Below are 57046 nucleotides of genomic sequence, written 5' to 3' on the forward strand. Positions count from 1 at the left end.
GGCCCGGGGTGTCGATCATGTTGAGGACGGCCTGCTCACCCGTCCGCTCGCCCTCGCGGATGGTCCACGGCATTCGGACGGCCTGGCTCTTGATGGTGATGCCGCGCTCGCGCTCGATGTCCATCCGGTCGAGGTACTGCGCGCGCATCTGCCGGGGATCGACCACGCCGGTCAGCTGCAACATCCGGTCGGCCAGGGTCGACTTCCCGTGGTCGATGTGGGCGATGATGCAGAAGTTCCGGATGCGCGCCGGGTCGGTGGCACCAGGAGCGTTCGCGCCGGGATCGAGCGTCGGTGGCACAGCGGTCCGTTCTGGTCGGCTGACGGGAGCGGGCCGACGCACGCCGGCCCCCTCTATGCTCCCACGTCGCCGCGAACCCGGTCCGATCACTCCTGGGGTACCCGGACCGGACCCGACGCGGCAGGGCCCGGCGGGGTGCACTCCTCGGCCACCTCGACGGAGAGGGCGGGCCCGGCGGGGTTCACTCCTCGGGCGGCTCGACGAAGAGGGCGGCGAGCTTCGGCAGCCGACGGCGGGCCTCCTGCTCGTCGTCGAAGTCCCAGAAGTCGTTCAGGTCGGGCACCGGCACCCGGTCCCGCTCCGCCGGCAGGTCGGTGGCGGTCGCCTTACGGTAGGCGTCCCACGGCACCGCCAGCATGTCCTCGCACTCGAACTCCTCACCGCTGAGCGCCGCCGACCGGACCCGGGGCACCTCGGCCAACGAATCCGGCGCGGTCACCGCGGCGGCGAAGACCGCCCGCCCCTGGGTCATCAGCCAACCCCGGAAATACTCGAACCCGTCGTCGGAGCAACCCCCGTTGATCAGGTACGCCGCACCCCACAGGTCGACCCGGTAGGAAGCGGCAAGCACCCGCTGCTGGTGGTGCGCGTACCCGACGATGTCCTGCGGGGTGCGTTCGGCGAGCAGCGCGACCGCCCGGGCGGCGACCGCGCCGGCCTCGCCCCCGCCCCCGGCCCGGGCCTGGTCGATCAGCTGCCAGAAGTCGTCGGTCCTCATGGCCTGGAGTCTCCCAGACCCCCGCCGGCACCCGGTCGACGCCGGGCCACCGTCGTCCCGGCCGGGGCGCACGCGCCGCGCGGGTCGGCGGTGCACCCGGTTCGGCCCGACCGGGCACGATGGTGGGGTGTCCACGACGCCGCCGCCGTACCACCGCACCGCCGTGCGGCCCGACTGGCGGGAGCTGCCCGCCGGCCTGCGGGACGCGGTCACCGCCCGGCTCGGTGCGCCGGTGGTCACGGCCCGGACCGCGACCGCGGGCTTCACCGGCGGCTTCGCCGCCGTGCTGGAGACGGCAGCCGGCACCCGGGTCTTCGTCAAGGCCGCCGAGTTGGCCCGGCAACGCCACCTGGCCGACTGGTACGCCCGCGAGCTGGCCGTCCTCGCCCGGCTGCCGGCCGGCCTGCCGGTCCCCCGCCCACGCTGGGCGCTCGACGCGGCCGGTTGGTACGCGGTCGGCCTCGACGCCCTGGACGGGCGGACGCCCCGCCTGCCCTGGGACCCGGCCGACCTGGCCGCCGTGCTCACCGGCTACGCCGAGGTGGCCGCCGCGCTGGTCGACCCGCCGGCCGCACTGACCGCCCTCGGCCTCCCCCGGCTGGCCCAGCTGGCCCGCGACGACATCCTCTGGTGGGGTGAGGTGGCCGCCGGCCGGGAGCCGATGCCCGCACTGCCCCCGGCGGCCCGCGACCGGCTACCCGACCTCGTCGCGCTGGAGTCCCGGCTGCCCGGCTACGCGGCAGCCGCACCCGGCCTGGCCCACGGTGACCTGCGGCTGGACAACGTGCTGCTCGACCCAGCCGGGCGGGCCTGGTTCTGCGACTGGAACTGGCTCTGCCACGGCCCCGCCTGGTTCGACCTGGCCGGCCTCCTGATCACCGGGTACGGCGACCGGGTGGACCTGGATGCGGCCTTCGCCGCCCACCCGGCGGCGGCCGACGCCCCGCCCGACGCCCTGGACGTGACGCTTGCCGCCCTCTGCGGCTACTACCTCACCGCCGCCGGCCCACCCTCAGCCGCCGCCTCCCCGCCGGCTGACGCTCTCCCGCCGATTGGCGGCCCCCCGCCGGCTGGCGGCCTCTCAACGGTCGCCGGCTCCTCAGCGGCTGATTGCCTCGCGGCGGCCAGCGGCTCTCCACCGGCCGGGGGCTCCCCACCGGCCGGGGGCTACCCGGCGGCTGCCCAGGGGGCGGGCGGCCCGGGGGCGGCGGGCCCGTCCGCGCTGCTGGGAGTGCATCGACGGTTCAGCGGGGAGCAGGCTCTGCGCTGGCTCGCCGCCCGGCAGGGCTGGTGGTGACCACCTGCCGTGCCGGGCTGGCCGGTCCGGGCGGGGGTGGGGCGTTTTGGCTCGTCCGGACCGACCTGGTAGCCTGGCTTTTCGCGTGGCGATGACGCATGCTCGTCGCGCGCGGTAATGCAGACCAAACCGAGCTATCAAGACGAGGCTGTCGCGTGGCGAACATCAAGTCCCAGATCAAGCGCAACCGGCAGAACGAGAAGCGCCGGCTGCGTAACAAGTCGGTCAAGTCGTCGCTGAAGACCGCCATCCGGAAGTTCCACGAGGCTGCGGAGGCCGGTGACGCCGAGAAGGCCACCGCCCTGATGCGTGACGCCGCCCGCAAGCTCGACAAGGCCGCCAGCAAGGGCGTCATTCACGCCAACCAGGCGGCCAACCGGAAGTCGGCCATCTCGAAGCGCGTCGGCTCGCTCTCGGCCTGACCGAGCGACCCAAACCCGACCGTAGGCCCCGGAGCAGTGCTCCGGGGCCTACGGCTTCGTACTTTCCGGGCCTCGACCCGTCGTCCGCGCTGCCCTGACGAGTCAGGTCTACCCGGGAGAGACGAGCGGCGAGTCGCGTCTACCCGTGGGAGACGGGCGGGGCGGCGGGTCGGGTCTACCTGCGGGAGACGGGCGGGGGCGGCGAGTCGGCCGGCTCCCAGCGGGCAGGTGCGGTGGTGACCATCGCGCCCGGCAGGGCGTAGGGCACCCGGGCGCGTCCGACCACCGGCTCGACCTGCCGCCGGAACCGGTCCCGCTCCTGCTCCGGCACCAGCGCCGCCGAGTGGACCACCCGCTCGGCGACCTCGTCGTTGAGTTTCACCATGACCGCCACCGCCATCGGCAGCACCGGCACCGCCCACCAGTTGACCAACTCGGCCAGGGCAAGAAGCACCGCGAGCGCCACCGCCCCCTCGAAGAAGAGGAAGCAGAGCACCCCACCCGGGTTGACGAAGCGCAGGCCGAGCAGCCGGGCGTAGAGCGGTCGGTAACGCTGGTCGTCCGCCGGCACGGTCGACCAGCCCGGCCGGCCGTGCCCCGTCACCGGGCGGGTGGTCCCGCTCACCGGCCGGTGCACGCCATCCACCTGCCGCAGGTGGCCGGCCGCCGGGCGGATCGGGCCGGTCACCGGGCGGTGCCCTGCCGGGCGGCGGCGACCGAGAAGACCGCCTTCTCCAGGGCGTACGCCCGGTCGTCGGCACCGCCCTTGACCGCCGCGTTGCACTCGGCCGCCGCCCGCATCGCCTCGACCAGCCCTTCCGGTGTCCAGCCCCGGGCCCGCTGCTGGGCATTCTTGATCTTCCAGGCGGGCATGCCGAGGGTGCTCGCCAGCTGGTACGGATCGCCCCGGCCGGCGGCTGCGACCCGGGCCACCGTCCGGACCCCGTCGGCGAGGGCGTCGGCGATCGGCACCGGGTCGACCCCGACGTGCAGCGCCCAGCGCAACGCCTCCAGCGCGGCGGGGACGTCGCCGATCATGGTGGCGTCGGCGACGGTGAAGCCGCTCACCTCGACCCGACCCCGGTAGTAGCGGGACACCGTGTCCGCGCCGATCCGCCCATCCGTGTCGGCGATCAGCTGGGAGCAGGCGGCGGCCAGCTCCCGCAGGTCGGTGCCGACGGCGGCGATCAACGCGTCGGCCGCGTCGTCGGTGCACCTGCCACCGCCCCGGCGGATCTCGTCGCGGACGAAAGCCACCCGCTCGCGGTGCCCCTTGAGCTTCGCCGCCGCGATGACCGTCGCCCCGGCGGCGCGCAGCCCGTCGGCGAACGCCTTGCCTTTGCCCCCGCCCAGGTGCAGCGCCACCAGTTGGACGTCCGGGTCGGGGTTCTTCGCGTAGCCGAGCAGGGCGGTGACCAGGTCCTTGCGGGCATCCTGGGCGGACCGCAGCACCAGCACCCGCCGCCCGCCGAACAACGACGGGCTGAGCATCTCGGCGATCTCGCCGACGGCCAACGCCCCGGCCTGGTATTCCCGGACGTCGACCTCGGGGTCGACGCTACGGGCCTTCGCCACGGCTTCGCTCACCGCGCGCGTGGCGAGCAGCTCCTCGTCGCCGAGGACGAGCAGAATAGGAGCAAGGTCGACGCCGGTCACGTCGCTCATCTTGGCACGCTCGGCGGCTGATCGTGCCTGCTCGTCGACGGCTGCGACGGCCCACCCCGCACTCAGCGCAAATATAGACATTTACCTTGATTGTCGGGCAGTAGGCGCAATATGGCTCTGATTCCTGATTTCCCTTCACCTTCGTCCGGCCTGCCCCGGGCTGGCCAGCCGCCCACCCCACCAACCGGGGCAGGCCCGGAAGCACCGTTTCGTCCCACCCGGGTCAGCGGCGACCCGGGGGCAGGCCCCGACCGACCACTGCCAGCCGGCCGGACCGCAGCACCACCGCCACGTCCCCGTCGGTGTCGGTACGCAGCACCCGGGCACCGGCTCGGGTGAGCCGATCCAGGATCACCGGACTCGGATGGCCGTAGTCGTTGTCGGCTCCCACCGGCACCAACGCGACCATCGGCCGGACCGCATCGAGGAAGGCCGGCTCCTGGTATGCGCTGCCGTGGTGGGCCACCTTGAGCACCTCGGCCCGCAGTTCCTGCGGCGGCGTCCGGTCCAGCAGTGCCCGCTGCTCCTCCGTCTCCGCGTCCCCCGGCAGCACGATGCGGACACCGGCCACGGTGGCCCGCAGGACGAGGGAGTTGTTGTTCGGGTCGGACCGGGTGCCCCGCATCGGATAGGGCGGACCGAGCGCGACCAACTCCACCCCACCCGACCGGTACGACCAGCCCGCCGCCGGCACCACCTGCCGCGCGGCACCGGCCGCGAGCGTCACCGACTCCCGTCCCGCCGCCGGCTCGGCCAACGCCGGGGCGACCACCATGGCCACCCGTCGGCCCCGGGACACCCCGGCCACACCCCCGACGTGGTCGGCGTGGAAGTGGCTGACCACCAGCAGCGAAACCTCCCGGACGCCGAGCCGGCGCAGGCAGCCGTCCACCGCCGACGGCTCCGGGCCGGCGTCCACCACCACCGCCCGGCCTGCCGTCACCGGCAACACGAGGGCGTCTCCCTGGCCGACGGCGCAGGCCACCACCACCCACCCGGGTGGCGGCCACCCGCTGGCGACCAGCCGGACCGGGAGGGTGCCCAGCACCACCGCCACCGCACCGACCGCCACCAGCCGGCGGACCAACGGGCGGCGGACGGCCAGCAACAACCCCAGGGTCAGCCCGGCCAGCAGCAACGCGCCCGGCAGTCCGCCCGGCCAGGGCAGGGTGCCGGCCGGCAGACGGGCCCCGACCCGGGCCACGGTGACCAGCCACCAGGCCGGCCAGCTCGCCAACCAGGCGGTGAACTCCGCACCGGCCGGCCACACCGGGGAGACGACCGCCGCCGCCACCCCCAGCACCGTGGCCGGGGCGATAGCCGGCACCACGAGCAGGTTCGCCGGTACGGCCACCAGGCTCACCGTGCCGGAAATGCCCGCCACCACCGGCCCGCAGGCGAGCTGGGCCGCCGCCGGAACGGCGAGCGCCTCCGCCAACCCCGCCGGTACGCCCCGGCGACGCAGCCCGTCCCGCCAGCCCGGGGCGAGCAGCAGCAGCCCACCGGTGGCCAGTACGGACAGCGCGAAACCGGCGTCACCGGCCAGCTCCGGGTCGACCAGCACCAGCACGGCCACCGCCGCAGCCAACGCAGGCAGGGTCGCCCGGGGACGCCCGGCAGCCAACGCGGCCAGCCCGATCGCCCCCATGGTGGCCGCCCGGACCACGCTGGGCGAGGGGCGGACCAGGACGACGAAACCGATCAGGGCGAGCCCACAGAGGATCACCGCCAGCCGGGGACCGGCCCGGACCCAGCGGGCCAGCAGCAGCACCGCGCCGACCACGATCGCCACGTTCGACCCGGAGAACGTCAGTTAGGGAGGTGAGTCGAAGACATAAGAACGGCCCCGGCAGGTGCTGGAACACCTGTTACCCGGGGCCTTGACGGACACAGGAGGTCCGCCCGCCCATGAGTGTAGAGGCCCTGACCTGGGCGCTGAACGACGCGCCCGACCTACCCCCTTCCTGCTTGGCCGTGCTGATCGGTCTCGCCAACCACGCCCACGCGAACGGCCGGGCCGCGTACCCGTCCCGGGAACGGCTCGCCCACTACGCCCGCAAGTCGGTCCGCGCGGTGGCGAACGACATCAAGGAGTTGGAACGCCTTGGGATCATCCGGCGGGGCGACCAGCGGCACGTCTTACACCTGCCGACCGACCGACGGCCGGTTGTCTGGGATCTCGCGATGGAGCGTCGGCGGACCGTTCCCGGTTCGCTCGACCCATTCGCCGAGCCGGCATCCGGCAAGCCGACCAAGGTTCCCGAGGCTGTGGATAACCGGGGTGAAGCTGACTTCCTCCCGGTTACCGACCGGGGTGAAGCAGGCTTCCGAGCGGCAGGAAGTGCAGTACCGACCGGGGTGAAGCCTGCTTCACACGAACCGTCCTTGAACCGTCAAAGAACCCTCAACCGCGCAAGCGCGGGAGAGACCTCTCCCAAGATCAGCGGCAAGAAGACCTTCACCCCCCGGGCTCTGACCGGCGCTGCCCTGCCCGTCCAGCGGGACGTGGCGCAGTGCCCGACGCACCGGGGGATGCCTGCCGGCCGTTGCGGCGCGTGCCGCTCCGAGGCTCTGGTGGATGGCCGATGAACGCCACCGCCGTCTACGCGCTCGCCCTGGTCCTCATCGGCGGACCCGTCGCGATGCTCTCGCCGTTCGCCATCGCTCGCCTGCTGGTCAACCAGCACGCCGACCAGATTGCCACCGCCACCCGCAAGGAGATCCGATCGTGAACCCGACCGCCGTCACCTCTCGCCTGACCACCGGCCTGGTTGCGCTGGTTGCCGGGTACGCCTCGTTCTCCCACATCTACGCGGTTGCCCGGTCGGCCGGTGAGCACGTCTCGGTTGCGTCGGTGCTGCCTCTGTCCATCGATGGTCTGATCCTGGTCGGCACGCTGGCGATGCTGGACGACAAGCGCAGCAACCGGAAGCCTCGTCTGTCCGCTCGGCTGGCCGTGGTGTTCGGCATCATCGCCACCCTTGCCGCCAACATCGCGTCGGCTCAGCCGACCTGGACGGCACGAGCGGTTGCTGCCGTTCCGCCGGTCGCATTCCTACTGGCCGTCGAGGTGCTGAGCCGTCGAGGCAAGCTGATCCACACTGAGCCCGTCGAGCAGGTCGAGCTGGCCACCATCGCTGAGCCGGTTGCCGTCGAGCCTGAGCCCGTAGCCGAGCCGGTTGCCGTCGAGCAGGTCGAGCAGACCACGAAGCCGACCCGCAAGCGGGTCACCGGCACGTCGGCTGACCGGGTCATGTCGGCTCACTTGGCCGAGCCCGAAGCGACTCACCCCCGGATCGCGGAGCTTGCCGGGGTGTCTGTGGCGACGGTGAAGCGGTACCGGCCGTCCCGTTCCGCTGGCCGTACGCCCGAACTGGCGGGGGTGGCGGCATGACCGAGGTTGAGCGGCTGATCCGCCGGCTACGTCGGCAGCACACCGTGTCGCGGGTGGCCTATCGGTACGCCTCCGGTAGGCCGCTCAGCGGCAAGCCTGGCTATCCGTACCAACACCGTGGACCGGGCCGGCTGGCCGGCTGGCAACGGCAGGTGATCCGGCTCAGCGTACCGGCTATCGCCGTGTTGGCTGTGGCTCAGCCTGAGCAGGTCGGCTGGTCGGTCGGGTCGGCTGCACTGGTGGCCAGCTACCGGCTCAGGCGACGGCTCACGATGCGCCGGTTCAACCGGGAGTACATCGCGCCGACCCTGGCTGCCCTCGCCCCGGCAATGGGGATGCAGACCGGCGTACGCCTGCACGTTGATCCCCCGCTCGGCAACCTCACGCCCCGACTCGTGAAGCCGCTGAGCCCGGCGGAGACAGCCGTGCGGACCTGGTACGGGGAGAACGTTGAGCCGATCATCAGGTGGCTTCCTGAGCGTGCTCAGCGGGCGGCGTGGTCGGTACAGCGCACCGCCGAGCCGGTCACGTCCAAGCTGGCCGTGTTCCGCCGGCCCGTCGATGGCGACCAGGGGCCGCGTATCGAGCTGACCGCAGACACCCCGTACCTGACCAAGGAACAGCGGCAGTTGGTCTCTTCGATCATCGGCAGCAAGATTCCCGTTACTGACCTGGTGGAGACGTGGCACCAGGTCGGCCCTCGGGTGCGCGCCGTCTGGACTGTGCGCAAGCGTCCGCCGGCCCGGGTAGGCGTCGACCAGGTAGCCGCGCACCTGCCGGACGATGACGCTGTCTTCTACCTCGGGCAGGGTGCTGGGAACCAGCCGGTGACCATCAGCCTTGACGACGACTCCCCACACATCGCGGTCTCTGCCGGTACAGGTGCGGGCAAGTCGGTGCTTGCCCAACTCATCGCGGTGCAGGTGCTTCGCCGTGGTGGCCAGGTGGTGATCCTGGACCGCAAGGGGTCGCACCGTTGGGCGCTCGGGGCGGGCGGGGTCGACTACTGCACCAAGCCAGCGCAGATGCACGCCGCGTTGGTCAAGCTGGCTGCCCTTGCCGACGAGCGGAACACGCTCGCCTTCCACGCCCCGGACGACTGGAACCCCGGCCCCCGCGTGCTGGTGATCTGCGAGGAACTGAACGCCACCCTGACGCAGCTCGCGAACTGGTGGACGGACAACCGGGAGAAGGGCGACCCGAAGCGGTCCCCGGCTGTCGGGGCGCTCGGCGAACTGCTGTTCATGGGACGCAGCGCCAAGGTCAACGTAATCGGCGTGGCTCAAATGCTGACCGCCCGAGCCATCGGCGGACCGGAGAGCCGGGAGAACTTCGGGGTGCGCTGCCTCGCCCGGTACACCGCCAACGCCTGGAAGATGCTTGCCCCGCAAGCAGCCATGCCCCGTGCGTCCCGGGCCCGTGGCCGGTGGCAAGTGGTCATAGGCGACCAGGTGACAGAGACACAGGTGGCCTATCTGACGGCGAGCGAGGCGCGACAGCTTGCGTGTCCCCGGTCCCCGGAGACATCCCAGGTCAGCAGCCCATCAATCCCTGCCGGGGACTTCCTGACGCTGCGGCAGGCGGTAGACGCCGGAGTGCTGCCCTGGTCGCACGACGCAGCCAAAAAGCGGCTACAGCGACGAGTGGGTCATGTACCTCAGGCAAAGGGCAAGCAGGGGAACGCCGACCTATACACGCGACACGATCTTGTTCGCTGAGCAGGTAGGTGAGGTATCGAGGGCCGGCCGTAGTGTGCGAGAAGGGCCCGACCGAAGCCGGGCCCTTCGCTGCACCGTTAGTTCTTGAGGAAGACAGCGACCAGGCTTCCCACGGAACCTAACAGTCCCGCTGCGGCTTGCAGGATAGGCAGCATCGCGCGCATGAACTCAAGCCGCCGCCTGTGTCGCTGTTCCTGCTCTTCCGCATGATCCTCATCATGATCGTGGGAAGTCTTGTCCTCAGCGTCCTTGCTTGCGTTGACCCCGTTCTTTAGTTTGTGTAGATTCAAACTGGCTCCTATAAGTTCGTCACCACTGGAAAGACGACGGAGTTGCTAGCGACGCCTGGGGGGCAATCCCGGGCGTCGCTTCTTTCGGGCCAATGATGGCTCGACGTCGTCGACTGCTAATAGTTGTCCATTGCGGAGAGTGGGTCAAGCAGGCCAGTGGGTAGGGAGCGCGCTGCAGGCAGCCCTGATTGGCTCGTAGAAATTTCTCTTTATCTTGGGACACCAGCGCCCGCTGGGAATTAAAGAGAGCCTGTCACCGGGCCTCACGGAGGCCCTCCCGCCCACGTTTCGAAGGACGGTCAGACGCCGCAGTGCGGTGCGGCCGACTACCGTGGAAACCTTCCCGCATCTTGGGATCGGGCGCTCGCAACTTGAGCGTTGGCGTCAGTGGTACAGGACCGACGTGTCTGCGCGTAGCTTCATGCAGGCCGGAGGCGGGCCCGCCGAGCCATCTCAATCACACCGAGTCGCGGACGACAGCCAGTCCACAGGTGACGAGCACGCCCAGGGCGACGAGCCCGATACGGAGCCACGGCACATCCTCAGCCCGCTTGATGCCGACAGACAGGGAGACGCCGACGCAGCCGGCGACGACCAGACAGATGAAGACCGACAGCACCCGGTACGCCGTGCCGTTCTCAGACCACCAAGCCCAAGTGCCGAACACTGCCGGCACGAACATCAGCAGGCTGAGGGCGAGCAGCGGAAAGGCGATCCTCCACCGCTTCCAAACGCTCATCGTGGTCGGCCCTCCTCAAGGTGGCCCGGGTCGGCCGTGCCGTCCGAGCCTGGTAACGCCAAGTCGCCAGCATCATGCAGCAGTCGAGCCTGCCGCTCGAACTCGGCTCGCTCCTCAGGTGACATCGCATCACGACGGGCCATGGCCTCAGCGAATGCGGCGTGTAGTGCGGTGCCATGCCAGGACATCGACGCAGCGGTAGAGAGGTCCGCTTCCCCGCTGAGGACCGTTTGTGCCAGCGAACCAAGGGGGTCGTTGGGGCCCCGGGTACGGGCCAGCTTGGCGAGCACGGCACGGGCGAGCGGATCTCGGGTGATGTCGTCAGTCATCGCGGAGCCTGCCCCGGGTGCTGGTAGGGCTTCAAATCCGGCAGCGACGCAACTTCCATGCCCGCCTTGACGACTTCGATGGAGCCAGCGATGCCCTTGAAGGTCGCTTCGGCGTTGCCGTAGAAGGTCGAAATCTCGTTGTACAAGTCGTACGCCTGCCAGGCGTAGTACGCGGCGACTCCGTAGCCGAGCACAGGGCCGACCCCGGTCTCGATGGTGGCCGTGCCCACCGCCGACGCGGCGTTGACGATGATCAGCACGTCGATCAGTTTGCTGATCAGACCGGTAACCACCGAGTAGAGCTGTTTCGCGGCCTCGGCTGCGCGGGTGTAGAGGTCGGCGTACTGGTCACAGACAGGATGTAGGGCCTGCGCGGCGATGCCGAGAGACAGTTGGTACTCCTGTTCGGCCTCCGCCGCGTTGCCGCGCCACACGGTGGGCACGTCAGCGGCACCGTTGATCAGGTTGCGGCCGAGATCGTCCATCGCGTCACCGATGATCCGCCACGCGGCGGCACACCGTACGTAGGCGTCCCAGTCACCACTGAACGCCTGGCCCCAGCCCTCGAACGGGTCTTCCCCGAACAGCCAGACGCTGACCTGCCTCAGCCACGCCGCCGGGCTGATCAGATCGGCCAGCGGGTTGAGCTGAAACATTTCAATGCCGGTGGCGTAGTTCGGGGCCACCAACCGCGCCGCTGGCTCGGCGACATCAGCGAACGACACACGGGGCACAGTAGGCCACAGATCCGGCCGGACGGGGCCGGCAAGGGTGCCGCGCAGCCGTGCCGGGTCACGGGCACCGGGATAGCCCTGGTCCAACCTGGCCGCCGCAGACGCATCGGAAGCGGCGTACTCCCGCTGCGCCAGGTTGACCTGAGTTGCTGCGCCAGCGGTCAGGGTCTTGAGCCGTTCTAAGCCCTCCGTCATGCGCCGGTAGGCGGTGCGGTGCGGGCCGGCGAGCATCAGCAGCAAGCCCCGCTGATCGAACGTTAGATCACAGTGACGTGCGGTGTAGCCGTGGGCGTCCGCCGCATCCTCAGACGCGCGATGGAGCAGGTTGTATAAGCCGTTCAGTCCCGCAGGGGCCACGAAGAAATCGCCGCTCATGCCACCGGCTCCAACTGAATGCCCAATCTTGGTGCTCCCATGCGGCCTCCCGCTCGCCAGATATCTAGTCTCACCCACGGTGATCGATCGATAGCAGCCTACGGAAGCTGGTGGCTAGCGTCTGCCCCTGCCGGGCCCCTCCGCCGGGTGATCCGATCGCCTATAGACCCCGACATCATGGACCGCTCATTTGCCGCCTTCTCGTTGTGACGGGAAAATCTCATCCAATCGCTGCTGCAAATTGTTCCCATCCACCAGAACGATCTGGGTGCGGGCATTTAATGCAGCCACCTCGGCGGCCCCGCTGAAGATTCCATTGGTTATGATTGCCCCTCTCTCCGACTTGGTCACTGCGATGGCCTCGGCCATGCGGTTTACCTCGCTAGAAGAAACGACATCCGCCTTCTTGACGCGGATGGCGGAACGTTTTCCCTCTCGTTCGAGGATTAGGTCAGCGAAGGACATGTCCGGCGAAGCAACTATGTCATGACCAAGGGAAGTGAACATTACAATGACAAAATCTAACAACTCCTCATAGCTGAAGTCTTGAACAAATCGACTCTTAGTGGAGTCTAACTCCAGCGCCGCCGCTTGGTCCTCTGAGACGACGTCCCGTGCCTCTTCAACCGTCTCGGGCGACACGTCTTCGGCAAGGTAGCTACGGGAACCTTCGAGAAATTGATCAAGTCGAAGCACTAGCAGCTTCGAGCCGGCTTCTTCGTAGAATTCCTGAACCAACTCTCGACGCGGAGCAACGGGATTTCCTTTGCTGTCTAGTTCCCACCAGTCGGGCTTTGCGTCATTCGTAATCAGGATGACCATGTCGCGCACCGGGCCCAGTAGTCGAGCATGGTCTATCAACTGGCTCCATAAGATGAAGTCTCCCGCAGCTCGGGCGGGGAGCTTCGTCTTAAGGTCGAGATAGCCTGGCGGTATCTCGTTAGGATACCGAAACGAAACGGCGTGCTCGATTAAGGAATGCAGCTTAGGGGCCGGGTACCTTGAACCCACGCGACCTCGCAAAAGAGGGCGAAGCTCTCGCATCACTGGATCGTCTTGATCGCGAACGTCTTGCGGAGAAAGGTCCTGCTCTTCCTTCAATCGGTCATGCTCATCAAGAGCGGGCCGAATCAGAGCCCTTACCGCCTGCTTGATCTCCTCATGCGTGAGTCCGTGGTCGCTCTCATTCCAGTCATTGAAGGAAACTACCGAACTTCGCAAACGCTTCAGGGTGCCAACTGCTGAGTTAAGTTCGGCTGCCGCTTTGTCGCACGCATTCCGCAGCGATTGATTTACGTTCGTGAACTTTGCGTTACGGTCCGCTATAACTTTCGTGCGACTTCTGGCGAACTCAAGGCTTGCCTGGTGGGGTACCCATAGGCGGTCACCCAGTTTTGTCAGGACTGACAGCAATTCGCGGCGCGCTTTTGGAGATATCCGGTAGAGAGCAAGCAGGATGTTTGCATCCAGCGTGACGAGGCCACGCTCAAAGAATAGGTCGTTCTCGATGCTGTGCCCGAACCATCCAGGGAATATTTCTGCGAGCTCCACCGGCTGCCGATCCGTCATTACTGTATCGACTCCTCAAGAGGGAGGGACAAGTCACGCTCAAAGAACGCAGCCTCCATCACCGCCATTCGGCCGGGATTTCTGTGCAAGGTGCCTCTGGCGACCACCGGGCTACGCTTGTGGCTCGTTCGGGCAATTTCGTAGGCTTGCTCGCTCAGCTCAATTCGAACCAGACGTTTCGCGCCGTCTATGAGGGTCTCCACCTCTACTCGGCCCCCATCGTCGCCACTTCGGCTCTTCAGGCTGACGACCACACCGTAGATGACTTCTTGGCTGTCCAGAGGGTCATTCTTCAAGGTTGCAGAGATAACCTTCAGGTTATCCGCAGACTCTTTCGGGAAGTTGAACGAGGTGCCAGCCCCAGCCGGGGCGGTAACTCCGGGTGCCCAAGCGATGTCCACGTTCACCTTGTGAATGATGCTGTCTTGCAGGGGTCGGCTGATAGCCCGGCACATCTCGAAAGAAAGACCTTCGCCAACGGCCTCATTAACCACCCGGACACTCGGCCGGCTACGGGAAGTGGCGATCTCTTCAAGGGCACCTAGGGCGTGTGCCAAGGTCGTCGTTGCGCGACGCTCGAAGGCGGCGGCTTCGACATGCTCGATTAGGTGTGGCTGGTCGGATTGCCAAGGCAGTTCAGGCAGGCGGGCTTGGGTTATGACAGGCACAATGTATGAACCTGGACGTGTGTGGCCCACAAGTGTGCGTTTGGCTTGCTCTCTGGCACTTCTCGGCATCGACCGGCCATAGTATCCACGGCGATGGAGCGTTGAGGCGGCTGCTGAAACGACTAAGTCCTTGGCCGTGGCAAAGAGCTTGTGTCCGGCGTCCAGCGGGATGAACATCTCGCCAAACTCATGTTCAGCTCGAACATGCGTGATGTCTAGGAACTGTCTACTTATGTCGTCCCTAATGGCGGTTGCCGGCCTTTCCTCGACCCTTTCGAGGTCGAGGGTAAGGATATTTAGTCGCGCCTCGAAGTCGGGTGCGTTCCGTCTCCGAGGTACCAGCACCTCGAACTCGTTGTTCTTCGTCCAGAACTCGGCTACATCGCCAGCAGCGGACCGCTGCCAGCCGGCGTTGCTCATATAGCTGATGATGTGCGCGAGGTCGATGTCCGTATCAATCATGAGGCCGCCCGCCGAGGATGCGCTGCCTGGAGTGATCGATCATCGATTGGAGCGCCTTACCGTCTAGGCGATTCTCGAACGGCAGGCGAATCGCCACGGTGGACTGCCCGGCCGCATCGGGCAAGTCCTGGATACGTGCGTAATAGCCCCTGCACCGCAGCAGCAGGTCTTCATCGCCATGCACAATCCAGCTCTCGATATCAGGTGGGACTATTACCACTGCGAGATAGCCAGGCGCTGACCTGTCTGGGGCTCGAAGTTTGTCGTAGGTAGCTACGTCCAGGTCGAAGGAGTGAGCTTCACCCGTTGTCCGGGCTCGCTGCGTGCACTTGAGCTGGATGTCCACCATGGGACCGCCCCTGCGGATCGTTGCATCTACCCCGTCCTTGTCAACGTTCCAGCTTGCCACCGTGAAACCCTCACGCGCGGCGATGGCGTGCAGGTAGGCGCAACTGATCTGCTCCTTCTGCCAAGTCTCCGCCTTCATGCGGCTCCCTATGCCTCCCCTGAAAAAGGCAACATATCGATCAAGGCGGCATCTGGGAAGACTTCAGTGAGATGACAGACCCGGGCTGGCCTGCGAGAGGTAGCGACGCCATTTTGTCAATGTCGGGTTGAGGACAGCTGACTGTCTGGCATGGCCAAATACTCCCTTTTTGAGGCCCGCCCGGCTGCCGCAGGGTTTCAGCAAGCCGACTACGACTGTCCAATCGCTGGCCGTCCCGATCGCGCGTGACCTAGCGACGCATCTCGCGAGAGAGCAGAGAGTTCATACAGCAATCGGACGTTTGCTGTATGATCAACACATGGCCCGAGTGAAGAACGCCCCTGCGAACACTGCTGTTGCCTACATCCGCGTCTCGACTGATGAGCAGGCGGAGTCCGGTGCGGGACTCGCGGCGCAGCGGGCCGCCATCCTTGCGGAAGCGGACCGGCGGGGCTGGACCATCGTGGCCTGGAAGGGCGACAGGGCTGCTTCCGGGAAGTCGCTTGAGGGTCGCCCTGGCCTCGCCGAGGCGTTGGAGCTGATCGAGTCCCGGCAGGCCGAAACGCTGGTGGTCGCGAAGCTGGACCGGCTTTCCCGGTCCCTGATCGACTTCGCCGCCCTGATGGAGCGCGCACGGTCCAAGCGTTGGAACCTGATTGCCCTTGACCTCGGCATCGACCTTGCCACCCCGGCTGGTGAATTTCTCGCCTCGGTCATGGCCTCTGCCGCTCAGTGGGAGCGGCGCATCATCGGTCAGCGCACCCGTGAGGGCCTGGCAGCCAAGAAGGCTGCCGGGGTTCGTCTCGGCCGGCCGGCGTCCCTTCCGGCTGAGGTCCGTACCCGCATCATGACTGACCACGCGGACGGCAAGAGCCTCGCCAGCATCGCCCGTGAGCTGAACGCTGAGAGCGTCCCTACGGCTCAGGGCGGAAAGAAGTGGTACCCGTCTACGGTGCGGGCTGTTCTGGCTTCTCAAGAGCCTGTGACGGTCTAACTGGGCTGATCGGGGGTGATGCCCGCACCCCCGGCAACCATTGATCAGTAATCCGATGGATTGCAGGGGATCACATCCGAGCTGATGGAATTCCCACATACTCGGGGCAATCCCGGAGACGTACACGCGCCTAAATTGATGGGTCCGGGAGGGGAATCGGTCAAAGTTTCGACCCCCCTCCCCTCTTAAGTTAGGCTTCCGCTACCACCGTCATGCACCCGCGATGCCACAGCCGATACCTCGGTTGCCCATGCTGGTAGTCCACCATCACAGTGTCGTCTGCGAGAATGGGTGCCCCTGCGAGACGGGGTGCCTGAGAGGGCTTGGTGCCGACAACCATGTACTCATCGCACCCGCCGCACACCCAGGAGAGCGTTCGTCCTCGCTCATCAGTAACCGCCATGCCGGGCAACGTACCCGTCTGCCCCCGGCAAGCAGGCCCGGACACGCTGGTTTGCCTTGGTGGATTGGTTGGGATGTCAGTAGTAGGGCAGCCGCTAGCTGCCCAATAGTTCCGTGGTGTCGTTCAACTCCACCCCGGCATCAGCGAGCGTCAGCCGTCAGGCTGAGAGCGAAGCTTCGAACCAAGAGAGCTATACAGACGGGGCCGTTAGGCCCCTCTTCGGTTTATAGCTTAGTAGGAACCTCAACAGAGGTTCCCTCTCTCTTTGGAGAGATATGGCGGGGTGACCACCCCCCCTCTCCCACCCCCCTACCTCACGGGGGTGACCACCCCCCCTGATCCCGGGGGAGCACAGGGAGGTAGACCGTCCGGTTCTGGGGACGCTTGCCAGGGTCGTACGTGTCGCCCATAGAGGCGGCAACGTGCTTCTCCGCCTGGTCGCCGGTCAGCACCCGCAGCAGCCCGGCAGCCTCAAGCTCGCGGTAGCCGGTCTTGAACTCTTTCCGGTCGTACAGGCCAGTACGCCTCACCATCTCGTCCTGAGGCACCCATGTGCCCCGGGTCGGCGGGGGCACTGGCTTGTCAGCGAACGAGTCAGAGATCGCAACGGCAGCTTTCAACGCCGTCATGGTCAAATTCCGGCCGTTGGGACGCTTCACCGTCATTACGGCTTGCCGCCACCGGATGCGCCAGTCACCGTGGATCCTCGGGGCCCCCGTCGGGGGCTTACGGGTGGGGGCCCGCGTCGGGGCCCTGGTCGTGACGGTCGATTCCCGGGGGCGGATGACCGCACCTTGAGGCGGTCCGGCGTTCACACGCTCCGGCGGGCAGGTGCCCACCGTGCCCAGTGGAGCCGGACAGTTCCAGAATTCCCCACCAGGGGAAAGCGTCTTAGTGCCGTGCGGGCACGTCGGTTCTCTCATGCTTGCTTGCATCCTCCTTGCCTACCGCCGCTTAGGAGGTCTGCCGTCATCCGGCAGAGCACCCAAACGGCGCATATCGATTCGCTTTAGCGCGTTGCCTTCCTCAATGGCGATAACCAGCCGCTCAAGCAGCCTGATGACTTCCTGTGTCATTTTGACGTCCTTTCTTCGGGCAGGGTTAACCCTTGCCCGTGCAAACGGTCTGCGGTTCGCAAATATTGGCGGCGGCAATCACTAGGCACTCAAGGAGCGTGATCATTTCTTGCGTCACGATGCAGACTCCGCTTTGTTCTCACTGAGCGTGCCCGAACAGCCCTCTAAGTCGCGCCCGCTGCTCCGACGAAAGAGGCGGGGCCCCATTAGCAATTCGCCGAATGCACGCTTCCAACTCGGCACTTTTGAGCATGCCTGATCTGCCGCGATTGGATGCGCGGCCCCTAGAAATGGACAGACTTACCCCCCAGTCGGAAGAGAAGGTGTGTAGACGGCTTGCGCCCGTAGAGACAAAGAACGAGTCCAATCGTTGGACCCGTTCGACGTGGCTGGTTCCCGTTTCCGGGGCTACTTGAGTAGCTTATCGGGCCCCAACAGGGCCGGTGCACGTCGGGCAGTCCTGGGCGGCCACGTTCCCCGCCCTACCGCCGAGACCACAGCATCTCATGGCCGAACACCACGACTCAGAGACCAGCGCGGGCCAACCCGCGTCAGGACTGCCACCACCGGAACACGAGGCACCACATGTAGGCGGACAGGGAGAAGGCGGGGTTGTCGGAGCGATCCGGCAACCCGACTCCCGGCGTCCCGGGCTGGTCGACCTTGCAACAGTGACCAGATCCGGCACCTCACCAGCAACGTAGCCCCTGGCCAAGGGGTTTTACACCCCCAGGGTCATCCTCACCGAACTCTCCAGCTTCCCTTCGCCTGCTTCTCGGGCATCAGCATGGGCCGCTGCAGCTTGCCCTGGGATGCCAGCGCAAGCCAGCCTGCCCACCTGTCGACGAACTCATCCATCGCATCGATCGACAGAGGGGTGAACGGCCGCGCTACCTGCACTCGCGTGAGCCCGGGACCGATGGCGTCCGCCGCGTCAGTTGCAGGGTTTAGCGCGTACGGGTCGTTCGGGACGTGACCTGATCCCAAGGTCGGCGAATGCGTAAAGGCCGTTTCGTACCAGTGGTACTCACCGGCCGTCTGCGCATCGCAGTACCAGAGGGAGTGGCTTCTCCCTCGGTAGCCTTCGTGGTTGTTAGATGTGATGAGACGTAAGTTTGCGTGCGCCACGACATCGAAGACAGCTCCAGGATGATGCCCCCAGGCATGCCGTTCCAGTGAAACCGGGGCCTCGAAGGTCAGCCGTGCCTCGTTTAGTCCGATGACCCAGCCTTCCGGGGACGGCCGGGTCTTGGGGATGTTTACACTGCAGGCTGCTGCGGGAGCGTTCGCAAGGATGGAATCCTTCAGGTAGTCCATCATTCGGATCAACGATCGAATTCCTGCCTGAGCCAGTTCTTCCCTCCGCTCCTCTTCCGAGCGGGCTTCGGATGCTGCGCGTTCCTCATCCCTGATCCGGTTTACCTCAGCAAGGTTCGCCTGCTGCAACTGTGCCAAGCCAGCCGATGGCGTTGCCTCGACCGCTCGCGTCAGGCGAGCGAGCAGGTTGGAGGGGTTCGGTCTCGCATCCGGCCCCTTGAAGAGGCATTCGTCGATCAGCGCAACGATCGGCAGGGGAACGCCGCTGAGCGGCTCGGGGTTCTTGTGCAGGTGCTGTTCGCGAAAGTCGTGCTCGCTTGGGCCAAGGAAGGGCCGGTTCCCCGCAAGCAACTCGTACCCGATCACCCCGAGGGCGTAGACATCTGTAGCAGAGGTTGCTCTGATCCCTCGCCACTGCTCAGGTGCGGCGTATGGGTGGGTCTTCGCGTACTTCTGGGTGTCCGGTGCCGTTGTAGCTTCGGCGTATCGGGAGATGCCAAAATCGGCCAGGCACCAGCGACCGTCGAGCAGGAGGACGTTCTCGGGCTTGAGGTCACGGTGAACGACCTTGCCGCGCAAGTCGCTTAGGGCAGTTGCGATGTCCGCAAGGATGGTCAGTGCCTCGCCTAGTGGGAGCCGGCCTTGCGCGCTCTTGATGTGATCACGCAGCGACTTGTCAGCCCTCGGCATGATAAGGACCCAGTTGTCACGCCATTCGCCGCTGTCAATGATGGGCACAACGTTCTGAGCCCCGGCAAGGTCCACGAAGAGCAGCTCCCGCTCAGCTCCTGGGCCCTTCGGCACAAGCTTCGCTACGGCGTTCGGAACCCGGTCGGAACTCGCCTCCAGCACCCTTCCGAAGCCGCCACGCCCGATGCGCTCACCGAGCGTCCATTCGCTCGCGAGCAACAACCGCTCCCCCACCTTGCCCCTACCTCTCTGCCAGTCGCCCTGTGACCAGCCTACTCAACGTCCCGTGTGGACCTGGGCTTGCGTCGCGTCCCGGCCGGCTGATCCCGTTCGTCGGCTAGATCGACCAGGCGGCCGAGTCAGACCAACCCACGCTCCGCCCACGTCTGCGAGTCCCCCCGCCACCGGGAGTTGCCCAACCTGGCAGGGTCGAGCGAACGCGCACCCCGGTACGTCTTGCCGACGCGTAGTTCAAGCAAAAGGGACACCACCTCGCGCCGCTGGCCGATGGTCAGTCGTTCCCATCTCTGCTCAACGGCCGGGCCGACCAGGTTGCGGACCAGCGGAGGCACCTCAATATGTTCCGCACGCTGTTCGGCATCATCGATCTCGGCGAGCAAAGTCCGCTCGATAGCAGCCAGGCCGGTGGGCGTGATCTCGTCGCGTGCGGCTGCTGCGTACCACTCAGTCAGCCGTGCCCGTTTCTGTTTGACTTCCTCTCGCGCCCGCTCAACCGCTCCCCGGTCCTCTGGCGGGGCGAGTAGGTCGAGCGCATCTGGCCGGGATAGCCGGCCCATGAGCACGGCTACAACGAACTGCTCAAGCACCGTCGTCTTCACCGAGACACAGAACCGTTCGGCGCACACGTAGCCGTAGTGCGTCCGGTTCTTCTGCACCCGTAGCCGGGAGTCGCACACGTCGCAGAGCGCAGGGCCTGAGAGCAGATGGCGTACGGCTGTGTCTCGCTGCGTCTTCCGCCGAGGGTCCGTCAGGATCGACCGGCACACCGCGTACGTCTCTGCGTCGAGCAGGGGTGGCCAGTCAGCATCGCCCACGATCTTCCCGAGGTACACCCGCTTCCCGATGTACCCGGGGTTCTGCACCATCCGGCCGATCTGGCTCAGGCTCCACCCCTTCTCGCCACCCCTTGGCGTAGGAATCCCCCGACGGTTGAAGTCCAACGCGATCGACCGGCACGGCTCTCCGCTGGCCACCCGTCGAGCAGCTTCCCGGATCACCTCGGCGTGTTCCTCGTGAATGACCTGAGCGACGTACTGCCCGGTGTCCCCGTACACCCTCCGGTAGCCGTAGAGCAGCCGGCCGTGGGGCTTCCCTGCCGCAGCGTTGGCGCGTACCGCGCGCATCACCCGGTCTCGGGTGACGTCGGCTTCCCGCTCGGCGAGCAGAGCGTCAAGGCCGGTGGTGAAGCGGTCATCCGTGCGGGTCAGGTCGTACAGCTTGCCCGAGTAGCTGTAGCCGATCCCGTCCCGAGCGCACAGGTTGCGTAGCGAGAGGTACGCCTCCAAGTCTCGCTGAGCCCGGCTGCCCTCCCACATCACCAGCACGTCCGCCTTGCCGCCCTCAAGGTAGGCACGCAGCGCCTGATACTGCGGTCGTTCCTTCTTCGCGTAGCGGCTGGCTGAGCGGTCGTTGTCGGAGAACACTCGTACGACCTGCCAGCCTTCCCGCTGGCAGACTGCACGGCAGTCGGCTTCCTGCTCATCGACGCTTCGCCCGAGGTTGTTCGGGTCGGATGAGACCCGCGTGTAGATCACCGCTCGCATGACCTGGTACCGTAGCACTACCCCTAAGTGACGTTCGCACCGGACACCGCGTTGAGGTGGGTCATCCCGGTGGCGCGGAAGTCCTCCTCCACGGTGGCCGGCAACCGGCTGGTGTCCCCGACGACCAGGCCGGGCAGCAGACCACCCTGGTCGGGCGGGAGTGGGGCGCAGGCGCGGTGCAGACCGGCCCGCAGGGTGCCGGCGGCACGCTGGAGCCACGGCGGTGGCCCGTGCCGCACCGGTGGACCGGGCACGCTCAGCACGGCAGCGGTGAGGTCACCGCCCCGGGGTGCGGCCAGCCGCCCCTGGGCGGTCAGTCGCTGTCCGGGCAGCAGACCACGCCAGGTCGGGTCGGTGGCGAGCACGAGCACGCGTACCGGGGCCCGCAGGCGGTGCCCCTCGGGGTCGGTGAGCGTGGCCAGGTCCGCCGTGACGAGCAGGGTCGCCGGGCGGCCGGGTGCGCCGCGTACCGGGCGGGGATCGTCGCGGAGCACCAGGTCGGCGGTGACCCGGGCCCGGTCGTCGACCAGGGCACGCACCGGGGCGGCGTCCCGCACGTGCAGGCGGGCTCCGGTGGCGGTGCTGCCACAGACCACGCCGAGCAACACGGCGACGGCGATCCAGCCGTACCGGCGGACCGGGGTGGCCGGGGTGCCCAGCACGCCGTGCAGATGCCCGGCGAGCAGCGCGGCGAGGACGGCGGCGGATGCGGCGAGCAGGACCGCCGTGCGGGTGGTGAGGTGCAGGCAGCTCAGCGCCGCCAGCCAGGCCGCCACCGCCAGCCCCGCCAGTCGCAGGTCGGGGGTCCGGTCGGAGGCAGGACCGCCGGGGTCGGTGAGCGGCGTCCCGGCCGGGGTCCGGTAGGGGGCAGGACCGCCGGGGTCGGTGGCCGGTGTGCAGCCGTCGGCAGCCGGTCCGCCCGGCCCTGGCCACCGACCGGCGGTGACGCCCCACCGATCCGGGAGCGGCCCGGGACCGCCGGTCGCACCGTCATCCCACCCGGGACCGCCGGTCACACCGTCACCAGGTCCTTGAGCTGCTCGTACCGGGCGTCGCCGATGCCGTCGACCTGACGCAGGTCGCCCACGCTGCGGAAGCCGCCCTGCTGGTCGCGGTGGGTGAGGATGCGTTGGGCGAGCACCGGACCGACCCCGGGCAACGCGTCGAGCTGCGCCAACGTGGCGGTGTTCAGGTTGACCCGGCCACCCGGCACACCCCCGCCCGGCGCGGCTGGGCCGGCCGCAGCGGCGTCCGGCCCGGTCGCGCCGGGCGGGGCGGTCACGCCGACCAGGATCAGCTCGCCGTCGGCCACCTTCCGCGCCGGATTGAGCAACGCCACGTCGATGCCGGGCAGGACACCGCCGGCCGCCTCGACCGCGTCGGCGACCCGCGCCCCGGCCGGCACCCGGACGAGCCCGGGGCGGCGTACCTTGCCGGCCACCGCCACCACCAGCTCACCTGTCGGCTTCGGGGCCGGGCCCGACGCGGACCCGGCGGAGGACTCCGGCCCGGCCACCGCCGTCGCCGTCGGGACCGGTTCCGCCTCGGGGCGCGACCGCCAGGCCCAGAACCCGGCACCGAGCACCACGACCACCGCCACGGCAGCCAACGCCCGGACACCGCGCCGGCCAGGGTCGAAGGCACCGGGGCCGGGCAGCCGACCGACCGACGCCGGGTCGTCACCGTCGGCGCGGGGCAGCCGGTCGGGGTCGAGTGCCTCGCGGCGGGGCAGCCGGTCGGGGTCGAGTGCCTCGCGGCGGGGCAGCCGGTCGGGGTCGAGTGCCTCGCGGCGGGGCGCCCCACCACCCGGGACCGGATCGTCCAGGTCTGCCTGACGCGACCGGTCGACAGCGGGAGGGTCGACGACGCGCGCGCCCACCCCGGGTGAACCGCCGACGGGGAGACCACCGACCTCCGGTGAGGCGGCCCGGCGGGATCTGGAGCCGCCGGCCGGGCCGGGCCGTCCGGCCGGCACCCCACCTGCGCCGTCGCCGGACGGTACGCGAAGCCCGACCGCCGGCCGGTACGGGCGGGGTGGCGGCTCCGGCGGCCCTGCCGCCCGCACCGTCGACACCCCGTCGGTCAGCCGGTACAGCCGTCGCCGCACCATGGTTTCCTCATCCTCCGACACGGCGCGAGGTTAGGCCGACGGACGGCACCCGCTCAGCCCGACGGAGGTCGGCTGTGGACGACGACGAGGGCTGTGGACAACCACCTGACCATGGCCGGGATCTGCTATGGCACGGGCAGGCAGGACGTGTCGGCCCGTACGTACACCGGCCCTCATCCTCGGGCCCGCGCCCAGGCGACGAAGCGGTCCGCCAGGTCCGCGTGCCAGTCGGGGTTGAGCTGGGTGAGTTGGCTCCCCGCCTCCTGCATCAGGGTGCCGAGGTAGACGAGCGGGGCGGTCCGGTTTCCCCGGTACTCGACGAGGAGCGCGAGCTTGGCCGGCTGGCACGGCCACTCCCTGCCGCAGTTGCGGCAGCGGCACAGCGGGCGCATGGCGACGTGCGGTACGGGCGGACGGCCTGCTCAGTCGGATACGGGACGCCCTGATCAGGGAGAGCCTGATGCCGTGGTTCCGCGAGTGGGTCACGATCGAGCGGCAGGAGATCCTTGAGCGGGACAGTCCGCCACTGTTCGTGGCGGTGTTCGACTACACCGCCCTGGAGCGCCCGATCGGTGGCCAGAAGGTGATGCACGAGCAGTTGCTCCACCTCCGGGAAGTGGCGCAGCGGCCACGAGTCCACATTCGCCTGGTCCCGAAGGGCACGGGGGCGTACCACGGGCTGAACGGCGCCTTCGTGATCGCCACCCCGGCGGAGGGTGACGACGTCGCCTACCTGGACAACCAGCTACAGGGATCGATCGTCGAGCGGGCGGCGGACGTACACTCTCTGCGGCAGGCCTGGGAGTCTGTGCGCGCAGCGGCTATGCCCAAAGGGCCACCCTCAAGTTGATCTCGGAGGTGGCAGAGTCGTGGAGCTGACCGGCGCGATCTGGCACAAGAGCACGCGGAGCAGTGGCAACTCCGGCGACTGCGTCGAGGTGGCGGACAACCTGCCCGGTGTCGTGGCCGTGCGCGACAGCAAGGACCCGTCCGGCCCGGTGCTGGCCTTCGATCCGACGACCTGGCGGTCGTTCGTCGGGTTCGCCAAGCGCGCCTGACCCCGGCACGAAACGACCCGCTCCGCGCGCGGTACGGGCGGGAGCCGGCCATCGGTGCCGCTCACCCACCCCGCGTCAGGCCGGCCGGCGGTGGACCACGACGCTGGCCAGTCCCGGTCCGGCGTGGGCGGCGACCACCGCACCCGCCTCGGAGGCGTAGGTGTCGTGCAGGCGGTCGCCGAGCCGGGCGGTGAGCGCCTCGACCAACTGCTGGGCGCGTTGCGGGGCGGCGAGGTGGTGCACCCCGAGGTCCACGTCGGCGTCGCCGGCTGCCTCGACGGCCAGGTCGATCAGGCGGGCCACCCCCCGGCTGGCGGTACGCACCTTGTCGCGCACCACGATCGCGCCGTCCGGCATGTGCATGATCGGTTTGACTGACAGGGCGGTGCCGAGCAGTGCCTCGGCCGCGTTGATCCGGCCGCCCCGGCGCAGGAACTCCAGCGTGTCGACATAGAAGAAGATGGTCGTCCGGTCGACGGCGGCCAGCGCTGCGGCGCGTACCCCGGCCAGGTCGGCACCGGTCTCGGCGGCCGAGGCGGCGGCGAGCACCGGGAAGCCGAGCCCCATCCCGGCGGACCGGCTGTCGACGACCTCGACGCGGCCACCGACCTCGGCGGCGGCGAGCCGGGCCGCCGCCACCGTGCCGGACAGCTCCGCCGACAGGTGCACCGACACCACCCCGTCCGCACCGTCGGCCAGCAACCGCCGGTACGTCGTGACGAACTGGGCCGGCGACGGTCGGGACGTGCTCACCGAGACCCGCCGGCCGCCGAGTGCCCGGGTGGCGTCGGCGGGGAAGGTCTCCACCCCCTCCAGCCCTTCCGCTCCGTTGAGCACGACGGTCAACGGCACCACGGTCAACCGGTGCGCCCGCACCGGCTCGGGGGGCAGGTAGGCGGTGGAGTCGGTGACGACCGCGACGGACATGACCGGCACGCTAGCCGATGCCGGGGCGGGTCGCCCGCGCCGGCCGGCTCAGACCGGCTCGGACGACGCCGGCCGGGCCGGCGGGCCGACGTTGTGGGCGCGCAGGTGCCAGCCCCGGACGTCGTTGCGACGCAGCTCGGTCCAGTGGCAGTTGGCCAGTGCGCCGACGCTGCGCAGCACGTCATGGTCCCAGCCGAGCAGGTGACCGACGCCCTGCCGGGCCGCGCCGCCGTGGGTGGCGACCACGACCGTGCCGCCGTCGGCCAGCTCGACGGCGGCCAGCAGCGCCGTACCGACGCGCTTACCGAGGTCGTCGAGGGGTTCGATGCCCGCGCCCGGGTCCGGGTCGCCGGCCCGCCAGCGGGCGTACTCGGTGGGGAACCGTTCGGCCGCGTCGGTCAGGGCGAGGCCCTGCCAGTGGCCGAAGTGGCGTTCCCGCAGCCTCGCGTCGGGGCGGACCGGATGGCCGGTGAGCTGGGCGAGCGCGGCGGCGGTGTCGGCGGCGCGGCACAGGTCGGAGGCGACGACGACGTCCGGGCGCAGCGCCGCGAGCAGCGGCGCGGCGCTACGGGCCTGCTCCCGGCCGAGGTCGTTGAGGGGTACGTCGGTCTGCCCCTGGACCCGGCCGGCAGCATTCCAGTCGGTGTTGCCGTGCCGCCAGATGATCAGGCGGGTCATTCGGCGGCGGCACCCGTGGCGTCGGCGTCGACCAGGTCGCGGTCGACGAACGGGAGCTGCGGGCAGTCCTTCCAGAGCCGGTCGAGGGCGTAGAACTCGCGCTCCTCGGTGTGCTGGACGTGGACCACCATGTCGACGTAGTCGAGCAGCACCCAGCGGCCACCGCGCTCGCCCTCGCGGCGGAGCGGCTTGGCCTTCTCGGGCAGCTCCAGCAACCGCTCCTCGATGGCGTCGACGATGGCCATCACCTGGCGCTCGTTGGGCGCCGAGGCCACCAGGAACGCGTCGGTGATGGCGAGCTGGTCACCCACGTCGATGATGACGATGTCCTGCGCCTTTTTGTCAGCCGCAGCCTGGGCGGCGGCCATCGCCAGCTCGTGAGCGCGTTCGGAAACTGTCACCGTTCTCCTTCGATCAACCGTGCGACCCGTCAAGCGTCTCACACCCGACGCGGAGACGACTTGTCAGTTCTGGCCGGTTACCGGGACGAACTGGCGGTTACCGGGCGGAATCACTGCTGGTAGAGCCGTCGTTTCGCGATGTACTGCACCACACCGTCGGGCACCAGATACCAGACCGGTTCCCCCCGACCGACCCGGTCGCGGCAGTCGGTCGACGAGATCGCCATCGCGGGCACCTGCACCAGGCTGACCGTGTCGGCGGGCAGGTGCTCGTCGGTCAACGCGAACCCGGGCCGGGTGACCCCGATGAAGTGGGCCAACGCGAAGATCTCGTCCAGGTCTTTCCAGGACAGGATCCGCTCCAGCGCGTCCGCGCCGGTGATGAAGTGCAGCTGCGCCTTCGGGCCGTACTCGTGGTGCAGGTCACGCAGGGTGTCGACGGTGTAGGTGGGGCCACCACGGTCGATGTCGACCCGACTGACCTGGAAACGCGGGTTGGAGGCGGTGGCGATGACCGTCATCAGGTAACGGTCCTCGGCCGGGCTGACCGGGGTGTCCGCCTTCTGCCACGGCTGGCCGGTCGGCACGAAGACCACCTCGTCCAGGCCGAACCGGTCCGCCACCTCGCTGGCCGCCACGAGGTGGCCGTGATGGATCGGGTCGAAGGTGCCGCCCATGATGCCGATCCGCCGGATGTCTTCCTCCACCCGATGATCGTAGGCCCGGCCCACCCCGCCTGAGCGGCCGGTGGGGATGCCGGGCATCCCCACCGGCCCCGTCAGGCGGCGGCAGCGGCGACCGCCGTCCGGGCGACCAGCGCCCGGCGCAGGTCGTCGGCGGCGTCGACGACGCTGCGCCGCAGCCCGGGGGTGAGGTCGTCCCGGCTGAGCAGGGCCGCGGCCGAGTCCAGGGTGGGCTGGGCCACGGCGTACCGGGGGAAGGCCAGCCGGGCGACCCGTTCGGCCACCCACGCGGTACGCCGTCGCGCCGCCGCCGGCATCTCGGTGAAGTACCGGTCGACGTACGTGCCGGTCAGCTCAGCCTGATCGGGTTGCCAGAACCCTTCGGCCGCCGCCTCGACGAGCCGGTTGGAGCAGCTGGTGTCCCGGGTGATGATCTCCCAGGCGGCGTCCTTCGCGGCCACCTCGGGCCGGGCCGCCCGGCACCGGGCGGCCCGCTCGGCACCGGTGGCGCTGCGGTCGGCCGACGCCTCGGCGGCGATCTCGGGCTCGCCGGCCGCTCCCAGCACCACCAGCCGGTGCAGCAGCGCCCAGCGCAGCTCGGCGTCGACGGCCAGCCCGGCCGGCACCTCCCGGCCCGCGAGCCACCCGGCCAGCAGGTCGGCGTCGGCGGTGGCGGAGAGCAGCCCCCGGGCAGCGGCCAGTTGCAGCGAACCGCCGGCCGGGGCGGCGGCGAGCAACGTGGCGCACGCTTCGGCCGTCCGCAGCAGGGCGGCGTCGCGGGCGAGCGGGTCGAGGTAGCGGTCGACCAGGTTGCGACTGCGGGCGAGCACGCTCTCGGCGACGGCCACCTCGGTCTCGGCGGGCAGGGCCACCGTCAGCAACGACACCACCGCCGACACCGGCCGCTCGCCGTCGGTCGCCGCGTCCAACGACTCCTCCCAGAGCAGGGCGCGGGCCAGCGGGTCGGTGAGCGTGGGCAGCACGGTGCCGACCGCGTCCGCCGACGCCGGGTCGAGCCGGATCTTGGCGAAGGTGAGGTCACCGTCGTTGGGCAGGAGCAGGCCCTCGGCGACCCGACCGGTCAGCTCGGGCAGCTCGGTACGCCCCCGGTCGGCGGCCGGGTCGAGGTCGACCTCGATCCGTTCGGCCGCGCCGTCGGGGGTGTACCGGCCGACGGCGATCCGGTGCGGGCGCAGCACCGGGTACTCCTGCGACGCGGTCTGCACCACGGCCACCGAGGACCACCGGCCGTCGGCGTCCACCGAGGTCTCCGTCCGCAGCGTGTTGACCTGCGGTTGACGCAGCCACCGGGCGGCCCAGTCGGTGAGGTCCCGCCCGCTGGCGGCGCTGAGGTTGGCGAGCAGGTCGGCCAGGGTGGCGTTGCCGAAGCGGTGGGCGGCGAAGTGCCGGTTGAGCCCGGCCAGGAAGGCGTCGTCGCCGAGCCAGGCGACGAGCTGGCGGAGCACGCTGGCGCCCTTGGCGTACGAGATGCCGTCGAAGTTGAGCAGGCCCTGGGCGGCGTCGGCGACCTCGTCCGGAGCGACCGGATGGGTGGACGGGCGCTGGTCGGCGGCGTACCCCCAGGCTTTGCGGCGGATCGCGAAGGTCGTCCAGGCCCGGTCGAACCGGGTCGCCTCGGCGGTGACCCGGTTGCCCAGGTACTCGGCGAAGGACTCGTTGAGCCACAGGTCGTCCCACCAGCGCATGGTGACCAGGTCACCGAACCACATGTGGGCCATCTCGTGGGCGATGGTGGTGGCCCGCTGCTCCCGCTCGCTGTCGGTGACCGCCGAGCGGAAGATGTCGTCGTCGCGGATGGTGACCAGGCCCGGGTTCTCCATCGCCCCGGCGTTGAACTCCGGCACGAACGCCTGGTCGTACTTGACGAACGGGTAGGGCTCGGCGAAGAGCTGGTGGAAGCGGTCCAGGCACTGCTTGGTGACGGTGAGGATCTCGTCGAGGTCGGCATCGAGGTGGGTGGCCAACGACTGCCGGCAGTAGACGCCGAGCGGGATGCCGTCGTGGTCGTCCCGCCGGACGTGCCAGGGGCCTGCGATCAGCGTGACGAAGTAGCTGGCCAGCGGCGCGGTGGGGGCGAACTCCCAGCGGCCCGGGGCCGGGTTGGCGGTGAGCGGGCCGTTGGCGGCCACCGTCCACTCTGGCGGGGCGGTCACCGCGAGGGTCACCGGGGCCTTGAGGTCGGGCTGGTCGAAGGCGGCGAAGATGCGCGGCGCCTCGTCCAGGAACGACATCGCATAGAGGTACGTCGCCCCGTCGGCCGGGTCGACGAACCGGTGCATCCCCTCACCGGTGTTGGAGTAGGCCATCTCGGCGGTGACCGTGAGGGTGTTCTCCGCCGCCAGCCCGGTGAGGGGGAACCGGCCGTCGGTGAGCGCTCCCGGGTCCAGCTCCCGGTCGTTGAGCCGGACCGTCTCCAGGGTCGCGGGCTTGACCTCGACGAAGGTCTCGGCACCGGCGGTGGCCCGGAACCGGATGGTGGTCGTCGACCGGAAGCGCTCCTCGCTACCGGTCAGATCGAGGTCCACCTGATAGGACTCGACATCGATCAGTGCGCGACGCGCGGTCGCCTCTACACGGGTCAGGCTCGGCATCCGCTTATCCTGCCCGACGGGGAGCCGGCCGGGCTTCCCGATACGCGCGGCAATGGAGGATCAACAATGGGTCAGCACCCCAAGGGCGACTTCGACCTGTCCCGGGCGGTCTGGCAGCGAGCCGAGGGAGACACCTCCGACAGCGCGGTCGAGGTGGCCTTCGTGGACGACCTGATCGGGATGCGCAACTCGGCCGAGCCGGACGGCCCGGTCCTGGTCTTCACCCAGGCCGAGTGGGACGCGTTCGTCGCAGGCGCGCAGGACGGCGAGTTCGACCTCGACTGAGTGCCGGACGCCGACCCCCGGGCGGTAGGTGGCGAGACACCCTACCCCCGGGGGCACCGGCCCGGTGGGCGTCCGGCTGGCCATCGGGCGGCCGGCCGGTCGACCGGTGTCGGGCCCCCGGCTCACCCGTCCCCCTCGCCCCAGCCGAGCCCGCCCGGCCCGGGTGCGTAATGGAACCCCGGGTGGCCGGCGACGTCGACGCAGCGCTCGCCGTCCGGGCCGACGACGTGACAGAAGAGCCGCTGCGCGGCCCGCCAGGAGCCGGCCGGTGACAGGGCGGCCGAGGCCAGCACCAGCTCCGGGCGGAGCAGGCTCAGTGCCTGCGCGTACGCCACCGCCAACTCCCGGGCCTGCTCCGGCCCGTCGGCGGCGAAACCCAGGTGCACGGTGAAGTGTCGGGGTGGCCGACGGGGACGCCGGATCAGCGGCTGATCCGGCGGGCGGACCCCACCCGGCCCACCGGGCAGGTCGACCAGCCGCCGCTCCCGCCAGTACGGCGATGTGTTCTCCCGCATCGGGCCTCCCCCGTCGTCGAACCGGCCCCCGTGGTGGCCGTACCGCTGAGCCAAGCAGGTTTCCGGCGTCGCGGGAGGGGCCAGCGGTCGCCCGGCTGCTGGCCCACAGCCGACCCGGCCCGCCGCGGTGGCGGGGGCCGGCCGGGGGATTAAATGCCCCAAACCCGGGTAGAACACCCAAGGCCGACCAGCCGGGTCCGCCCACCGTCACCGCGTCAGGAGAGCCCGATGGCCACCACCCCGGCCGACCGCAGCCCGGAGAGCACCCTGGCGTTCTTCCGCGAGGGCTACCGGTTCATCAGCACCCGGTGCGAGCGCTACGACACCGACATCTTCACCGCGCGGCTGCTGCTGGAACCGACGATCTTCCTACGCGGGCGGGACGCGGCGGAGCTGTTCTACGACACCGAGCGGTTCCGGCGGGCCGGGGCGGCACCCAAGCGGGGCCAGCGGACGCTGACCGGGCAGGGCGGGGTGCAGGGCCTCGACGGCGCGGCCCACACCGAACGCAAGGCCATGTTCATGTCGATCATGACCCCGTCGGGCGTCGCGCGGCTCGGCCAACTCTTCGCCGACCAGTGGCGCACCCGACTGGCGAGCTGGGGTGGACCCGGCCCGGTGGTGCTGCGCGACGAGGTCGGCCCACTGCTCCTGCGGGCCGTCTGCGCCTGGGCGGGCGTACCGCTGCCGGAGAGCGAGGTCGTCCGGCGCAACGCCCAGATGCAGGCCATGATCGACGGGCCGGCCGCACTGGGTCTTCGGCACTGGCGTGGTCTGCGCGGACGCCTGCGCGCCGAACGCTGGATCGCCGACGTGGTGGAGCGGGTACGGATCGGCACCCTGGCCGCGCCGCCGGGAAGCGCGCTGGCGGTCATCGCCGAACACCGCGACGCCCAGGGGCGGCTGCTGCCCCGCCGGGTCGCCGCGGTGGAACTGATCAACGTGCTGCGCCCCACCGTGGCCGTCGACCGGTACGTGGTCTTCGCCGCCCTGGCCCTGCACGACCACCCGGCCTGGCGGGACCGGGTCCGCACCGGCGACGAGCCGACCGAGTGGTTCGTCCAGGAGGTACGCCGCTACTACCCCTTCTTCCCGGTCGCCTTCGCCCGGGTGCGGCACTCCTTCGAGTGGCAGGGACACCACTTTCCCAAGGACCGCCGGGTGCTGCTCGACCTGTACGGCACCAACCACCACCCCCGGCTCTGGCCCGAACCGGAGCAGTTCCGCCCGGAGCGGTTCGCCGGCTGGCGCGACGACCCGTACGGTTTCGTGCCGCAGGGCGGAGGCAGCCACCTGGGCGGCCACCGCTGCGCCGGGGAGTGGATCACCATCGAGCTGATGAAACAGGCGGTCGGTCTGCTGGCCGGGGCGATGGACTACCAGGTGCCACCACAGGACCTGGCCCTGGACCTGTCGCGGGTCCCGACCCTGCCCCCCAGCGGCTTCGTGCTCACCGGCGTCCAGCGCGCCGACTGAGCCGCCGGGCCGACTGACCAGTCCCGCCACCCGAACCCGACCGGGGAGCCGACCCGGGAGCCGGAAACCAGAAGCCTGACGTCGGGCGCCGGGCGCCGGGCACCGGGCACCGGGCGTCGGGCATCGGGCATCGGGGACTGGAAGCCGGTAGCCGGGCGCGGGGTTGCCGGACACCGGCGGGTGAACCGAGGCGTACCGGGGAGCCACGCGGTTTGTCACGGCGCGGGTGGGGGATGCCCGGGGACCGCCGTCACCGGGAGGACCCTTGCCCGCCACCGTCACCCGCCGGGCCCGCCGCACCGGCCGGCACCGCCGTACCGGCACCTTCCAGGGCCACTGGGCGGCGGGCGGATGAGCGCCCCCGCCGCGCGGCCGGTCCCGGTCGGGTCCCGCCCGACCGCCACGCCGGGCGGCCCACCCCGGCTCCCCGTCGAGTACGTCCTACCGCTGTGCCACGGTGACGACGACAGCCCGGACGAGCTGACCGGCTACCTGCGCACGCTGGGCCGGCTGGTCGACGTGACCGTGGTCGACAGCTCACCGCCGGAGGTCTTCGCCCGGCACGCCGCCCGCTGGCACGGCCTGCTGCGCCACCTGCCACCCGATCCGACGGTGCACGGCGTCAACGCCACGGTGCGCGCGGTGCTGACCGGGGTGGCGGCGGCGCGGCACGAACACGTGGTGATCGCCGACGACGACGTCCGGTACGACGAGGCGGGGCTGCGGGCGGTGCACCGGTTGCTGGACACCGCCGACCTGGTCCGCCCGCAGCACTACTTCCACCCGCTGCCCTGGCACGCCTGGTGGGACACCGGTCGGACCCTGCTCAACCGGGCGTTCGGCGCGGACCGGCCGGGCACCCTGGCGGTGCGGCGCAGCACCTTCCGGGCGATGGGCGGCTACGACCCGGACGTGCTCTTCGAGAACCTGGAACTGGTCCGCACCGTCCGGGCGTACGGCGGGACCGAGGCCAGCCCCGCCTGGCTCTACGTACGACGGTTGCCGCCCGGTGTGGCGCACTTCCGCAGGCAGCGGGTCCGCCAGGCGTACGACGACCTGGCCCGGCCGGCACGGCTGCTGGTCGCGCTGGCGGTGCTGCCCGGGGCGCTGACCGCGGTGCTGGCCCGCCGGCCGGGTCTGCTGGCCGGCGCGGCGGCCACTGCGGTGGCGGTGGCGGAGGTCGGCCGACGGCGGGCCGGCGGATCGGCGGTGTTCCCCCCGACCACCGCGCTGGCCGCGCCGTTCTGGCTGCTCGAACGCGGGGTCTGCGGCTGGCTCGCGCTGGCCCGTCGGGTGGGTCGCGGCGGGGTCCGCCACGCCGGTCGACGGGTCCGGCTGCCGGCCCACTCGGTACGGGCGCTGCGTCGCCAACTGACCCCGGTGGAGCCCAGCGACCTGACCCGGTGGATCCGCGCCGATCCCGCCACCCGGGGCCGCTGACCGGGCCTGACCCACCGCCCGGGCCGCTGACCGGGACTCACCCGACCACCCCGGGCCGCTGACCGGGACTCACCGACCACCCGGGCCGCTGACCGGGCCCGACCGGCCGGCCGGTCATGGGGTCCGGCCGCCGGAACCGGCCGTTGCCGGCCGGCCGCCACCGCGCGGGTGCCGCAGCAGGTGGTCGGGGTCCTTTCGTCGTTTCCCCCGCCCAGGGCCGCCACACCGCCCAGAATATGGAGATCGTCCGACCGTCGGCCCCTGGAGGTGACAGCGATGGCCCACGCCACGCGACGGCCCGCCCCGGCCGCCCCGAAGCCCCGGGTCCAGATGGTCGCCACCATCGTCGCGGCCGTCTTCCTGCTGCTCGGCATCCTCGGCTTCGTCCCCGGCGTCACCACCGGCTACGGGGAGCTGGCCTTCGCCGGCCACCACTCCGGCGCGGAACTGTTCGGGGTGTTCCAGGTGTCGGTGCTGCACAACCTGCTGCACCTCGTCTTCGGCCTGGTCGGCCTGGTGCTGGCCCGCCGGCTCGGCGGGGCCCGGCTCTACCTCACCGTAGGCGGGGTGCTCTACCTGGCGCTCTGGCTCTACGGTTTCGCCGTCACCCGGGACACCCCGGCCAACATCGTGCCGTTCAACGACGCGGACAGCTGGCTGCACCTCATGCTCGGCCTCGGCATGCTCGCCGTCGGCCTGCTGCTGTCCAACGACGCCGGCACGGGCGGTCGGCTGGACGTCCCACCCGACCGGGGCTGACCCTCGCGTTCAGGCCGCCACGGGCAGCCGCTTGGCGAAGCACACGCTGTACGGGTTGTCGACGTACTCGCCGTAGACCGGGATCGGCCGGTAGCCGCAGGAGGTGTAGAGGCCGATCGCAGCCGGCAGGTAACTGCCCGTCTCCAGGCAGAGCACCGAGTGGCCCTGCTGGAACGCCAACTCCTCCAGCGCGCTGAGCAACTGCCGGGCGATCCCCCGCCCCCGGTAACCCGGGCGGACGTACATCCGCTTCAACTCGCCGGTGTCGGCGTCGAGGGACTGGACACCACCACAGGCCACCACCCGGCCGCCGTCCACCACCACCAGGTAGCGGATGCCGTCGTGCACCACCGTGGCCTGCCCGTCCAGCCCGCCGTCGGCCTCGCGCAGCTCCCGCTGCTGGGCGGCGACCAGCGCGTCGACCTCCGGGTCGGTGGCGGGACGGGACTCGATCAGCATCACCCCACGCTAGGCCGGGTCCGTTTCGCGGAGGTTTCCGGAAAACGACCCGGGCCCGACCGGTACGGGGCTACTCCTCGTCCTCGTCGTCATCCTCGTCGTCGTCCGGCAGGTCATGCGGGGCCGAGGCCAGCTCGTCCTCGGGGCGCTGCCGGCGGGCCTTGCGGGCGGCCAGCCGCTCGGCCGCCGCGGGGCGCGACGACTTCTCCTCCAGCCGCACGTCGGTGCCCCGGTTGCCGGGGACGAAGTCGACGCCGGCATACAGGGTCGGCTGCCAGTCGAACTCCCGCTCGCCGATCCGGACCAGGTCACCGGGGCTCGCGCCGGCCTTGGCCAGCTTCTCCTCCACCCCCAGCCGGGCCAGCCGGTCGGCGAGGAAGCCGACCGCCTCGTCGTTGTCGAAGTTCGTCTGGCGTACCCAGCGCTCGGGTCGGACCCCCCGGACGGTGAACGAGCCGTCGGCCGCCGCCTCGATGGTGAAGCCGGCGTCGTCGACCGCCGTGGGGCGGATCACGACCCGGGTCGGCTCGGCCGGCGGCGCGGCACGGCGGGCCTGGTCGACCAGCTCCGCCATCGCGTACGTCAGCTCCTTGAGCCCCTCCCGGGTGGCCGCGGAGACGTCGAACACCCGGAACCCACGCGCCTCGAGGTCGGGGCGGACGATGTCGGCGAGGTCCTGCCCGTCGGGCACGTCGACCTTGTTGAGCGCCACCAGCCGGGGCCGGTCGGCCAGCCCGCCGTACTCGGCCAGCTCCGCCTCGATGGTGTCGATGTCGGCCAACGGGTCCCGGCCCGGCTCCAGGGTCGCCGTGTCGACCACGTGCACCAGCACGGCGCACCGCTCGACGTGACGCAGGAACTCCAGGCCCAGCCCCTTGCCGGTGGCCGCACCCGGGATCAGACCCGGCACGTCGGCGACGGTGAAGGTGTGGTTGTCCACCCGGACCACGCCCAGGTTGGGCACCAGGGTGGTGAACGGGTAGTCGGCGATCTTCGGCTTGGCGGCGGAGATCACCGAGATCAGCGACGACTTGCCCGCCGACGGGAAACCGACCAGGCCGACGTCGGCGACGCTCTTGAGTTCGAGCACCACGTCGAGCCGGTCACCGGGCTCGCCCAGTTCGGCGAAGCCGGGCGCCTTGCGTCGGGCGTTGGCCAGCGAGGCGTTGCCCCGCCCGCCGCGCCCACCCCGCGCCGCCTCGAAGGTGGTGCCCACACCGACCAGGTCGGCCAGCACCGTACCGTCGAGGGTCTGCACGACCGTGCCGTTCGGCACCTTGATCAGCAGGTCGTGGCCCTTGGCGCCGTCCCGGTTCGAACCCGCGCCGCCCTTGCCGTTCTCGGCCTTCATGTGCGGGCGGAAGTGGAAGTCCAGCAGCGTGGTCACCTGCGGGTCGACCACCAGCGAGACACTGCCGCCGTGTCCGCCGTCGCCCCCGTCCGGGCCGCCGAAGGGCTTGAACTTCTCCCGGTGGATGGAGACACAGCCGTGCCCGCCGTCGCCGGCCTGCATGTGCAGGACGACCCGGTCAACGAACGTCGTCACGACGCCAATCCTTCCAGCGGGGTCCGGCCCCGCACCTGAAAACACCCCCCGGGCCCCGGCGCGACGGCGACGGGCACCCGGCGGTGGGAGCACCCCCCACCTGAAACGGCGAAGCGGGCCGGGACCCGAGGTCCGCGGCCCGCTTCGCCTTCGAGCTACTGCGGCACGATGCTGACGGTCTTGCGACCCCGCTTGGTGCCGAACAGGACCGAGCCGGCGGCCAGCGCGAAGAGCGTGTCGTCGCCACCACGGCCGACCAGGTCACCGGGGTGGAACTTGGTGCCACGCTGACGGATGAGGATCTCACCCGCGCTGACGACCTGACCACCGAAGCGCTTCACGCCGAGTCGCTGGGCCGCGGAGTCACGACCGTTACGCGAGCTGGACGCACCCTTTTTGTGAGCCATTGTCCGACGACCTACTTCCCGCTGGAGATGCCGGTCACCTTGACCTGGGTCAACGGCTGGCGGTGACCCTGGCGCTTGTGGTAGCCGGTCTTGTTCTTGAACTTGTGGATCCGGATCTTCGGGCCCTTGGTGTGCGCGGCGATCTCGCCGGACACCGCGACCTTGGCAAGCTTCGCCGCGTCGGTCACCAGGTCGTCACCGTCGACGAGGAGCACCGCGGTGAGCTTCACCGCGTCACCGGGGGCACCGGTGAGCTTCTCGACCTCGATCACGTCGCCCTCGGCGACCTTGTACTGCTTGCCGCCGGTCTTGACGATCGCGTACATCGGAGGCGGACTCCCTGTCGTTGAGGCTGCTGGCGGTCGTTCCCATGGCAACTCGCCGGGTAGCTGTGACACCGGCAGCGCGGGCACGCGGGAACTCGGCACACCAAAGTGCGCCGCAGGAAAGAGTACGCCATCATCCACCCGCGCCCCAAACCGACCCCCCCTGTCGAGCGGACCTCCCGGCGGCCGGGCGGGTCGACCGACCACACCGCCACCGACCGCCGTCAGCGGGAGCAGAGCTGGTCCAGCCGCTGCTGGAGCCGGTCCAGCTCGGTCTCGTCGATCGAGTCGACGTCGGTGCCGAGCCGGCCGATCTCGGTGGCCAGGTCGGCGAGCAGGGCCTTCAACTGGGAGTCGGTGGCCCGGCCGGACTGCTGCCGCAACACGGTCCGCCACGTGGTCAGCGCCGTCTCCGCCCGCTTGCGGGCGGTGTCCGCCGCCGTGCTGTCGTTCGCGCCGACCGCCGCGATCATCTTGCCCAGTTCCTCGACGTAGGTGCGCACCGCCGTGGTCGACGCGGCCTCCGCGTCGGCGCACACCTGCGGCCCGTTGCCACCCGCCGGGGAACCGCTCACCACGGCGGACGGGACCACGGTGGCGGGGGTCACGGCACCGGACGGTTGGCCGGAGGTGGTCGGCGGGTCGGCCCGGTCGCCGGAGCACCCGACGCCGGTCAGCAGGACGGTGGCCACCACGATGGCGGCGGGCAGGCGGCGCATGTCATCTCCTAGCCGGGGTGCCCGATCGTATCGTCGGCCACCGGCACGGCAGGACCCCTCCCACCGGCGGTGTGCCGGGGAAGGGGTCCGGTGCTGCCAGGTGCGGGTCAGCCCGTCACGGCCGGGTACGGCGACGGGCACCGCCCCGGCGGGAACGACGCCGGCCCGTGCCGGCCTCCCCGCCGTCGTCGTCGCCGTCGGCCTCGCCGAGCGCGTCCGGGTCGTCCGCCCCCGCGAGCCGGGCCGACTCGCCCGTCTGGGCGTCGGCCACGGCCGGGGTCTGCGTCTCGTACCGGGACAGGTCGTAGCCCATGGTGTCGTCGTAGCCGGCGTCGACCGCCGGGGCGGCGACCTCGACGTCGGTGGCGTCGGTGGTCTCGACCACGGTCCGCTCCGCCGTGGCCGCCTTGCGGGCCCGCCGCCGCGACGACGCGCTGACCGGCGGCTCGGCCGCCGGGGCGGTGACCGCCGAGGCGACGGCCTTGACCCGGTCGCCCGCGCCGCCGTTGACGGCACGCGGCTTCTCCGGCACCGGCTCGGTGTGGATCACCAGGCCCCGGCCCTTGCAGCACTCGCAGGGCTCGCTGAACGCCTCCAGCAGGCCGGCGCCGATCCGCTTACGGGTCATCTGCACCAGGCCAAGCGAGGTGATCTCGGTCACCTGGTGCTTGGTGCGGTCCCGGCCCAGGCACTCGGTGAGCCGGCGCAGCACCAGCTCCCGGTTGGACTCCAACACCATGTCGATGAAGTCGATCACCACGATGCCGCCGATGTCGCGCAGCCGCAGCTGGCGGACGATCTCCTCGGCCGCCTCCAGGTTGTTGCGGGTGACCGTCTCCTCCAGGTTGCCCCCGGAGCCGGTGTACTTGCCGGTGTTGACGTCGATGACGGTCATCGCCTCGGTACGGTCGATCACCAGCGAACCACCGGAGGGCAGGAAGACCTTGCGGTCCAGCCCCTTGATGATCTGCTCGTCGATGCGGTACTCGGTGAACACGTCGGCGGTGCCGACGTACCGGCGCACCCGGTCGACCAGGTCCGGCGAGACGTGCGACAGGTACGACTCGACCATGCCGTACGACTGCTCACCCTCGATGACCAGCTCGCGGAAGTCCTCGTTGAACAGGTCCCGGACCACCCGGATGACCAGGTCGGGCTCCTCGTAGAGCAGCACCGGAGCGCCGCCACCGGTCGCCTTGGCCTGGATGTCCTCCCACTGGGCCTGCAACCGCTTGACGTCCCGGGCCAACTCGTCCTCGCTGGCCCCCTCGGCGGCGGTCCGGACGATCACGCCCGCGCCGTCGGGGACCAGCTTCTTGAGCACGTCGCGCAGCCGCTTGCGCTCGTTGTCGGGCAGCTTGCGGCTGATCCCGGAGGCGTTGCCGTTGGGCACGTAGACCAGGTGCCGGCCGGAGAGCGCGACGTGGCTGGTCAGCCGGGCACCCTTGTGGCCGATCGGGTCCTTGGTGACCTGGACCAGCACCGAGTCGCCGGAGCGCAGCGCCTGCTCGATCGAGCGCGAACGCCCCTCCAGGCCGCTGCTGTCCCAGTTGACCTCACCGGCGTACAGGACGGCGTTGCGGCCCCGCCCGACGTCGACGAAGGCCGCCTCCATGCTGGGCAGGACGTTCTGCACCTTGCCCAGGTAGACGTTGCCGGCCATGGTGCCCGACGAGTTGCGGGTGACGTAGTGCTCGACCAGGACGCCGTCCTCCAGGACCACGATCTGGGTCCGGTCGCCGCGCTGGCGGACCGCCATCACCCGGTCGACCGCCTCCCGGCGGGCCAGGAACTCCGACTCGCTCAGGATCGGCGGCCGGGTCCGGCGCTGCTCCCGGCCGTCCCGGCGACGCTGGCGCTTGGCCTCCAGCCGGGTCGAGCCGGAGACGCCCTGCACCTCGTCGACGGCCTTGCGGGGCTCCCGGATCTTGACCACCGTGGGTACGCCGTCGTCGGCGCCACCCTCGACGTCCCCGGCACCCCGACGGCGACGCCGACGCCGACGACGGGTCAGCCCGTCCCCGTCGCCCTCGTCCTCGGCGTCGTCCCCCTCGGCCTCGGCCTGGGCCGGCTCCTCGATGTCGTCCTCGTCGGCGTCGTCCGCGCCGCCCTTGCCCCGGCCCCGACCCCGCCGACCCCGGCGGCGTCGGCGGCGCGCGGCGGCCGACTCGTCGTCGTCCTCGTCGTCGCCGTCGTCCTCGGCGCCCTCCTCGGCCTCGCCGGTGGGCTCCTCCACGACGGGCTCGACCGGCTCGACGGCCTCGACCGGCTCGGTCTCCCGGCGGCCACGGCGACGCCGCCGCCCGGTCTCGACGGGCTCCTCGGCGGGCTCCTCGACCGGCGCCTCGGCGGCCGGGCCGGGCTCGACCACCCGGAAGGTGGGCAGCTCCTCCGGCTGCGGGGCCATGAACAGGACCGTCGGGGCGGCGATCGCGGCCCGTCGCCGACGGGTCCGCGGCTGCGGCTCGGCCGGCTCCACCGCCTCGTCGGCGGCCGGCACGGCGACCCCGGGCGGCACCTCCCCGGTCCGGTTACCGGCCGCGGCCGGCGGCGTCGACACGGAGGTCGGCCGGTCGGCTGCGGGCTCCTCCGCGACGGGCTCCCCGACCAGGGGCTCCTCGGCCTCGTCGGCGACGGTCGGCTCGGTCGGGGCAGCCGCCTCCACGGCGGGCTCCTCCGCCGCGACGGCCGGCTCCTGAGCTGCGGCAACCGGAGCCACCGCCGCCGGAGCAGCAGGGGCCTCGGCGGCCGGCAGCGGCGCGGCCGGGGTCTCGGCGGGTGGCTCGGTCGCCGCCGGGGCGACGGCCTTCTTCCGCCGGGTACGGGTCACCTTCACCGGCGGGACGAGTTCCGCGCTGCCCTCCTCCACCCCGTCGGCGACCACCGGCTCCTCGGCCGCCTTGGCCGGGGTGGCCTTGCGGCGACGTCGGGTGGTCTTCGGCGCGGAGTCCAACTCACCGGCGACCGGGACGATCACCTCGGCCTGCTGTGACTCGTCGGTGGCCGAGGTGGCGGTGGCGGACGCCTCGGCGGGCGCTCCCCCGGTCAACTCCGGCTGGCTCAGCGGCGCGACCCGCCGTCGGGTGGTCCGCCGCCGGGTCGGGGGGGCCGCCGCGCCGTCCGGCGACGCCGCAGCGCCCTCCGGTGGCGTGGCGGCGGCTCCCGTGCCGCCGTCGACGGTGCTGTCGGCGGTGTCGCCGGCCGGCTGGGAACCGGTCCGTTCGCCGCCCTCGGGCTCGTTCTCGAGCATGGACGTTCTCCAGTTCTGGCGGCCCCGGGCGCGGGTGAGCGCTGCCACGCAGGATCGCCGCAAAAGTGTTTCCGCCGGGCACGCGACGTGCGCGACCGCCGAAGTCTGCCTGCCAGAACGCTGACCGACGGTCAGTGTTCTCCGATGGCTGCCCCGTCGCGATCCGCGTCCAACGGATCCACGATCGCACCCTGCGCCGTCAACACGCCCTGCGCCAGCCGGATCACCCTCGGGGAGACCGGCGGCTCCAGGGCGGCCACCACGCGGAGGCCGGAAAGGACGTCATCGGGTCGTACGGACGGGGTGACCTGCCGTACGACCAGTTCGAGTATCGCACATGACGAGTCCGCTGCCCCGGAAGGCGTCTCCCCCGGCGGCAGCACATCGATGTGGGTCACCGCGCCACGGGCGTCGAACGTCCGTCGGCCCTGCTTGGTCATCCGCTCGACCTGCACCTCGTCGGCGGCCACGAAGGCGGCCACCGCCCGTCGTGCCACGTCCGGGTCGACGTCGGGCAGCTCGATGCGCCAGTGCGACGCCTCGATCCGCTCGGCCAGGCTCCCCCCGGCGGCGACGACCACCTCCAGCACGTCGAGGCCCGGTGAGAGCGCCGCGTCGAGGGCCAGCCGCAGCTGCTCCGGGTCGACCGTCGCCTGGAGGCCGACCTCCAGGTACTCCGCCTCGCTGGCGACGCCGGTGGGGGCGGCGCTGGCGTAGGAGATCTTCGGATGCGGGGTGAAGCCCTGGGAGAAGGCCACCGGCACGGCGGCCCGGCGCAGGGCCCGCTCGAAGGCACGGGCGAAGTCCCGGTGGGAGGTGAACCGCAACGGCCCGCGCTTGGCGTACCGGATCCGGACACGCTGGACGACCGGCGCCTGCCCGCCCTCCGGCTGTGGTTTCCTGCTGATCGTCGTACTCCTCGGTCTGACGCCGGCCGGTGGTGCCGCGCCCCGGGTCGACCCGGGGCGCGAACTGCCGGTGACGATAGCTTCACGATCGTCGGAACGGGACGGGCGGCCCGCCACAGCGCGCCGGCCCCGCCCCGTCGGCGGTCACTGCTGGGCGCCGGTGGGCACCTTCAGCGCGGTGACCGGGGTGAGCGGCAGGAGCTTACGGCCGGTGGGCCCGATCTGGATCTCGGTGTCCATCGACGGGCAGACGCCGCAGTCGAAGCACGGGGTCCACCGGCAGTCGTCCTGCTCGTACTCGCCCAGCGAGTCCTGCCAGTCCTGCCACAGCCAGTCCTTGTCCAGGCCCGAGTCGAGGTGGTCCCAGGGCAGCACCTCCAGCTCGTCGCGCTGCCGGGTGGTGTACCAGTCCAGGTCCACGCCGAAGCCCGGGAGCACCGCGGCGGCGGCGTCCACCCAACGCCGGTACGAGAAGTGCTCGCTCCAGCCGTCGAACCGGCCACCGTTGCGCCACACCTCGTGGATCACCGCACCGACCCGGCGGTCACCCCGGCTGAGCAGCCCCTCGATCAGCGACGGCTCGCCGTCGTGGTAACGGAAACCGATGGCCCGGCCGAGCGACCGGTCCGCGTTGATGGCCTGCTTGAGCAGCTTGAGCCGACCGTCGATGACCTCGGGCCGCTCCATCGACGCCCACTGGAACGGGGTGTGCGGCTTGGGCACGAACCCGCCGATCGAGACGGTGCAGCGGATGTCCTTGGAGCCGGTGGCCGCCCGCCCGGCCCGGATCACCTCGTGCGCCATGTCGGCGATCTCGAGGACGTCGGCGTCGGTCTCGGTGGGCAGGCCGCACATGAAGTAGAGCTTCACCTGCCGCCAACCGTTGGTGTACGCGGTGACCACCGTACGGATCAGGTCGTCCTTCGACACCATCTTGTTGATGACCTTGCGGATCCGCTCCGACCCGCCCTCCGGGGCGAAGGTCAGCCCGGTCCGCCGTCCGTTGCGGGACAGCTCCTGCGCCAGGTCGATGTTGAACGCGTCCACCCGGGTCGACGGCAGGGACAGCGACACGTTGGTGCCGGCGTACTGCTCGGCCAGGCCGGAGCACATGTCGCCGATCTCGGAGTGGTCGGCCGACGACAGCGACAGCAGCCCCACCTCGTGGAAGCCGGAGAACTCCAGCCCCTGCTGGACCATCTGCCCCACGGTGGTGATCGACCGCTCCCGCACCGGGCGGGTGATCATGCCGGCCTGGCAGAACCGGCAACCCCGGGTGCAGCCCCGGAAGATCTCCACCGCGTACCGCTCGTGCACCGTCTCGGCCAGCGGCACGAGCGGCTTCTTCGGGTACGGCCAGGCATCCAGGTCCATCGTCGTGCGCTTGTGCACCCGGAACGGCACGTCCGGGCGGTTGGGCACCACCCGCTGGATCCGACCGTCGGGCAGGTAGTCGACGTCGTAGAAGCGCGGCACGTAGACGCTCTCGGTGCGGGCCAGCCGCAGCAGCAGCTCGTCGCGGCCACCCGGGGAACCCTCCGCCTTCCACTCCCGGACGATCGTGGTGATCTCCAGGACCGCCTCCTCGCCGTCGCCGAGCACGGCGGCGTCGATGAAGTCGGCGATCGGCTCCGGGTTGAACGCGGCGTGCCCACCGGCCACGATCACCGGGTCGGCCTCGGTGCGGTCGGCCGCCAGCATCGGGATGCCGGCCAGGTCGATCGCGGTGAGCAGGTTGGTGTAGCCCAGCTCGGTGGAGAACGAGACCCCGAACACGTCGAAGCGGCGCACCGAGCGGTGCGCGTCGACGGTGAACTGCGGCACGCCGTGGGTGCGCATCAGCGCCTCCAGGTCGGGCCACACCGCGTACGTCCGCTCGGCCAGCACGTCGGGCAGCTCGTTGAGCACCTCGTAGAGGATCTGCACACCCTGGTTGGGCAGGCCCACCTCGTACGCGTCGGGATACATCAGCGCCCATCGGACGGTCGCCGCGTCCCAGTCCTTGACCACCGCGCCCAGCTCGCCACCGACGTACTGGATGGGCTTGGTCACCTGGGGCAGCAGCGCCTCCAGCCGGGGCCACACCGACAGCGTGGTGTCGTGGTGCGGCGACGCGACCGCCGCGTCGTCGGGCGTGGCCGCGGCGGGGCGCGGGGTCGTGGACGGAGCACTCATGGAGCCCAAGGGTACGCGTCCACCCACGGACGGCACGCCGCACCGCCGGTCTCCCCCACCGCCCCGACGGCCCGCTGGTGTCCGGTGCCCGGCGGGCGGGCGGACGGCCGGTGGCGGGGCCGGGGATTCCCGGACGCGGGGCGGGCGGTCGCGGTACCGCCGATTGGTCGAGGTGGCGCCCCGGTACTAACCTCGCAACCGGTGCGAGAGGAGATTGCCGCGATGCCGCAGCCGCAGCCGGGAACAGACCGGCTGGCCGAGGGGGGCGACCCGGTCCCGGGTCGGCAGCAGGATCCGGTGGTCTCCGCCGGGCCAGCCGACCTCCCCGTACCGCCTGACAGCGACCCTGCCGACACCGCAGCGCCGGCCGAGGAGCCCGCTGAGGTCACGCAGGGCGACCCCACGCACCCGGCCGGCGAGTCTTCCCCGCCCGCCGACTCCACCCCGCCGGAGCCGACCACCCAGACGGAGCCGACCACCCAGACGGAGCCAGCCAGCCTGGCCGACCCGCCCGCGCCGACAGGCCCAGACGAGCCGGCCACTCCGCCGAAACCGGCCGACCCGGACGAGCCGGCCACCGCGCCGGACCCGACCGACGCGGCCACCCCGCCAGAGCCGACCAACCAGGCCACCCCGCCGAAACCGGCCGAGCCGGACGAGCCGGCCACCGGGCCGGACCCGACCGCCCAGGCCAGCCCGCCGGAGCCGACAGGCCCGGCCGGACAGTTCAGCCCGCCGGTGCCCGGCACGGCGGCGGAACCGGCAAGCCCGGCACGGGGGGTCGCACCCGGCCCCACCACCCCGGCGCGCGGGTCGGCCACCGTTCCGGCCCGGAGCACGGCACCCGAGCCGCCGACACCCGAGCCGCCGCCCGGTCGACCCGACCCGACCCGGGTGGAGCAGCACCCCGGCACCCCCCGCCCCGACGCCGTTCGCCCCGACGCCACCCGGGTGGAGCACCGGCCCGACGCCACCCGGCTCGAACAGCGCCCCGACGCCACCCGGCTGGAGCAGCGGCCCGACCCGACGCTGGAGCAGCCCGCGGCCCCCCGCTGGAGTGGTTCCGCCGCCGTGCCCGCGCCGCCGCCCCGCCGCCGCAGCTGGGGTGAGTCGGTGGAGTTCGCCCCGGTGCCGCCGCCTCCGCCGCCCCTTCCGCCGGAGCTGCCCGAACACCGCGCCCCGGTGGACCCGTGGGCGGGCGTGGACACCGGCGGCTGGGACCTGCACCACCCGGAGCTGGCCGCGCTGCCCTACCCCCCGTCTCCGCCGACCCGCCCCTACCCACCGGCCGCCGACCCGGCCCCACCCCACCAGCACCCCCCGACCCCGACCCCGCCCCACCAGCACACGCCCACCCCGACCCCGCCCCAGCCGAACTCCCCGGCGCCGGCGTACCCGTCGGTGTCGTCGGCCGGCCCCGCCGCACCCTCACCGACCCGGCCGTACCCGGTCGCGCCGGTGCCGGTCGCGCGGCCGGCGTCCCCGCCGCCGGCCCGCCCGGCGCTGCCACCTGCGCCGCCGCCCGCGCCACCCCGGCCGCCGAAGCAGCGGCGGGTCCGCCCGGAACCGGCCGCCCCACCGCCGAACCCGGGCCGACCTCCCAAGGGGTACGTCCGCCGCAAGCGTCGGCGCTGGCCCTGGGTGCTGCTGCTCAGCCTGGCCTGCTGCTGTGGCTGCCCCGCCTGGTTCGGTAGGCCGGCCTGGCAGCAGTACCCGGCCGATGCCGCCCTGCCGACCCAGGTGGCCGACCTGACCCTGCGCGAGGATTCGGGCAGCGAGGTCGAGAAGCTCAAGACCGAGGTACGCAAGGCGAACCTGCTGGCCGAGGACGTCTACGCCGGGGTGTACAGCACCTCCGACGGCAAGCGGGTGACCGTCTTCGGCGACACCGGTTTCCGGTTCCGGCCGGAGTCCGAGGCGGACGACACGATGGTGCGGCTGACCGACACGTTCACGCTGGGCACGCCCCAACCGGTGGACAGCGGCGTCCGTGGCCGGTACGAGCGCTGCGCGACCGGTTCCTCCAGCGGCACCGCCGTGGTGGTCTGCACGTCGGTGGACTACGGCAGCAGCGCCACCGGGGTCTTCACCCGGCTCTCGGTGGACGACAGCGCCCGGCTGCTCGCCACCATGCGCGCCCAGATCGTCACCCCCAAGCAGGGCTGAGCACGCGCCGGCCCGGCGAGGTCAGCTCGGGTCGGGTGCGCAGAACCCCGCAGACCGGGGGTGGTCAGGCCGGGGTCTCGCCCGGGGTGGGCTCGGCCCGGCGGGGGGCGTAGCGGGGGACGTACTCCTGACCGGTGAGTTTCTGGATCTCGGCCATCAGCTCGTCGGTCATCTCCCGCAGTGAGGTGCGGTCGTCGGCGCGGCCGGTGAAGTCCAGCGGCTTGCCGAACCGGATGACGATCTTCGCCTTGCCGGGGCGGGGGATGCGGGTGCCGATCGGCTGGACCTTGTCGGTGCCGGTCACCCCGACCGGGATCACCGGCACCCCGGCCGCCACGGCCAGCCGGGCGGTGCCGGTCCGTCCCCGGTAGAGCCGGCCGTCGGGCGACCGGGTCCCCTCGGGATAGACGGCGACCAGGTCACCGGAGCGCAGCGCGGGGATGGCCGCGTCGAACGCGGACAGCGCGGCCCGGCCACCGGCCCGCTCGACCGGGATGGCCCCCAGGCCGGTGAGCACGAACTTGGACAGCGCGCCCTTCGGGCCGGTGCCGGTGAAGTACTCCGACTTGGCCCAGAAGGCGAGGTGCCGGGGGACTACGGTGCCGAGCAGCAGCTCGTCGGCGACGGAGAGGTGGTTGCCCGCGAAGATCGCGCCACCGCTCGCCGGAATGTGCTCCAGTCCCTCGACGGCCGGGCGGAAGGCCAGCCGCATCGCGGGTCCCACGGTGAGCTTGCCGATGGTGTAGAGCAGCGGCACGGGTCCTCCGGCGGTCGTACGGTGAACAGGCGGTGTCACGGTAGCGGACGGACGCCCCCGCGACCCAACGGGTGCACGCGCGTCCGCCTGCTGGATGGCGCGGGTGGTCGGTGGGGTCCCGACCCGTCGGGCCGGGACCCCACCGACGACCTCACACCGGGCGGACGGTCACCGTCACCCGCTCGCCGTCGCCGACCTCACCGGTGAAACCGGCCAGGCCGTCGGCGAAGTCCACCGTGTCGGCGAGCACCTCCCGGGCCACGAACCCGGTGTACGCCGACACCGCCGCCCGCACCTGCTCGGAGGCCGACACCGACACCACGATCCGGTCGGAGATGTCCAGGTCGGCGTCCCGGCGGGCCTGCTGCACGACCCGGACCACGTCCCGGGCCAGCCCCTCGGCGGCCAACTCCGGGGTGACCTCGGTGTCGAGCACCACCACGCCCTCACCACCGGGCAGCGGCGCGGAGTGCTCGGCGTCGGCGGCGACCAGGCGCAGCTCGTACTCACCCTCGGCGAGGGTGACCCCGGCGGCGACGGGGGCGCCGTCGTGCAGCTCCCACTCCCCCGCCTTGACCGCCCTGATCACCTGCTGCACCTGCTTGCCGACGCGGGGGCCGAGCGCCCGGGGCACCACCGTCAGCACCTGCTGGCAGTAGCTGGCGACCTCCGCCGAGAACTCCACCTCCTTGACGTTGACCTCGTCGGCGACCAGGTCGGCGAACGGCCGCAACTGGTCGGCGGCCGGGGAGGCCACGGTCAGCTTCGGCAGCGGCAGCCGGACCCGCAGCCCCTTGGCCTTGCGCAGCGACAGCGCCGCCGAGCAGACGTCCCGGGTGGCGTCCATCGCCGCGACCAGGTCGTGGTCGGCGGGCAGGTCCTGCGCCGACGGCCAGTCGGTCAGGTGCACCGACCGCTCGCCGGTCAGCCCGCGCCAGATCTCCTCGGCGGTCAGCGGGGCCAGCGGCGCCACCACGCGGCAGAGCGTCTCCAGCACGGTCCACAGGGTGTCGAACGCGTCGGCGTCGCCGGACCAGAACCGGTCCCGGGATCGCCGCACGTACCAGTTGGTCAGCGCGTCGAGGTAGGACCGGACGGTGCCGCACGCCCCGGAGATGTCGTACGCGTCCATCTGCGCGCCGGTCGTCTCGACCAGTTCCCGGGTCTTGGCCAGCACGTACCGGTCGAGCAGGTGCGTGCTGTCCACCCGCCGCCGGGCGGTGTGACCGGCGGCGTTGGCGTAGAGCGAGAAGAAGTACCAGACGTTCCACAGCGGCAGCAGCACCTGCCGGACGGCGTCGCGGATCGCCGGTTCGGTGACCGCCATGTCGCCGCCCCGCAGCACCGGCGAGGACATCAGCATCCAGCGCATCGCGTCCGAGCCGTACGCGTCGAAGACGTGGTAGACGTCCGGGTAGTTGCGCAGGCTCTTGGACATCTTGCGCCCGTCGGAGCCGAGCAGGATGCCGTGGCTGAGGCAGTTGCGGAACGCCGGCCTGTCGAACAGCGCGGTGGCCAGCACGTGCATGGTGTAGAACCAGCCCCGGGTCTGCCCGATGTACTCGACGATGAAGTCGCCCGGGTAGTGGTGCTCGAACCAGTCCGCGTTCTCGAACGGGTAGTGCACCTGGGCGAACGGCATCGACCCGGACTCGAACCAGCAGTCCAGCACCTCCGGCACCCGGCGCATCGTCGACCGGCCGGTCGGGTCGTCCGGGTTGGGCCGGGTCAGGTCGTCCACCGCCGGCCGGTGCAGGTCGGTCAGGCGTACCCCGAAGTCCCGTTCGATGTCGGCCAGCGAACCGTAGACGTCGACCCGGGGGTAGGTCGGGTCGTCGGACTTCCACACCGGGATCGGCGAGCCCCAGAACCGGTTGCGGCTGATCGACCAGTCCCGGGCGTTGGCCAGCCACTTGCCGAACGAGCCGTCCTTGATGTGACCCGGCGTCCAGTTGATCTGCTGGTTCAGCTCCACCATCCGGTCCCGGAACTGCGTCACCGCGACGAACCACGACGACACCGCCTTGTAGACCAGCGGGGTGTCGCAGCGCCAGCAGTGCGGGTACGAGTGGGTGTAGGTGTCCTGCCGCAGCACCACCCCCCGCTCCTTCAGCTCCCGGATCACCGGCTTGTTGACGTCGAAGACCTGCTCGCCCTCATACGGCGGGACCAGCGCGGTGAACCGGGTGTGGTCGTCGACGGTGACGACGGTGGGGATGCCGGCGGCGTTGCAGACGTTCTGGTCGTCCTCGCCGAACGCGGGGGCGAGGTGGACGATCCCGGTGCCGTCCTCGGTGGTGACGAACTCCGCGCCGAGCACCTGGTAGGCGTGCTCGCCGGCCTGCTCGACGAGGAAGTCGTAGAGCGGGGTGTAGCGACGTCCGACCAGGTCCCGGCCGTACACGGTGCCGACCTGCTGGTAGCCCTCCAGCTCCTTGGCGTACGCGCCGAGCCGGGCGGCGCCGACGACGAACCGTTCCCCGTCGCGGTCGAGCACCGCGTACTCGATGTCGGGGCCGACGGCGAGCGCGAGGTTGGACGGCAGGGTCCACGGGGTGGTGGTCCAGACGCCCAGCCTGACCGGCCCGCGCAGCAGCTCCGGGGCGGACTCGTCGGCGGTCAGCCCGAACCACACGGTCAGCGTCGGGTCGTGCCGGTCGCGGTAGACGTCGTCCATCCGGGTCTCGGTGTTCGACAGCGGCGTCTCGCACCGCCAGCAGTACGCCAGCACCCGGAAGCCCTCGTAGATCAGGCCCTTGTCGTGCAGGGTCCGGAAGGCCCACATGACGCTTTCCATGTAGTCCAGGTCGAGGGTCTTGTAGTCGTTGGTGAAGTCGACCCAGCGGGCCTGCCGGTTGATGTACCGCTCCCAGTCCTGGGTGAACTCCAGCACCGAGGATCGGCACGCGTCGTTGAACCGGGCCACCCCGAGGTCGAGGATCTCCGCCTTGCTGGTGATACCGAGCTGCTTCTCGGCCACCACCTCGGCGGGCAGGCCGTGACAGTCCCAGCCGAAGCGCCGCTCGACGTGCCGGCCGCGCATCGTCTGGTAACGCGGCACCACGTCCTTGACGTACCCGGTGAACAGGTGGCCGTAGTGCGGCAGGCCGTTGGCGAACGGCGGGCCGTCGTAGAAGACGTACTCGTTCTTGCCGTCGTCGCCGGCCGGCCGGGCCGTCACCGACGCCTCGAAGGTCCGGTCGGCGGTCCAGTGCTCCAGGACGCGGCGTTCGACCGCGGGCAGGTCCGGGCTCGCCGGGACGCCGGCGGCGGTCGGGTCGTGCAACGGATAGCCCATCGGGGGTCGCTCTCCTCTGGCAGCTCACTCAGTCGTGGTCTGCGAGGACGAGCCTGCTCCGGTACGCCGTGGTCGACGCCCCGGGCCGGGCCCGCGGTACCACCCCGCTTGACGGTCAGGATCGACCGCCCGCTCGTTGGCCGGCTGTGACGGGCCGCCCCGTCCGGTTCTAGTCGGGCCCGTCGGGCCCTTTCTTCCGGAGGCTCACCGGTGATGGCCGGGTCGTCGCCTGTGCCGGTAAGGATACTCGACCTGTCCGGGTCGCCGCCGCCGAGTAATGGGTGTGCGGGTCACCGGCCCGACCCATAGATTCGCGGCCATGGGTGAGCACGCGATCGAGGCGGTGGGGCTGCACCGCAGCTACCGCAGCCGGACCGGATGGCTACGACCGCAGCGTCGGGAGGTGCACGCCGTCGCCGGGGTCGACCTCACGGTGGGCCACGGTGAACTGTTCGGCCTGCTCGGCCCGAACGGCGCCGGCAAGACCACCACCATCAAGCTGCTCAACACCCTGCTCATCCCGACCGGGGGCGAGGCCCGGATCTGCGGCTTCGACGTGGTCCGGCAGACCCGGGAGGTGCGCCGCCGCATCGGGTACGTCTTCGGCGGCGACCGGGGCCTCTACGACCGGCTCTCCGCCCGGGACAACCTGCGCTACTTCGCCGAGCTGTACGGCGTACCGGGCCGGGAGCAGAAGCGTCGGATCGCCGAGCTGTTCGAGCTGGTCCGGTTGACCGGCCGGGAGGACGACCGGGTCGAGGGCTACTCCCGGGGGATGCGCCAGCGGCTGCACATCGCCCGGGGGCTGCTGCACCGGCCCCGGGTGCTGTTCCTCGACGAGCCGTCGATCGGGGTCGACCCGGTGGCCGCCCGGGAGCTGCGGCAGACCGTCGCCGACCTGGCCGCCACCGGCACCACCGTGCTGCTGACCACGCACTACATGGCCGAGGCCGACGAGTTGTGCGGTCGGATCGCGGTGATCGCGGGCGGTCGGATCCAGGCCCTGGGCACCCCCGCCGAGCTGCGCCACCACGCCGACGGCCGGCGGGTGCTGGAGGTGCAGGCGTACGGGGTGACCGACGGGCAGCTGGCCGCCATCCGGGCCCGGCCCGGCGTACGCGAGGTGAGCCTGGCGGTGCACGGGGCGGCGCAGGTCCTCGGGGTGCAGTCCGACGCGGGGGTGGACGTGCAGGCCGACGTGCTGCGGGAGCTGGACGGGGTACGGCTGGGCCGGGTGACCGCCCGGCAGCCCACCCTGGAGGACGCGTACGTGGCGATCGTCAACCGGGCGGCGGAGCCGACGCCGGTGGCCGGGCCGGTGCCGGCGTGAGCACCCTGCGGATGATCGCGGTCGGTGCGCTGCTGCACGTCAAGCAGCTCAGCCGCTCCCCGTTCGAGATCGCCATCGCGTTGTTCGTCCCGGTGGTGCAGGCGACCCTGGCGGTCTATCTGTTCCGGGCCGGCGGTGAGCCGGACCGGCTGCTGGAGGCGGCGGTCGGCGCGGGGCTGATGGGGGTCTGGTCGACGGTGCTGTTCGGCTCCGGCGGGGCGATCCAGAACCAGCGTTGGCAGGGCACCCTGGAAATGATCATGCTGGCGCCCCGGTCGCCCGCGCTGGTGCTGCTGCCGGTCACCCTGGCCACCGGCATCACCGGCACGTACGCGATGCTCGCCACGCTGGCCTGGGGCCGGTTGCTCTACGGCATCCCGCTCGACTTCGCCCACCCGGTGGCCTTCCCGGTGGCGGTGGCCGGTTGCATCGCCGGGCTGGGCATGTTCGGGCTGCTGCTGGCTTCCAGCTTCGTGCTGCTGCGGCACGCCAACGCGCTGGCCAACATGCTGGAGTACCCGATCTGGCTGGTCTCCGGGATGCTCGTGCCGGTCACCGCGCTGCCCGGCTGGACCGGGCCGGTCGCCGCGGTGCTCCCGACCACCTGGGGCGCCCGCGCCGTGCACGAGGCCGCGTCCGGCGGGCCGGTCTGGCCGGCGCTGGCCGTCTGCCTGGCGATCAGCCTGGCCTGCCTGGCCGCCGGCTGGGTGTTGATGACGTACGTCGAGCGCCGGGCCCGGGTCACCGCGACCCTGGCCCTGTCCTGAGGAGGCACCGGTGCCAGTCCCGTCCCGACCGGCCGACGGAGGTCCCCGGTGAGCGCGCTGTTCCGGCTCGTCGGCGTCGGTGGGGTGATCGCCTACCGGGCCCTGTTCAACTGGACCACCCCGTCGATCTTCGTGGGCACCCTGCTGGTGGGCCCGCTGTTCCAGCTCTTCTTCTTCGCCTACCTGGGGCGCGAGTTCGGGGTCGCCGACGACCGGTTCTACATCGTCGGCAACGCGGTGCTCACCGCCGCACTGGCCTGTGTCTTCGGCGGCACCATGGCGGTGGCCAACGAGCGGCGCTTCGGCACCCTCGGGCACGTGCTGCTCTCCCCGCGCAGCCGCACCGCCATCTTCCTCGGCCGGGTGCTGCCGTACGCCGGCAACGGCCTGCTGATCGCGGCGAGCACGCTCACCGTGGCCGCGCTCCTGCTCGGCCTGCGGATCCCGCCCACCGCCCTGCCCGGCCTGCTGCTGGCCCTGGCGACGGCCTCGCTGGCCTGTGGTTTCTTCGGGCTGACCCTGGGGGCGTTGGGGTTGCGGTTCCGGGACGTCTTCCTGATCTCCAACGTGGCGGTGGCGTTGCTGCTGCTGTTCACCGGGGTGAACGTGCCGGCCGACGCCCTGCCGGCGGGCATCCGCGCGGTCGGCGCGGTGCTGCCGATCACCCATGCCGCCGACGCGGCCCGACGGCTGGCCGGCGGCGTCCCGCTGGTCGACGTCCTGCCGGCGATCGGTGCGGAGCTGGCCGTCGGGGTCGGCTACGCCGTGCTGGCGGCCGGGCTGCTGCGGGTGTTCGAGGCGGAGTCCCGTCGTCGCGCCTCGCTCGACACCCTCTGAGCCCCGGGCCGGCCGCCCACCGGGCCGGCCCCACCGCGCGGGCGGTCGGCGGGGCGGGCGGGCGCGACCGCCACCCCCGCCGGCCCGGGCCGGGCCGCGGCTCAGCCGGTGACCTCCAGGTAGCGGTCGAGCATCGCGTCGACCTGGGCCGGCACCTGGAGCTGGACGAAGTGTCCGGAGCCCACCGTCTGCCCGATGAACGCCTGCGGCGCGAGCTGGGCCAGCCGGGCGTAGTCGGCGAACGGGGCGTTGCTGCCCACGAAGAGCAGCGGGCGGTCCCACCGGTGCAGGGCGGCCACGTCCCCGTCGGTGGCGATCCAGTCGGCCAGTCCGGCGATCGGCGCGTACGCGACCTCGGTCGAGGGTCGGGCCATGGCCGCCACCACCCGCTCCACCAGACGCGGGTCGGAATACGCCGGGAAGTACGACCTGACGATCGACTCCCGGACCGTGCCGGAGGTGTCGTCCCGCAGCGAGGCCGCCACCTGGGCGATCGCGGCGGCGGCCCCGGGTGGCCCGGCCACCGCCGAGTCGAGCAGCCCCAGCCCGGTGAACCGGTCCCGGTCACCGGCGGCGGCCACCAGTGACCAGACGCCGCCCAGGCTGTGCCCGATCACGAAGACCCGGCGCAGGTCGAGGGCGTGGGCGAAGGCCCGCAGGTGGCCGGCCAGCTCGGGGACACCGTAACCGTCGGTCGGGGGTGGACTGGCCCCGTGGCCGGGCATGTCGACGGCGATCACCCGGGCCTGCCGGTCGGCCAGGTGCCGGGCCAGGGGCGCCATGAAGTCGTGGTCGCAGCACCAGCCGTGCACCAGCAGGAAGGTGCCCCGCCCGCCGTGCCCGTACGTCCGGTACCGCATCCCGGCGGCCGTCTGCCTGTCCGTCATCGAGTCCTCCCCGGAGTTTGCGCAGCGTAGTGGCGTTCTTCCACTTAAGCGCGCCCGGCCACGTCCGGCGCGGCGTATTGTTCCTTTTGGCACACCTGGACCTTTTCGCCGGTGTGCCGGCGTGGGACGGGAGCGGGCGGTGGACGGGCGGATCGAGGAGTTCTTCGCCGACCTGGCCGCGAACGGCCGGGGACGGTTGCCCGCCGCCCCCACCGGGCTGCTCCGCTTCGAGATCGTCGCCGAGGACGGCGGGACCGCCGCCTGGTTCGTCCGGCTCGATGACGGGCACACCCGGGTGACCCGGCACGGGGACGACCCCGACTGCACGGTGGAGGTCCGGCCGGAGGCGTTCACCCGGTTGCTGGCCGGCCGGGACAACCTGGTGGCGATGCTGCTGCGTGGTGACGTCTCGGTCGCCGGCGACCTGGCGCTGCTGTTCACCTTCCGGCGGCTGCTGCCGGTCGACGCCGACAGCACCGGCACGGGGCCGGCCGCCGAACTGGTCCGGCACACCACCCCCAGCCTCATCGGGCTGCACGAGGTCAGCAGCGTCTTCGCCGGCAACATCTTCATGATCAGCGCCCGGAACGGTGACGTGCTCAGCGCCCCGAACACCCCGCTCGGGTTGTTCTCCTTCGACACCCGGTTCCTGTCGACCTGGCGGCTGACGGTCAACGCGGAGACCCTCTCGGTGCTCTCCGTCGACGACGTCGCCACCTACGAGGCCAAGTTCGGGCTGGTCCCCGGGGAACCCACCCACTACGTCAACGCCACCACCTCCGTGCTGCGCCACCGCTGGGTGGGCCCGGAGTTCGAAGAGGAGATCGTGCTGTTCAACTACGCACCGGAACCGGTGCGGTACGTCGTCCGGCTCGACGCGGGCGCGGACTTCACCGAGGTGCTGGAGGTCCGCGACGGCTTCCGCCGGGCCCGGCCGGTGACCACGACCATCGCCGACGACGCGCTGCGGCTGCACCACCGGCGGGGCAGCCTGCACCGGGAGACCGTGATCACCTCCAGCACGCCGGCCGAGCTCGACGACCACGGCCTGACCTGGACGATCACCGTCGCGCCGCACGGCACCTGGTCCACCCGGCTACGGGTGCTGGCCCTCCTGCGCGACCTGCACCGCCGCGACCTGCGGGAACGACTGACCAGCTCGGTGGGGCGCAGCGAACACCAGCGGGGCCGGGACATCGCCGCCCGCACCGCCGGGGTGCCCCGGCTGCGCGCCGACCACAAACCGTTGCAGCAGGCGTACGAGTACGGCATCCGGGACCTCGCCGCGCTGCACTACCCGGGGCTGAACTTCCAGACCGCGCTGCCCGCCACCGGGCTGCCCTGGTCGATGGCGCTACTCGGCCGGGAGAGCCTGATCAGCAGCTTCCAGGCGCTGCCCTTCATGCCCGAACGGGCCGTCAACACGCTGCGCATCCTGGCGCTGAGCCAGGGTGTGCGGCAGGACCCGTTCCGGGGCGAGCAACCCGGCAAGATCGTCCAGGAGAGCCGGTACGGCGACTCCGGCGCGTTCAACGACACCCCGGAGGCCGCCAGCTTCAGCGCGGTCGACACCACCGCCGCCTTCGTCATCCTGCTCGACGAGTACGAACGCTGGACCGGCGACGCGGAACTGGTCCGCCGGTTCGAGTTCGAGGCCCGGGCCGCCATCGGCTGGCTCGACTCCGACGCGGACCCGCCCGGCAGCGGCTACGTCTGGTCCACCCGACGCCCGACCCGTACCGGTCCGCAGAACGAGAGCTGGCGCAACTCCGCCGACGCGATCTGCTTCCACGACGGCCGCCCGCCCACCTACCCCCTGGCGATCTGCGAGATCCAGGGGTACGCCTACGAGGCCCGCCGCCGGGCCGCCCGGATGGCCCGCCGCTTCTGGGGCGACCCGGGCTGGGCCGACCAGCGGGAACGCGACGCCGCCCGGCTGCGGGAGCGGTTCGACCGGGACTTCTGGTTACCCGAGCGTGGCCACTACGCGGTGGCGGTGCAACTCGACGGCACCCCGCTGGACTCGCTCACCTCCAACATGGGGCAGCTGCTCTGCACCGGCATCGTCGCGGCCCACCGAGCCGAGCAGATGGTGGCGCACCTGTTCTCCCCGGCGCTCTACTCCGGTTGGGGCATCCGCACCCTGGCCAGCACGGCAGCCGACTACAACCCGCTCGGCCACCACACCGGCGCGGTCTGGCCCTGGGAGAACTCGCTGATCGCCTGGGGGCTGCGCCGGGCCGGGTTCCGGGCCGAGGCCGCCCGGATCGCCACCGGGCTGCTCGACGCCGCCCGGCACTTCCAGGGTCGACTGCCGGCCTACCTCACCGGCTACGACCGGGCCACCACCCACGTTCCCGTCCCGCACGGCTTCACCGACAGCCCGTACGCCCCCTCGGCCGGGGCGCCCCTGTTGCTGCTGCGCACGCTGCTCGGGCTCGAACCGTACGAGGACCATCTCGCCGTCGACGCCGCGATGCCGGAGGAGCTGGGCCAGATCGAACTGCTCGACATCAGGGGCCGCTGGGGCTACGCCGACGCCCTCGGCCGGGGCCGCCCGTTCCGTGACCGCCCCACGCCCTAGCGGGGTGTGGGGCGGTGGGCCCACCCGGAGCTGCCGTCCCCGGCCCACTGCCCGTTCTGCCGGCCGGGGGTGGCCGGGCAACCCTACGGGTGACCCGCCGTCAGCGCAGGATCAGCCGAGGGTGGGGAACCACAGGGCGATCTCGCGCTTGGCGCTGTCGGTGGAGTCCGAGGCGTGCACGAGGTTCTCCCGGTTGGACAGCGACAGGTCACCCCGGATCGTGCCGGCGGCGGCCTTGCGACCGTCGGTGCTGC

The 57046-nt window shown here is 71.1% G+C and carries 50 protein-coding genes and 2 pseudogenes (2 of these 52 only partly in view); 18 read left to right on the forward strand and 34 right to left on the reverse strand.

The genetic code is table 11. The annotated features are described in order from the left end of the window. Both lepA and AB0C22_RS16580 read right to left on the reverse strand, forming a co-directional pair. Positions 1-301, reverse strand: partial view of a translation elongation factor 4 gene (gene lepA, locus AB0C22_RS16575; protein WP_219464288.1) — the 5' portion only. It extends 1577 nt beyond the left edge of the window; 301 of the gene's 1878 nt are visible here — the first part of the coding sequence; its start codon is at positions 299-301; the stop codon falls past the left edge of the window. Positions 302-482: 181 nt separating this feature from the next. Then, positions 483-1019 carry a DUF4240 domain-containing protein gene (locus AB0C22_RS16580; RefSeq protein WP_357535684.1) on the reverse strand — a complete coding sequence of 179 codons (537 nt, stop codon included), beginning with the start codon at positions 1017-1019 and terminating at the stop codon, positions 483-485. A 127-nt stretch (positions 1020-1146) separates the two neighbouring features. Here AB0C22_RS16580 and AB0C22_RS16585 point away from each other — a divergent pair, with 127 nt between their 5' ends. Then, positions 1147-2316, forward strand: a complete 1170-nt coding sequence (locus AB0C22_RS16585) for an aminoglycoside phosphotransferase family protein (protein WP_357535686.1) — start codon at positions 1147-1149, stop codon at positions 2314-2316. 155 nt (positions 2317-2471) lie between these two features. Beyond that, positions 2472-2738 carry a 30S ribosomal protein S20 gene (gene rpsT, locus AB0C22_RS16590; protein WP_067311213.1) on the forward strand — a complete coding sequence of 89 codons (267 nt, stop codon included), beginning with the start codon at positions 2472-2474 and terminating at the stop codon, positions 2736-2738. Between the two features lie 175 nt (positions 2739-2913). Here rpsT and AB0C22_RS16595 read toward each other — a convergent pair whose 3' ends face one another. The 3 genes and pseudogenes from AB0C22_RS16595 to AB0C22_RS16605 form a co-directional block, all read right to left on the reverse strand. Further along, the gene (locus AB0C22_RS16595; protein ID WP_208570149.1) at positions 2914-3342 is read right to left on the reverse strand and encodes a hypothetical protein; all 429 of its coding nucleotides are present in this window, start codon (positions 3340-3342) and stop codon (positions 2914-2916) included. An 80-nt stretch (positions 3343-3422) separates the two neighbouring features. Then, positions 3423-4403, reverse strand: a complete 981-nt coding sequence (gene holA, locus AB0C22_RS16600; protein WP_208570124.1) for a DNA polymerase III subunit delta — start codon at positions 4401-4403, stop codon at positions 3423-3425. Positions 4404-4626: 223 nt separating this feature from the next. Next, positions 4627-6207 (reverse strand): annotated as a pseudogene (locus AB0C22_RS16605) (ComEC/Rec2 family competence protein); the annotation flags it as partial. Between the two features lie 104 nt (positions 6208-6311). Between AB0C22_RS16605 and AB0C22_RS16610 the strand changes: the two are divergent. The 4 genes from AB0C22_RS16610 to AB0C22_RS16625 are packed head-to-tail and all read left to right on the forward strand — an operon-like array spanning position 6312 to position 9515. Next, the gene (locus AB0C22_RS16610; RefSeq protein ID WP_357535688.1) at positions 6312-6992 is read left to right on the forward strand and encodes a helix-turn-helix domain-containing protein; all 681 of its coding nucleotides are present in this window, start codon (positions 6312-6314) and stop codon (positions 6990-6992) included. Beyond that, a complete protein-coding gene (locus tag AB0C22_RS16615; protein WP_357535690.1) occupies positions 6989-7135 on the forward strand; it encodes a hypothetical protein in 147 nt (48 codons plus the stop codon). Before AB0C22_RS16610 ends, AB0C22_RS16615 begins: the two co-directional genes overlap by 4 nt. Then, a complete protein-coding gene (locus AB0C22_RS16620; RefSeq protein ID WP_357535692.1) occupies positions 7132-7797 on the forward strand; it encodes a DUF2637 domain-containing protein in 666 nt (221 codons plus the stop codon). The genes AB0C22_RS16615 and AB0C22_RS16620 overlap by 4 nt, the downstream gene beginning before the upstream one ends. After that, positions 7794-9515 carry a DUF87 domain-containing protein gene (locus AB0C22_RS16625; RefSeq protein ID WP_357535694.1) on the forward strand — a complete coding sequence of 574 codons (1722 nt, stop codon included), beginning with the start codon at positions 7794-7796 and terminating at the stop codon, positions 9513-9515. The genes AB0C22_RS16620 and AB0C22_RS16625 overlap by 4 nt, the downstream gene beginning before the upstream one ends. Positions 9516-10262: 747 nt before the next feature. Here the strand turns inward: AB0C22_RS16625 and AB0C22_RS16630 are convergent. From AB0C22_RS16630 to AB0C22_RS16650, 5 genes are all read right to left on the reverse strand, one after another. Beyond that, positions 10263-10544: a hypothetical protein gene (locus tag AB0C22_RS16630; RefSeq protein WP_357535696.1), complete on the reverse strand. Its 282-nt coding sequence runs from the start codon at positions 10542-10544 to the stop codon at positions 10263-10265. A gap of 325 nt (positions 10545-10869) precedes the next feature. Beyond that, a complete protein-coding gene (locus tag AB0C22_RS16635) occupies positions 10870-11982 on the reverse strand; it encodes a hypothetical protein (protein WP_357535698.1) in 1113 nt (370 codons plus the stop codon). A gap of 186 nt (positions 11983-12168) precedes the next feature. After that, the gene (locus AB0C22_RS16640; RefSeq protein ID WP_357535700.1) at positions 12169-13551 is read right to left on the reverse strand and encodes a PIN-like domain-containing protein; all 1383 of its coding nucleotides are present in this window, start codon (positions 13549-13551) and stop codon (positions 12169-12171) included. Next, positions 13551-14639, reverse strand: coding sequence for a hypothetical protein (locus AB0C22_RS16645; RefSeq protein ID WP_357535701.1), 1089 nt, complete (start codon positions 14637-14639; stop codon positions 13551-13553). Before AB0C22_RS16645 ends, AB0C22_RS16640 begins: the two co-directional genes overlap by 1 nt. 34 nt (positions 14640-14673) lie before the next feature. Then, positions 14674-15168: a DUF4365 domain-containing protein gene (locus AB0C22_RS16650; RefSeq protein WP_357535702.1), complete on the reverse strand. Its 495-nt coding sequence runs from the start codon at positions 15166-15168 to the stop codon at positions 14674-14676. A gap of 319 nt (positions 15169-15487) precedes the next feature. Between AB0C22_RS16650 and AB0C22_RS16655 the strand changes: the two genes are divergently transcribed. Then, positions 15488-16162, forward strand: coding sequence for a recombinase family protein (locus tag AB0C22_RS16655; RefSeq protein ID WP_357535704.1), 675 nt, complete (start codon positions 15488-15490; stop codon positions 16160-16162). Positions 16163-16879: 717 nt separating this feature from the next. Here AB0C22_RS16655 and AB0C22_RS16660 read toward each other — a convergent pair. The 6 genes and pseudogenes from AB0C22_RS16660 to AB0C22_RS16685 all read right to left on the reverse strand — a co-directional run bounded on the left by AB0C22_RS16660 (position 16880) and on the right by AB0C22_RS16685 (position 23934). Next, positions 16880-17194, reverse strand: a complete 315-nt coding sequence (locus AB0C22_RS16660; protein WP_357535706.1) for a hypothetical protein — start codon at positions 17192-17194, stop codon at positions 16880-16882. Positions 17195-18382: 1188 nt separating this feature from the next. Next, a complete protein-coding gene (locus AB0C22_RS16665; RefSeq protein ID WP_357535708.1) occupies positions 18383-19882 on the reverse strand; it encodes a serine/threonine-protein kinase in 1500 nt (499 codons plus the stop codon). A 125-nt stretch (positions 19883-20007) separates the two neighbouring features. Next, positions 20008-21432, reverse strand: a complete 1425-nt coding sequence (locus AB0C22_RS16670; protein ID WP_357535710.1) for a recombinase family protein — start codon at positions 21430-21432, stop codon at positions 20008-20010. A gap of 29 nt (positions 21433-21461) precedes the next feature. Beyond that, positions 21462-22229, reverse strand: a pseudogene (locus AB0C22_RS16675) (ComEC/Rec2 family competence protein); the annotation flags it as partial. Between the two features lie 215 nt (positions 22230-22444). After that, positions 22445-23257 carry a ComEA family DNA-binding protein gene (locus AB0C22_RS16680; protein ID WP_357535771.1) on the reverse strand — a complete coding sequence of 271 codons (813 nt, stop codon included), beginning with the start codon at positions 23255-23257 and terminating at the stop codon, positions 22445-22447. Between the two features lie 458 nt (positions 23258-23715). Further along, positions 23716-23934: a flavin reductase gene (locus AB0C22_RS16685; protein ID WP_357535712.1), complete on the reverse strand. Its 219-nt coding sequence runs from the start codon at positions 23932-23934 to the stop codon at positions 23716-23718. A 68-nt stretch (positions 23935-24002) separates the two neighbouring features. Here AB0C22_RS16685 and AB0C22_RS16690 point away from each other — a divergent pair, with 68 nt between their 5' ends. After that, positions 24003-24392: a DUF5753 domain-containing protein gene (locus tag AB0C22_RS16690; RefSeq protein ID WP_255597701.1), complete on the forward strand. Its 390-nt coding sequence runs from the start codon at positions 24003-24005 to the stop codon at positions 24390-24392. 19 nt (positions 24393-24411) lie between these two features. Next, positions 24412-24600: a DUF397 domain-containing protein gene (locus AB0C22_RS16695; protein ID WP_219464291.1), complete on the forward strand. Its 189-nt coding sequence runs from the start codon at positions 24412-24414 to the stop codon at positions 24598-24600. Positions 24601-24675: 75 nt separating this feature from the next. Here the strand turns inward: AB0C22_RS16695 and AB0C22_RS16700 are convergent, their stop codons facing one another. From AB0C22_RS16700 to pepN, 5 genes are all read right to left on the reverse strand, one after another. After that, positions 24676-25527 carry a DegV family protein gene (locus AB0C22_RS16700; protein ID WP_219464293.1) on the reverse strand — a complete coding sequence of 284 codons (852 nt, stop codon included), beginning with the start codon at positions 25525-25527 and terminating at the stop codon, positions 24676-24678. 48 nt (positions 25528-25575) lie between these two features. After that, the gene (locus AB0C22_RS16705) at positions 25576-26205 is read right to left on the reverse strand and encodes a histidine phosphatase family protein (RefSeq protein WP_208570130.1); all 630 of its coding nucleotides are present in this window, start codon (positions 26203-26205) and stop codon (positions 25576-25578) included. Beyond that, entirely contained in the window at positions 26202-26606 is a 405-nt protein-coding gene (gene rsfS, locus AB0C22_RS16710) for a ribosome silencing factor (protein ID WP_208570131.1), read from the reverse strand. Before rsfS ends, AB0C22_RS16705 begins: the two co-directional genes overlap by 4 nt. Positions 26607-26716: 110 nt before the next feature. Next, positions 26717-27313, reverse strand: coding sequence for a nicotinate-nucleotide adenylyltransferase (gene nadD, locus AB0C22_RS16715; RefSeq protein WP_219464295.1), 597 nt, complete (start codon positions 27311-27313; stop codon positions 26717-26719). Between the two features lie 71 nt (positions 27314-27384). Continuing rightward, a complete protein-coding gene (gene pepN, locus AB0C22_RS16720; protein WP_357535715.1) occupies positions 27385-29901 on the reverse strand; it encodes an aminopeptidase N in 2517 nt (838 codons plus the stop codon). Between the two features lie 66 nt (positions 29902-29967). On the opposite strand from pepN, the gene AB0C22_RS16725 reads away from it, so the two are divergent. Beyond that, complete coding sequence (locus AB0C22_RS16725; protein ID WP_067312494.1) at positions 29968-30186, forward strand: DUF397 domain-containing protein; 219 nt, start codon at positions 29968-29970, stop codon at positions 30184-30186. 122 nt (positions 30187-30308) lie between these two features. On the opposite strand, the gene AB0C22_RS16730 is transcribed toward AB0C22_RS16725, so the two are convergent. Continuing rightward, the gene (locus tag AB0C22_RS16730; RefSeq protein WP_357535717.1) at positions 30309-30701 is read right to left on the reverse strand and encodes a hypothetical protein; all 393 of its coding nucleotides are present in this window, start codon (positions 30699-30701) and stop codon (positions 30309-30311) included. A gap of 228 nt (positions 30702-30929) precedes the next feature. Here AB0C22_RS16730 and AB0C22_RS16735 point away from each other — a divergent pair, with 228 nt between their 5' ends. The 3 genes from AB0C22_RS16735 to AB0C22_RS16745 all read left to right on the forward strand — a co-directional run bounded on the left by AB0C22_RS16735 (position 30930) and on the right by AB0C22_RS16745 (position 34376). Further along, a complete protein-coding gene (locus tag AB0C22_RS16735; protein WP_219464300.1) occupies positions 30930-32177 on the forward strand; it encodes a cytochrome P450 in 1248 nt (415 codons plus the stop codon). Positions 32178-32528: 351 nt separating this feature from the next. Further along, positions 32529-33617 (forward strand): glycosyltransferase, encoded by a 1089-nt coding sequence (locus AB0C22_RS16740; RefSeq protein ID WP_255597702.1) that lies wholly within the window; start codon positions 32529-32531, stop codon positions 33615-33617. A gap of 276 nt (positions 33618-33893) precedes the next feature. Beyond that, positions 33894-34376 carry a DUF4383 domain-containing protein gene (locus tag AB0C22_RS16745; protein WP_219464301.1) on the forward strand — a complete coding sequence of 161 codons (483 nt, stop codon included), beginning with the start codon at positions 33894-33896 and terminating at the stop codon, positions 34374-34376. Between the two features lie 9 nt (positions 34377-34385). Here the strand turns inward: AB0C22_RS16745 and AB0C22_RS16750 are convergent, their stop codons facing one another. The 8 genes from AB0C22_RS16750 to AB0C22_RS16785 form a co-directional block, all read right to left on the reverse strand. Beyond that, positions 34386-34835, reverse strand: a complete 450-nt coding sequence (locus AB0C22_RS16750) for a GNAT family N-acetyltransferase (protein ID WP_219464303.1) — start codon at positions 34833-34835, stop codon at positions 34386-34388. Positions 34836-34905: 70 nt separating this feature from the next. After that, positions 34906-36381, reverse strand: a complete 1476-nt coding sequence (gene obgE / locus AB0C22_RS16755) for a GTPase ObgE (RefSeq protein WP_357535720.1) — start codon at positions 36379-36381, stop codon at positions 34906-34908. Positions 36382-36536: 155 nt separating this feature from the next. Further along, entirely contained in the window at positions 36537-36788 is a 252-nt protein-coding gene (gene rpmA / locus AB0C22_RS16760; protein WP_088647594.1) for a 50S ribosomal protein L27, read from the reverse strand. Between the two features lie 11 nt (positions 36789-36799). Next, a complete protein-coding gene (rplU, locus tag AB0C22_RS16765) occupies positions 36800-37114 on the reverse strand; it encodes a 50S ribosomal protein L21 (RefSeq protein ID WP_067312477.1) in 315 nt (104 codons plus the stop codon). A 224-nt stretch (positions 37115-37338) separates the two neighbouring features. After that, positions 37339-37833, reverse strand: coding sequence for a hypothetical protein (locus AB0C22_RS16770; RefSeq protein WP_357535723.1), 495 nt, complete (start codon positions 37831-37833; stop codon positions 37339-37341). A 115-nt stretch (positions 37834-37948) separates the two neighbouring features. Further along, positions 37949-41083, reverse strand: coding sequence for an Rne/Rng family ribonuclease (locus AB0C22_RS16775; protein ID WP_357535725.1), 3135 nt, complete (start codon positions 41081-41083; stop codon positions 37949-37951). Between the two features lie 131 nt (positions 41084-41214). Further along, positions 41215-41934, reverse strand: coding sequence for a TIGR03936 family radical SAM-associated protein (locus AB0C22_RS16780; RefSeq protein ID WP_357024105.1), 720 nt, complete (start codon positions 41932-41934; stop codon positions 41215-41217). A 201-nt stretch (positions 41935-42135) separates the two neighbouring features. After that, positions 42136-44166: a TIGR03960 family B12-binding radical SAM protein gene (locus tag AB0C22_RS16785; RefSeq protein ID WP_219464312.1), complete on the reverse strand. Its 2031-nt coding sequence runs from the start codon at positions 44164-44166 to the stop codon at positions 42136-42138. Positions 44167-44367: 201 nt separating this feature from the next. On the opposite strand from AB0C22_RS16785, the gene AB0C22_RS16790 reads away from it, so the two are divergent. Beyond that, complete coding sequence (locus AB0C22_RS16790; RefSeq protein ID WP_357535727.1) at positions 44368-46332, forward strand: hypothetical protein; 1965 nt, start codon at positions 44368-44370, stop codon at positions 46330-46332. Positions 46333-46396: 64 nt separating this feature from the next. Here the strand turns inward: AB0C22_RS16790 and AB0C22_RS16795 are convergent, their stop codons facing one another. Beyond that, positions 46397-47089, reverse strand: a complete 693-nt coding sequence (locus AB0C22_RS16795) for a lysophospholipid acyltransferase family protein (protein ID WP_357535729.1) — start codon at positions 47087-47089, stop codon at positions 46397-46399. 151 nt (positions 47090-47240) lie between these two features. Next, positions 47241-50387, reverse strand: a complete 3147-nt coding sequence (gene ileS, locus AB0C22_RS16800; RefSeq protein ID WP_357535731.1) for an isoleucine--tRNA ligase — start codon at positions 50385-50387, stop codon at positions 47241-47243. A 319-nt stretch (positions 50388-50706) separates the two neighbouring features. On the opposite strand from ileS, the gene AB0C22_RS16805 reads away from it, so the two are divergent. From AB0C22_RS16805 to AB0C22_RS16815, 3 genes are read left to right on the forward strand one after another with little or no spacing between them, the layout of a single operon-like run. Beyond that, positions 50707-51717, forward strand: coding sequence for an ABC transporter ATP-binding protein (locus AB0C22_RS16805; RefSeq protein WP_208570941.1), 1011 nt, complete (start codon positions 50707-50709; stop codon positions 51715-51717). Further along, positions 51714-52484, forward strand: coding sequence for an ABC transporter permease (locus tag AB0C22_RS16810; RefSeq protein ID WP_308290885.1), 771 nt, complete (start codon positions 51714-51716; stop codon positions 52482-52484). Before AB0C22_RS16805 ends, AB0C22_RS16810 begins: the two co-directional genes overlap by 4 nt. A gap of 48 nt (positions 52485-52532) precedes the next feature. Beyond that, positions 52533-53321 carry an ABC transporter permease gene (locus AB0C22_RS16815; protein WP_219464321.1) on the forward strand — a complete coding sequence of 263 codons (789 nt, stop codon included), beginning with the start codon at positions 52533-52535 and terminating at the stop codon, positions 53319-53321. A gap of 101 nt (positions 53322-53422) precedes the next feature. On the opposite strand, the gene AB0C22_RS16820 is transcribed toward AB0C22_RS16815, so the two are convergent. Next, positions 53423-54208: an alpha/beta fold hydrolase gene (locus AB0C22_RS16820; RefSeq protein WP_219464322.1), complete on the reverse strand. Its 786-nt coding sequence runs from the start codon at positions 54206-54208 to the stop codon at positions 53423-53425. Between the two features lie 121 nt (positions 54209-54329). On the opposite strand from AB0C22_RS16820, the gene AB0C22_RS16825 reads away from it, so the two are divergent. After that, positions 54330-56792 carry a glycogen debranching N-terminal domain-containing protein gene (locus AB0C22_RS16825; protein ID WP_357535735.1) on the forward strand — a complete coding sequence of 821 codons (2463 nt, stop codon included), beginning with the start codon at positions 54330-54332 and terminating at the stop codon, positions 56790-56792. 111 nt (positions 56793-56903) lie between these two features. Here AB0C22_RS16825 and ndk read toward each other — a convergent pair whose 3' ends face one another. Continuing rightward, a protein-coding gene (gene ndk / locus AB0C22_RS16830; RefSeq protein ID WP_208570945.1) for a nucleoside-diphosphate kinase crosses the window boundary here: on the reverse strand, positions 56904-57046 show its 3' end. 283 nt of this gene lie beyond the right edge of the window; 143 of the gene's 426 nt are visible here — the last part of the coding sequence; the start codon falls outside the window, past its right edge; its stop codon occupies positions 56904-56906.

Source organism: Micromonospora sp. NPDC048894 (assembly GCF_040649765.1).
Taxonomy (GTDB): Bacteria; Actinomycetota; Actinomycetes; order Mycobacteriales; family Micromonosporaceae; genus Micromonospora; species Micromonospora antibiotica.

Excerpts from the sequence above, each read along its gene's own strand:
- AB0C22_RS16580 (WP_357535684.1), bottom strand. The coding sequence starts at position 1,019 with ATGAGGACCGACGACTTCTGGCAGCTGATCGACCAGGCCCGGGCCGGG.
- holA (WP_208570124.1), bottom strand. The coding sequence starts at position 4,403 with ATGAGCGACGTGACCGGCGTCGACCTTGCTCCTATTCTGCTCGTCCTC.
- AB0C22_RS16610 (WP_357535688.1), top strand. The coding sequence starts at position 6,312 with ATGAGTGTAGAGGCCCTGACCTGGGCGCTGAACGACGCGCCCGACCTA.
- AB0C22_RS16615 (WP_357535690.1), top strand. The coding sequence starts at position 6,989 with ATGAACGCCACCGCCGTCTACGCGCTCGCCCTGGTCCTCATCGGCGGA.
- AB0C22_RS16625 (WP_357535694.1), top strand. The coding sequence starts at position 7,794 with ATGACCGAGGTTGAGCGGCTGATCCGCCGGCTACGTCGGCAGCACACC.
- AB0C22_RS16630 (WP_357535696.1), bottom strand. The coding sequence starts at position 10,544 with ATGAGCGTTTGGAAGCGGTGGAGGATCGCCTTTCCGCTGCTCGCCCTC.
- AB0C22_RS16635 (WP_357535698.1), bottom strand. The coding sequence starts at position 11,982 with ATGAGCGGCGATTTCTTCGTGGCCCCTGCGGGACTGAACGGCTTATAC.
- AB0C22_RS16640 (WP_357535700.1), bottom strand. The coding sequence starts at position 13,551 with ATGACGGATCGGCAGCCGGTGGAGCTCGCAGAAATATTCCCTGGATGG.
- AB0C22_RS16645 (WP_357535701.1), bottom strand. The coding sequence starts at position 14,639 with ATGAGCAACGCCGGCTGGCAGCGGTCCGCTGCTGGCGATGTAGCCGAG.
- AB0C22_RS16650 (WP_357535702.1), bottom strand. The coding sequence starts at position 15,168 with ATGAAGGCGGAGACTTGGCAGAAGGAGCAGATCAGTTGCGCCTACCTG.
- AB0C22_RS16655 (WP_357535704.1), top strand. The coding sequence starts at position 15,488 with ATGGCCCGAGTGAAGAACGCCCCTGCGAACACTGCTGTTGCCTACATC.
- AB0C22_RS16660 (WP_357535706.1), bottom strand. The coding sequence starts at position 17,194 with ATGACGGCGTTGAAAGCTGCCGTTGCGATCTCTGACTCGTTCGCTGAC.
- AB0C22_RS16670 (WP_357535710.1), bottom strand. The coding sequence starts at position 21,432 with ATGCGAGCGGTGATCTACACGCGGGTCTCATCCGACCCGAACAACCTC.
- AB0C22_RS16685 (WP_357535712.1), bottom strand. The coding sequence starts at position 23,934 with ATGCGCCCGCTGTGCCGCTGCCGCAACTGCGGCAGGGAGTGGCCGTGC.
- AB0C22_RS16690 (WP_255597701.1), top strand. The coding sequence starts at position 24,003 with ATGCCGTGGTTCCGCGAGTGGGTCACGATCGAGCGGCAGGAGATCCTT.
- AB0C22_RS16700 (WP_219464293.1), bottom strand. The coding sequence starts at position 25,527 with ATGTCCGTCGCGGTCGTCACCGACTCCACCGCCTACCTGCCCCCCGAG.
- AB0C22_RS16705 (WP_208570130.1), bottom strand. The coding sequence starts at position 26,205 with ATGACCCGCCTGATCATCTGGCGGCACGGCAACACCGACTGGAATGCT.
- pepN (WP_357535715.1), bottom strand. The coding sequence starts at position 29,901 with ATGCCGAGCCTGACCCGTGTAGAGGCGACCGCGCGTCGCGCACTGATC.
- AB0C22_RS16725 (WP_067312494.1), top strand. The coding sequence starts at position 29,968 with ATGGGTCAGCACCCCAAGGGCGACTTCGACCTGTCCCGGGCGGTCTGG.
- AB0C22_RS16730 (WP_357535717.1), bottom strand. The coding sequence starts at position 30,701 with ATGCGGGAGAACACATCGCCGTACTGGCGGGAGCGGCGGCTGGTCGAC.
- AB0C22_RS16735 (WP_219464300.1), top strand. The coding sequence starts at position 30,930 with ATGGCCACCACCCCGGCCGACCGCAGCCCGGAGAGCACCCTGGCGTTC.
- AB0C22_RS16740 (WP_255597702.1), top strand. The coding sequence starts at position 32,529 with ATGAGCGCCCCCGCCGCGCGGCCGGTCCCGGTCGGGTCCCGCCCGACC.
- AB0C22_RS16745 (WP_219464301.1), top strand. The coding sequence starts at position 33,894 with ATGGCCCACGCCACGCGACGGCCCGCCCCGGCCGCCCCGAAGCCCCGG.
- AB0C22_RS16750 (WP_219464303.1), bottom strand. The coding sequence starts at position 34,835 with ATGCTGATCGAGTCCCGTCCCGCCACCGACCCGGAGGTCGACGCGCTG.
- rpmA (WP_088647594.1), bottom strand. The coding sequence starts at position 36,788 with ATGGCTCACAAAAAGGGTGCGTCCAGCTCGCGTAACGGTCGTGACTCC.
- rplU (WP_067312477.1), bottom strand. The coding sequence starts at position 37,114 with ATGTACGCGATCGTCAAGACCGGCGGCAAGCAGTACAAGGTCGCCGAG.
- AB0C22_RS16770 (WP_357535723.1), bottom strand. The coding sequence starts at position 37,833 with ATGCGCCGCCTGCCCGCCGCCATCGTGGTGGCCACCGTCCTGCTGACC.
- AB0C22_RS16775 (WP_357535725.1), bottom strand. The coding sequence starts at position 41,083 with ATGCTCGAGAACGAGCCCGAGGGCGGCGAACGGACCGGTTCCCAGCCG.
- AB0C22_RS16785 (WP_219464312.1), bottom strand. The coding sequence starts at position 44,166 with ATGAGTGCTCCGTCCACGACCCCGCGCCCCGCCGCGGCCACGCCCGAC.
- ileS (WP_357535731.1), bottom strand. The coding sequence starts at position 50,387 with ATGGGCTATCCGTTGCACGACCCGACCGCCGCCGGCGTCCCGGCGAGC.
- AB0C22_RS16805 (WP_208570941.1), top strand. The coding sequence starts at position 50,707 with ATGGGTGAGCACGCGATCGAGGCGGTGGGGCTGCACCGCAGCTACCGC.
- AB0C22_RS16820 (WP_219464322.1), bottom strand. The coding sequence starts at position 54,208 with ATGACGGACAGGCAGACGGCCGCCGGGATGCGGTACCGGACGTACGGG.